Source organism: Citrobacter sp. Cpo100 (assembly GCF_030332595.1).
In the GTDB taxonomy this organism is placed as follows: Bacteria; Pseudomonadota; Gammaproteobacteria; order Enterobacterales; family Enterobacteriaceae; genus Citrobacter; species Citrobacter portucalensis.
Genome location: NZ_JAOWHM010000037.1, coordinates 169,152 through 226,822, shown reverse-complemented (window position 1 = coordinate 226,822; position 57,671 = coordinate 169,152). Strand labels below are relative to the sequence as shown.

The following is a 57,671-nucleotide window of genomic DNA, read 5'->3' as shown; positions in this document are numbered from 1 at the left end:
CTAACCATACACAAGGAATGATCAGGATACCGGTGCTAAACGCTGTCCAGCGACGTCCACCAAACAGGGGAACCATAAAGGAGTACGGAACACGCAGCAGCGCGCCGGACACCGAAGGTAATGCCGTCAGCATGAACAGCTGTTCAGTGGTGAAATCAAATCCGACTTTCGGTAAGTTCACCGCCACGGCGCTAAATAACATCCACACGCAAAACGCCAGCAGCAAGCAAGGGACTGAAATCCACAGGTTACGGCTGGCGATTCGTTGACCACGCTGCTGCCAGAAGGCGGGATCTTCCGGCCGCCATTCGGTAATTACAGCTCCAGATGCCCTTTCCGGGGCAGATGAGTGACTCATAGACACCTCTGATACTTGTTTCGATGCCTGCAACATTAGGGTTTACAGCTGGAGGTAAGTTGATATAAATCAAAGGAAAAGGTGTCATTATTCATGCCTAAAATTTATCATTACCCTAAATGAGTACATAACTTCGGTAAAAAAGATGTGGTTTTTCACGCTTCTGTCGCCCCCTACTCCCCCTCGCCCAGGATCTCTCCCTCCGCTGGCAATTAAGAGGTAGCCCGTTTGAGGTATGGGTATACTCCAGTGTATCGCCGAGAATAACGCCACTGCCTGCAGCAGAATCGTCATTCAATAAGGTTTTCTGTTCGACGAAAACCCGAAGGAACAAGTCACCATGTTTAAACGTTGTCTCTCCCCGCTTACGCTGGTCAACCAGGTGGCGCTGATTGTTTTATTGTCCACAGCCATCGGCGTGGCTGGTATGGCTGTCTCCGGCTGGCTGGTTCAGGGCGTTCAGGGTAGCGCCCATGCAATCAACAAAGCGGGATCGCTGCGCATGCAGAGTTATCGCCTGCTGGCAGCCGTACCGCTGGACGCTAGCGATCAACCGCTTCTGGATGAAATGGAGAAAACGGCGTTTAGCCCGGAGTTGACGCGTGCCGCAAAGCGAGACGGACAACAGGCGCAGTTAAAAGCACTACAGGATTACTGGCACACTGAACTGGCGCCGGGGCTTGCGCATGCGCAAACGCCTGATGCGGTAGCGCAGGATGTGACGCGCTTTGTAGGCGGTCTGGATAAGCTGGTTACCGCCTTTGACCATACCACCGAATTACGCATTGAACGCGTCGTCCTGCTGCATCGCCTGATGGCCATATTTATGGCATTGCTGCTGGTTTTCACCATTATCTGGCTGCGCGTGCGCCTGTTAGAGCCGTGGAAGCAGCTGCTGGCGATGGCGCGAGCCGTCAGCCAACGTGATTTTACCCAACGCGCGCGTATCAGCGGGCGTAATGAGATGGCCGCTCTGGGCTCGGCACTGAATAATATGTCGGAAGAACTGGCCGAAAGTTATGCCGTGCTGGAACAGCGGGTGCAGGAAAAAACAGCGGGACTGGAGCATAAAAACCAGATCCTCTCTTTTCTGTGGCAAGCCAACCGCCGCCTGCACTCTCAGGTGCCGTTGTGCGAACGCCTCTCTCCGGTACTGAACGGTCTGCAAAATTTAACCTTGCTACATGATATTGAACTCCGGGTTTACGACCTGGAAGATGAAGACAATCATCAGGAATTTACCTGTCAGTCCAATGCCAGCTGTGATGAAAAAGGTTGCCATCTGTGTCCTCGCGGAACGCTGCCCGCGATTGACGGCGGGATCACATTGAAATGGCGGCTGACCGATGCGCATACCCAATATGGTATTCTGCTCGCCACCTTGCCGAACGGACGCCATCTCAGCCACGATCAGCAGCAGCTGGTTGATACCCTGGTTGAGCAACTTACCGCAACGCTCGCGCTCGACAGACATCAGGAGCGTCAGCAGCAGTTGATCGTGATGGAAGAGCGTGCCACCATTGCACGCGAACTTCATGATTCTATTGCACAATCGCTCTCTTGTATGAAGATGCAGGTTAGCTGTTTGCAGATGCAGGGCGATGCGCTTTCAGATAACTGTCGCGAGTTGCTCAGCCAGATTCGTAACGAGCTGAATGCTTCGTGGGCACAACTGCGTGAGCTGTTAACCACCTTCCGTTTACAGCTCACAGAACCTGGATTACGGCCGGCGCTGGAAGCCAGCTGTCAGGAGTACAGCGCCCGTTTTGGATTTACGGTTAAGCTGGATTATCAGCTACCGCCACGCCTGGTCCCTTCGCATCAGGCGATTCACCTGCTACAAATTGCGCGCGAAGCCCTGAGTAATGCACTTAAACACTCTCAGGCCAATGAAGTGGTCGTGACGGTGGTGCAAAATGGCAAGCAGGTCAAACTAACAGTGCAAGATAACGGCTGCGGCGTACCGGAAAACGCCGAACGCAGTAACCACTACGGCATGATTATAATGCGCGATCGTGCGCAGAGCTTGCGCGGCGATTGCCGCGTACGCCGTCGCGAGACGGGCGGTACTGAAGTTGCTGTCACTTTTATTCCCGAAACAAACTTCACAGAAGTCCAAGGAGATACCCATGAGTAATCTGGAACCGGCAACCATCCTGTTGATCGACGATCATCCGATGCTGCGAACCGGTGTAAAACAGCTTGTCAGCATGGCGCCCGATATTACCGTTGTCGGCGAAGCCAGCAATGGTGAGCAGGGTATCGAGCTGGCTGAATCCCTTGATCCCGATCTGATCCTGCTTGATCTCAACATGCCCGGCATGAACGGCCTGGAAACTCTCGATAAGCTGCGTGAAAAGTCACTGTCGGGCCGTATCGTTGTGTTTAGCGTATCCAATCATGAAGAAGACGTAGTTACCGCACTGAAACGCGGCGCTGACGGTTATCTGCTGAAAGATATGGAGCCTGAAGATTTACTCAAAGCCTTACAGCAGTCAGCGGCCGGTGAAATGGTGCTGAGTGAGGCCTTAACGCCGGTTCTGGCCGCCAGCCTGCGTGCTAATCGTGCAACGTCGGACCGTGATGTCACCCAACTGACACCGCGTGAGCGCGACATTCTCAAGCTCATTGCCCAGGGGCTGCCGAACAAGATGATCGCCCGTCGTCTGGACATCACTGAAAGTACGGTAAAAGTCCATGTGAAGCATATGTTGAAGAAAATGAAGCTCAAATCACGCGTCGAAGCCGCGGTATGGGTACATCAGGAACGCATTTTCTGATAACGCGTTGATGCTTCATTGCTAACGAGGATCATTTTCCGAAACGGTAATAAACGGTTCGGTCAGTGATAGCGTGATCTCATTGGAAGAGACACGCTGACCCTGCTCATCTTCTACCACCACAGACAACCGCCAGCGGTTTGTCGCGCCTTCGCTGCTGTCCCACTTCGGCATAATAATCGTCCAGCCTTGCGCGCTTCGGTTATCGCTACCCGCCGTTAAACTCAACGCCTGGGTATCACCCTGCCAGGTCAAATGGCGGATCCCATGCAAACTACGCACCTGCAGCTTCAGCGCCACCGTCTCACCAGACTTGAGATCCCAGGGCGGCGTGGCCAAAAATACCGACAATGTTTTACGCTGGCGATATTCCAGCGTCGGCAGATTGTTACGCTGCGGATCGTCATAACGACTGCCGCGCAGCGATCGGCTGTTTGCCACCTCGCTGACCATCAGTTGTTTTTTTAGCGGCACGCCAAAGCGGTAATTCAGCGTTAAGCCAAGGTTATTCTGGCTGACTCCGCTTTCGCCCTGCTTATGTTGTGCCGTCACGGTAATCAATGGCACCGGCGTATAGCTCAATCCCAGATTCACCGCCACAGGATTGTGGTACCCGGTTCCGGAATGAAACAAATCCACCCGGTCGCCAAAATACTGTTCCACGCTGACGCTGGTATTGAGGTGTTGATAGAACGGCATGCGCATTTGCGCAGTCAGGTCGTAGCCGCGGGCCATCCGTTGTTCCTGGGTTGCGGAACGCTCCTGCCAGGAGGACAACGGTTGGTAATAGTTAGCGGATAAGCGCAAGTATTCGCCCCACGCCTCGGCGCCAAGGCCTCCCCGGGGCAGATTTTCATCCAACAGGTTGTCATAAAAGGTGTTGTAACCCAGAAACCAGCCGTCGCGTACCCAGCGCTGCCCAATCCCCGCATTGCTGACTAAACCTTCGTCCTGTTGCGTCAGCCCCAACTGGCTCCAGGTTAAATATCGTTGATTGTCCTGCCATGGGATAAACCAACTTCCCCGACTTCCGGTAAAGCTGCCTTCGTTATCCACCTGCAATCCAACGCTGGCGTTTCCCCAGGGAGAGAGCCAGGATTCCAGTTGCTGATTAACCTGTTCGCTGACCGTGTCACGCACCTGACCAAACGCGAACTGCTTCGCCTGTTCACCCGTATCAAGCCCGTTATCGGTCATGCTGGCTTCACCAAACGCTTTGACCATTTCAGCAAAGTGCTTTTCGCCTGCCCGCGACTCCGGCGCCATACCGAGATCGGGTAAGCCATCACTATTGTTATCGAAAGGGTTTTCAGCCTGGTGAATAAAAGATGTCCGTGCGTTGGCAATACCGCCTGCCAATGGCAAGAGTGAGAATACAGCGAGAGAAAAATAAATATTACGGCTCAAATCGTCAGTTGTTTCTTACATCAATTAATTAGACACACTTAACCTAAACCATAACGTCTTCGGCTGTTAATTGCAGCCTTTATCCCCGTTTTCGGGATTTTCTGACATGGATAATTAGAGGTACCCACTCCTGCAACCATGCTTTCTTTCCCACATCAGGAACAGGGAGTAACATACACGCCAGGAATTATCCCTTCCATCTGACAACAGGAGTAATAATGCAAAAGATAGTGATCGTCGCGAACGGTGCAGCCTATGGAAGCGAATCGTTATTTAACAGCCTGCGTCTGGCCATCGCCCTGCGCGAACAGGAAGCGGATCTGGACCTGCGTCTGTTTTTAATGTCGGACGCGGTAACCGCGGGATTACGAGGTCAGAAACCTGCAGAAGGATACAATATTCAGCAAATGCTGGAGATCCTGACGGCGCAAAATGTGCCGGTCAAACTGTGTAAAACCTGCACCGATGGCCGCGGGATCACGACGCTGCCGTTAATTGACGGAGTAGCCGTCGGCACGCTGGTAGAACTGGCTCAATGGACGCTGGCTGCAGATAAAGTATTAACCTTCTGATACACCGCTTCAGGCAAGCTCACTGAAAGTGTCGATAATTTCCGAATTTAATCGTAGATGGGCGCGGTTTCGTTGAACGTTAGCACGCCCTTTCAACCCTTTTGAGGTATTTTGTCACTTTTGTTTAATCGTTATGCCATTTTTTGATCAAAATCAGCATCCTGTTGCTCCCCCTTTGGTGTTATGCAGTGAGTGAAATGTGAACAACATCACGCAGCACTTTCGACAGAAAGTACGTTGTTTTCAAGAACGGGGTGAAAAATGGCATTAGTGAAGGCGAGTTTAAAGTTATTTGGTGGCGATACGGTAGTCGTGCGCTGTTCTGAGCGCTGCCACATCCACCTGATGAGCGAGAAAAATCACGTCAAAGACACGCAGTCCGACATCTTAAGCGTGCAGGATCGTGATAACGCATGGTTAACCGTACCGTATACCGGCGTCTGGAATGTGCTGATCGACAGCCATAGCCAGTCGCTCGAGCATTCGATAAGTTTTATTGCAGCCTAAGCGTTAAACGCCCGATAAGCACCTGGCTTATCGGGCATACAACATCGAGCCGATATTAGGCAAATCCTGGACGCATAACACCTTCCGGCAGATTCTCTCCCAACAATCGTTTGACCGTGATCACCAGATCGTTAAGACAATCATCCTGCATCCCCAATTTGACCAGCTCTTGTTCCAGTGAGAACAGATACTGGGCGTTGGTGCCTAAAGGTCCGCTCGCCGCGGCGATAAGCGGCGCAATAACCTGCGCGCGCGTGTCTGACTCAAACAGCGGATGACGCGGATCCATAATAAAGACCAGTGCGTTCACCGTCCTGCCGTCATCAAGCGCCAACTGACACCAGGTCGGCAGATAACAGCCGGTGATCATTTCTCGCTTCCACAGCAGTGAAAGCTCTTGTTCCAGGGACGCGTCCGGCAAACGGTAGGCCACACCGGTGGTGCGTCCGCCCTCTTTCAGGGCCAGCATACGTCCTGGTTGACACGCCGTTCCTCGCCCCGCCGTCAGGCGCAGACAAAATGCACGGTGCCAGCCGACTAACGTCCCGGAACAGGACTCTTCAAACTCTAAGGCCGGGTTCCACATCAACGATCCATAACCGAAGATCCACACCGGTCCATCATCTGGTCGGCATGCAAGCGTGGCGGCCAGTGAGGCTGCCCGTTGTTCCGCTGACCAGAGTAGTGATTCTTCAATAGCACCAAATGCCGTCTTACAGTCGGCATTCAATAAAAAATCACGCGTTAACACCTTACACCTCCGCCACTGCTGCTTCCCTGCGACAACTTTTTTGACGCCTTCCGGGCTTTTTTACTGCTCATTTTGAAACCAATAGCTGGACAATAGGCAATTCACCGCTCGCTTGCAAGCCAGCAACGGCGCGGCGTAGCACGATTCGCTAACGCCTGATGCAAGCTAGTTCATAAAGGCATTATAATTGATACTGTTACGCCTTTTTATGCCATTTATCATCATCACCTTTTTGATAATCATTTTTGACCGCGGCCCACGCCACCTTGTGTGCTGTCTCTTCACGGGTAGCATCATCACGACGGTCAGATTTATCTTTATATTGTTCCCAGGCGCTGTTGAAAGCTTCTTTGTAGATGTCCTGAGCATGGGCTGGCAGAACATGCTGCACGCTTTCAGGCAGATCGCTTTTGGATTTATATGGCATTGTGAACTCCTCTTTTTAGGCTAAACCTTAAGTGTGGTTAACAATGCGGAGATGCGCCAATAATGGACATTTATAGAAAATTTCCACATCTAACCCTCTGTTAATTAAACAGTCTATAAACTAGAACTTTGTTTTTGACCGCTTTGAGAGGAAAAATAAGCGATGTAGTAAAATTTCGTAAAATGTCACCTACAAAACCAGGTTTTCTGTTATTTTTTACATTCTTTAATACTTTTTATAATTATATACCCTAAATAATTCGAGTTGCTTAAAGGCGGCAAGGGAGTGAATCCCCAGGAGCATAGATAACTATGTGACGGGGGTGAGCGAGCGTAGCCAACACATAAGCAACTTGAAGTATGACGGGTATAAATACCTGCAGAGACGGAGAATTAATTCAATGACACACGTACATGAGGCGGTAAAAACCCGCCACAAGGAGACCTCTCTCGTCTTCCCGATTTTAGCACTGGTAGTACTGTTCTTATGGGGGAGCAGTCAGTCACTACCAGTGGTCATCGGCATTAATGCGCTGGCCCTTATTGGTATATTAAGCAGTGCATTCAGTGTTGTCCGTCATGCGGACGTATTAGCACATCGACTTGGTGAACCCTACGGGTCGCTGATCCTCAGCCTGTCCGTTGTTATTCTTGAAGTCAGCTTAATCTCCGCATTAATGGCGACCGGCGATGCTGCGCCTACGCTCATGCGCGATACGCTATATTCAATCATTATGATCGTAACCGGCGGCCTGGTCGGTTTTTCATTACTGTTAGGTGGCCGTAAATTTGCCACTCAGTATATGAATCTGTTTGGCATTAAGCAGTATTTAATTGCACTGTTCCCACTGGCCATTATTGTACTGGTGTTCCCAATGGCTTTACCGGGTGCGAATTTCACTACCGCACAAGCGCTGTTGGTGGCGTTAATTTCTGCGGCAATGTACGGTGTATTTTTGCTGATCCAAACTAAAACGCACCAGAGTCTGTTCATTTACGAGCATGAAGACGAGGGTGACGACGACGACCCGCATCACGGTAAACCGTCAGCACATAGCAATTTGTGGCACGCTGCCTGGCTTATCATTCATCTGATCGCCGTTATTGCCGTGACTAAAATGAACGCCAGCCCGCTGGAGACATTGCTGACTGAACTGAATGCCCCAGTGGCATTTACCGGTTTCCTGGTCGCATTGCTGATCCTCTCTCCTGAAGGCCTCGGCGCGCTGAAAGCGGTTCTGAGTAATCAGGTACAGCGGGCGATGAATTTATTCTTCGGTTCGGTGTTAGCCACCATTTCACTGACCGTTCCGGTAGTGACCCTGATCGCATGGGCAACCGGGAATGATTTGGTCTTTGCGCTGGGCGCGCCAGAGATGATTGTGATGGTTTCATCACTGGTACTGTGCCACATCTCTTTCTCCACCGGGCGCACCAACGTGCTTAACGGTGCGGCGCATCTGGCGCTGTTTATCGCCTATCTGATGACGATATTTGCCTGATTAGTCTTTCTGATAGAATCCACGGCCCTTCTCAGGGCCGTTTTCTTTTACCGCTCACTGCTCCGGATAAACCTGTTGACCATCGACAAACGTTAATAACGACTCCGTTTGGTGCAATTTGTCTGCCGGAATAGCCATAATATCCTGATTAAGCACCGCAAAATCGGCGAGCTTACCTGCCTGCAAACTTCCCCTCTGCTGTTCTGCAAAAGCTATCCAGGCGGCATTTCGGGTATACATTTTTAACGCATCTTCCCGACTTAACTGGCGGGTGTCATGGCGTACTGAGCCGTCGAGTGCTTTACCTGTGACATGATACTCAATGGCATGCCACACTCCCGTAACGCCAATCCGCGTCGCATCTGTACCGCCGGCAACGATTACCCCCTGCTCTAACGCGGGTTGAACTGGTGATGAGAGTGCCGCCACCGTTTTACCATTTGCGCGTCCAATGGCGGGAGATTCAAAATATGGCCCCATCTGGACAGAATAGGCCAAGCCGAGTTTCTTCATGCGGGTAATTGTTTCTGGCGTACCGGTATTGAGATGCGCAATAGACCAGCGTAACGGAGCAATGTCATACGATTTAGCCACCTCGCTAATGAGATCTAAAATCGCATCCGCACTGTCATCGGTATAGGCATGTATTTCTACGGCGACCCCTTCCTGGGCGGCAAGCTGGAGCACCTTAAATTGTTCTTGTTGGGATTGTGCAGAAGACTTAAATCCAGATGACATCCGTACGCCGTCATTCATTGCCATCACCAGGCTTTCACCGAAGCCCAGAAAGGCTATTCTGCCGTCATCGTGTATTGCCGGGCGAAATGCCAGACGTTGTTTAAACCATTCCGTTTCATTACCAGGCGGTGCGGATAAACGATATCCAACACGTATCCTGAGAGGTTGCTGCTGCTGAAGTTTAAAGAAATCACGATAAGCTTGCTCATGCCCGGCAGAAGGATCGATAAACCCGACCACGCCGCGTTTATTTAAATAACGAACAAAGGCGTTAAGGTTCTTTTCAACATCGGAAGTCTGGCTAATCTGGGCGAAAAGCTGGTTAAAACTGCCAATGGTCCCGCGCAATTTCCCCGTTGCCAGCCCTTTGTCATCGCGTTCTATCACGATCCCTGCCGGAACATCCGGCTGTGGACTATTAAGTTTTAGGGTCTCGATAGCCTTTTGATTTAACAGGGCATAGTCATAAAGGCTTTGTATATACGCAGGATGCTGAGGCACCGCCTGATTCAGTTCCTGAACCGTCGGATCCCGTTTTTCAGCAAATTGTTCAGGTATCCATGAGCCAGCCACCGCCACCCATTGCGCAGTATTTTTCTGTGCCGCAGATTGCGACAATTTATTTAACGCATCGGATAAATTTTTAGTATCAAACCAGTAGGTTTCAAATAAAAACGTCCTCCCACCCCGAATGCCATGCAGATGCGCATCAATTAATCCCGGAATAACGGTTTGCCCCGTAAGATTGATTTCCTTCGTGTTCGGTCCGGACCATTTTTTCACCGTTTCATTATTACCCACCGCAATAATATGCCGCCCTTTTACCGCCAGCGCCTGCGCGTTGGGTTGTTGTTCATCCATGGTAATCAGCTTGCCGTTATACAAAATAACATCGGCCTTGTCCTGAGAATGCGCCAGAAATGAAGTTCCGATCAGAATTGCGGCCAACGTTGCTTTGCGAATAGCCGGAGGGGGAGTATTAAAGCGAAGTCCCAGTTTACCCATCATATTTATCTACCTTTTCACGTGATGAAAATCAGGAAAGCTGATGCCGCACCGCTACGCTGGCGATTCGCGCGCTGGCTAGCAGACGTTCGAACGAATGCCCGCAACGCGCTTTTCCCGACAGGCCAAGCATTGTGGTACTGACGTAATCAGTCAGGCTGTCAGCCTCTTTAGGATGCCGCTGTGCGATAAAGTCGTGAATTTTATGTTCGGCAGCCGAGTAGAAATTCCGCGCGACCTTCCGCGCTTGCGGATCGTTACTGTGCGTGCCCTCCAGGACCAAACATCCCGGCGTATGCGGATCTGCGGCATAACGTCGCGCCGCCTCTTCAAGCAGATCGGTAAGACATGCAGAAACGGGTTTGTCGGGGCGCAAAATATCATCAAACGGAATCGCCTCAGTTTGTACGTAGCGGTCAAGAACACGTTCATAAAGACCGATTTTGTTCCCAAAAGCAGCATAGAAACTGGGGGGCTTGATCGACAACGCCGCGGTGACATCCGCCACGCTAACCGCGTCATAGCCATGTGCGTGAAACAAGGGTTGTACTTTGGCAACGGCCATTTCTGGATCAAAATTACGTGGGCGTCCAGGTGCTCGAGTGCATTTTGTAGTGTTCATTACAAATCCATTGACAGAAAACTGTGCACCTATTATATATCGATCACTACATAATTGTTCAAGGAGTACCTCATGTCTTCTTTTAATGGCAAGTCAGTTCTGGTTCTTGGCGGCAGTCGTGGGATTGGAGCGGCTATCGTGCGCCGTTTTGCCGCGGATGGCGCATCGGTTACCTTTACCTATTCAGGCTCCCCTGACGCTGCCAAAGCGCTTGCTGATGAGACGGGTACCCAGACAGCGCAAACCGATAGCGCCGATCGTAACGCCGTCATCAACCGGGTACGCGAAAGCGGCCCGCTGGACGTGCTGGTAGTTAATGCAGGCATTATTCTGTTTGGTGATGCGCTGGAGCAGGATCCGGATGACGTGGAGCGCCTGTTCCGGATTAACATTCACTCCCCATACTATGCGGCCGTGGAAGCGGCACGACAGATGCCTGACGGCGGACGCATTATCATTATTGGTTCTGTGAATGGCGACCGTATGCCTCTTGCTGGCCTGGCCTCTTATGCGGTGAGCAAATCAGCGCTGCAAGGGCTGGCCCGGGGGCTGGCACGTGATTTTGGACCGCGGGGCATTACGGTAAACGTGGTTCAACCAGGCCCTATTGATACCGATGCCAACCCGGAAGATGGCCCACTGAAAGAGCTGATGCACAGTTTTATGGCGCTAAAACGACATGGCCGTCCAGAGGAAGTTGCGGGAATGGTTGCCTGGCTTGCAGGCCCTGAGGCTGGATTTGTGACGGGGGCAATGCATACAATTGATGGTGCGTTTGGCGCCTGACGCCCACCCTTAACACTTTTCTCAAACAGCAGTCCGAAGAGATATCTCTCCGGACTGCAACACTTTCTTAGTTCTCAGTATCCAGCTCGTCGAAGCTTTTAACCAGGTCATCAATCGCTTTAATCTGGGTCAGGAACTGTTCCAGTTTCGCCAGCGGCAGCGCGGATGGACCGTCGCATTTCGCATTGGCTGGATCCGGATGCGCTTCAATAAACAGACCGGCCAGACCTACTGCCATACCTGCGCGCGCCAGTTCGGTAACCTGCGCACGACGACCGCCGCTTGCTGCGCCAAACGGGTCACGGCATTGCAGCGCATGGGTAACGTCAAAAATCACCGGCGAGTTGCCAGAAACTTTCTTCATCACGCTGAAGCCCAGCATATCCACAACCAGATTGTCATAACCAAAGTTCGCGCCACGGTCGCAAAGAATTACTTTGTCGTTGCCGCCTTCATGGAATTTGTCCACGATATTGCCCATCTGGCCCGGGCTTACGAACTGCGGTTTTTTCACGTTGATAACGGCACCGGTTTTCGCCATCGCTTCCACCAGATCGGTCTGACGAGCGAGGAAGGCCGGCAGCTGAATCACATCCACCACGTCAGCAACAGGCTGAGCCTGGCTGGCTTCGTGAACGTCGGTGATCACTTTTACGCCAAAAGTCTGCTTCAGTTCCTGGAAGATTTTCATCCCTTCTTCAAGGCCCGGTCCACGGTAAGAGTGGATGGAAGAACGGTTGGCTTTATCAAAGGAGGCTTTGAACACGTAAGGGATACCCAGCTTTTGAGTAACGGTTACGTAGTGCTCACAAATGCGCATCGCCAGATCGCGGGATTCCAGCACGTTCATTCCGCCAAACAGCACGAACGGCAGGTCATTTGCCACGTTGATGTCGCCAATGCTAACCACTTTTTGTTTCATAGGATCGCCTTAAACGGTAGGTAAAGTGTCATTAATCAATGCAATACAATTTGCTTGTGCGAAATAGTATTAATCTGCGCACGAATCATTTCGCTGATCGGGTCTTCCGGACACTGTTCAACGAAATAACTTAAATCGGTCAGCGCAACATGTTCACACTCCAGTTGCGCGTAAATTAATCCACGATCGCGTATTTCATACGGATCTTCAGGATTAAACTGTAATAGTGCTTCGCTGGCACGCAGCGCCAGCTCCATTTGCCGCTCTTCCATCAGCGATGATTTCAGCGTGTCGAGCAGCTTACGAATTACTTCTGCATTATCCGCCTCATCCAGGTCTTCGTTAAACAGCTCCGCGACCGGGCTGATATTCCCCTTCAGCCACACTTCCAGCGTGTGCTCATTTAACGTTTCTCCATTGAACGGATTGATTAGCCACATTTCGCCATCGAGCGATTCAATACGCAGGATGAGTTGTGTCGGGAAAATCACCGGCACCAGCGGCAGCTCCAGTCGGTTGGCAATCCACAATAAGATCGCACCCAGGGATACGGCGCTGCCCTGACGATTTTTCAGTACCTGATCAAGCCATAGTGCATCAGAAAGACGATAGACGCCGTGGGTATCCGTAAACCCCCATTCGCCGTAAAAAAGTGCCAGCAGTTTTTCCAGTTGCTCATCCTGAGACAGGAGCTGGCTAATTTCTTCTTGCGCCAGACTGACCAGACGTTCCAGTTCGTCATAGACAGTTTGTGTTGGAAAATCCAGACGGATAGACTCCGACGCCAGGATCATCCCATCACACAATGGCGCTTTATTAAATTCGAAATCAGCTAACGACCTCATGCTTACCCCAGTAACGGTATTTTTGTGGTGGCGAGTTTAATGATGATGTACAGCACCACCAGCGCCAGCGGAAAAGCGATTAATCGCGCCTGCTGACTGCGCGCCCGACGATAATCGAGCGCAATAAAACCCAAAACGATGTAAATGATAACCCCAAACAGCTTTTCAGTCAGCCATGTCCCGTGCTCAGTGAATGGCAGGATGTGCGCTTTAACCATTAACGCTACGCCGCTGAGTAATAAAACGGTATCGACAACCGGCGGCACGATGCGCGTCCAGCGCGCGCAGGCAAGGCGCGAGTCGGTGTAACGCCACCAAAATCGCAGGATCAGCAAACCAACCGAAAGCGCAATGCTGATGAGATGGACGTTGAGTAACACACCGAAGGTACTCATGATGGGATGCGTCCAAGCGTAATTCGCTCGTTGCCGCCATAGTCACGACAGGTTTCAACTGCCACGTAACCCGCACGAGTAAAGGCATCACGGACGGCCTCGCCCTGCTGCCAACCATGTTCCAGCAACAGATAGCCGCCGGGGGTTAACATGCGCTGAGACTGGTCGATGATATGCACGATATCCGCCAGCCCCTGAGCGCCCGCCACCAGCGCCGACAGCGGTTCAAAGCGAACGTCGCCTTGCGCCAGGTGCGGATCCTGTTCGTCGATATACGGCGGATTGCTGACAATCATGTCAAACTGCTGTCCCTGCAATGCGCTGAACCAGTTACTTTGCAGCACGCAAACATTGTCGATGCCCAGTTGCTGCTTGTTGCGAATGGCCAGTGCCACGGCATCGGGCATGCGGTCTACGGCAGTCACTGCACAATCCGGACGCTCGGTTGCCAGCGCCAACGCAATGGCACCCGTGCCGGTTCCCAAATCAAGAATACGACACGCTGAGGCCGGCAGGCGAGCCAGCGCCTGCTCCACCAGACACTCGGTATCCGGACGCGGAATAAGCGTAGCTGGAGACACAAATAGCGGCAGCGACCAGAACTCACGCACGCCGGTTAAGTGTGCCACCGGCTCTCCCCGCTGACGCCGCTCCAGTAGCGTATCAAGCTGTTGACGCTGCGCCTCGGTTAACTCCGTTTCGCCGAAAGCCAGAATAAAGGTGCGCCCTTTGCCAGTAACGAACTCGAGTAAAATCTCGGCGTCACGGCGCGGGCTTTCGCTTGCCTGTAATTGGCTTATCGCTTCACGCAGCCAGTGCTGATAATCCATTAATCCTGCTCGGACAATGCCGCCAGTTGATCGGCCTGGTATTCCTGGACAATCGGCTCAATGAGCATATCCAGTTTGCCTTCCATCGCTTCATCCAGACGGTAGAGCGTCAGGTTAATGCGGTGATCGGTCACACGCCCCTGCGGGAAGTTATAGGTACGGTTACGATCGCTGCGATCGCCACTGCCCAACAGGTTGCGGCGTTCAGAGGCTTCCGCCTGTTGACGTCTTGCCACTTCTGCGGCACGAATTCGCGCCCCCAGCACCGACATCGCTTTGGCTTTGTTTTTATGCTGTGAACGTTCGTCCTGGCATTCCACTACGATACCGGTCGGTAAGTGGGTAATACGGATTGCGGAGTCGGTGGTGTTAACGTGCTGACCGCCCGCGCCTGATGAACGGAAGGTGTCAATACGCAGATCGGCCGGGTTGATGTCCGGCAGTTCGGCATCCGGCAGTTCCGGCATAACCGCGACCGTACAGGCAGAGGTATGAATACGCCCCTGCGATTCCGTCGCAGGTACGCGCTGCACGCGATGGCCGCCAGACTCAAACTTCAGTCGCCCGTAAACGCCTTCGCCGCTAATCTTGGCAATGACTTCTTTAAACCCGCCATGCTCGCCTTCGCTGGCGCTCATGATCTCAACCCGCCAGCGACGCGATTCAGCGTAACGGCTGTACATGCGGAACAGATCGCCGGCAAACAGCGCCGCTTCATCACCACCAGTTCCCGCGCGCACTTCGAGGAAGGCGTTACGTTCGTCATCGGGATCTTTAGGTAATAGCAGGACCTGCAGATGCTGTTCCATCTGCTCACATTTCTCTTTTGCTTCGCGCAGTTCATCCTGCGCCATTTCACGCATTTCAGGATCGTCGAGCATCATCTGAGCCGTCTCGATATCTTCCTGAACCTGTTGCCAGTCCGTAAAACAGCGAGATACATCGCTTAATTGCGCATATTCGCGCGACAGCGCACGAAAGCGATCCTGGTCTGCGATAGTACCCGCATCACCGAGCAGCGCCTGAACTTCTTCATGGCGTTCATGCAGGGCTTCCAGTTTGGCAACGATAGAAGGCTTCATAGGCGTAAATGCACCCTGTAAAAAATAAGATTGGTGTGCTGCTACTCCAGCCCGAGGCTGTCGCGCAGAATATTCAGGCGTTCACTATCCCCGTCACGGGCGGCCTGTTGAAGTGATTTGGTTGGTGCATGAATCAGGCGATTGGTCAGTTTCCAGGCCAGATCCTGCATAATGGCTTGCGCATCACCGCCCTGTTGAAGAGCGGCCAACGCTTTGGCGGTCAGTTCATCACGGATCTGTTCTGACTGACTGCGATACTCGCGGATAGTGTCGCTTGCGCCCTGGGCGCGTAGCCAGGCCATAAACTCGCTGGCTTCCTGCTCCACTATCGTTTCGGCTTCCACCGCCGCCGCTTTGCGCTGGGCCAGGTTATGCGAAATGATGCTTTGCAGGTCATCAACGCTGTACAGATAGGCGTTAGACAATTTACCCACTTCCGGCTCGACATCGCGCGGTACGGCGATATCCACCAGCAACATAGGCTGATTGCGGCGGTTTTTAAGCGCACGTTCCACCATTCCTTTGCCGATAATCGGCAGCGGACTGGCGGTAGAACTGATAATGATATCGGCATCCTGTAAACGCGCGTCTATATCACTCAGTGAAATCACCTCGGCGCCGACTTCATCCGCCAGCACCTGCGCACGCTCGCGAGTGCGGTTGGCGATGATCATCTTCTTCACTTTGTGCTCGCGCAGATGTCGCGCAACCAGCTCAATGGTTTCGCCCGCACCGACTAACAGCACGGTTACCGTGGAGAGCGATTCAAATATCTGCCGCGCCAGGGTACAGGCGGCAAACGCCACCGACACGGCGCTGGCGCCGATGTCAGTTTCTGTACGTACACGTTTTGCGACAGAGAATGATTTCTGGAACATGCGTTCCAGCGCACTGGCGTTCAGGTGACCTTTTTGCGAATCCGCAAACGCTTTTTTCACCTGCCCCAGAATTTGCGGTTCACCGAGCACCAGTGAATCCAGACCGCTGGCAACACGCATCAAATGACTGACCGCGTCGTTGTCCTGGTGCCAGTACAAGCTGTTGCGCAGATCTTCTTCATTGAGGTTATGGTATTCACACAGCCAGCGAACCAGCGCTTCTTGCAGGTTATCCTGCTCTTCAACGCTGAGATACAGCTCCGTGCGGTTACACGTCGACAGCACTACCCCGCCCTGCACCATTGGCTGCGCGAGCAGGCTGTCCAGCGCCTGATCGAGCGTATCCGGCGAAAACGTTACGCGTTCTCGCAGCGATACAGGTGCCGTTTTATGGTTAATACCAAGCGCTAAAAGGGTCATGTGTGCGGGAATAGTACCAGCGTTGATAAGGTTAGACTGGGTGCATCATACAGGATGCGTGCGGTCAATAAAAGAGACTGACCCCTTTTGGAGTAATAGCTTAGTGCACAAATTTAAGCGATTTAAGATAACTTGAACGTAGACGATGTCTGATGGCGGCGCTAGCATTAAGAGTTATAACTGCAACGTATCTCAAGGATTTGTCATCATTATGACCCTGCCTGATTTTCGCCTGATTCGCCTGCTGCCGCTGGCGGCCCTGGTTCTTACTGCCTGTACGCTCAACGCGCCTAAAGGTCCCGGTAAAAGCCCCGATTCTCCGCAGTGGCGCCAGCACCAACAGGAAGTTCGCGCCCTGAACCAGTATCAGACGCGTGGTGCGTTTGCCTATATTTCCGATCAACAGAAAGTGTATGCCCGCTTTTTCTGGCAGCAAACCGGTCAGGACCGCTATCGTCTCCTGCTGACCAACCCACTGGGCAGCACTGAACTGGAACTTAATGCGCAGCCTGGCAACGTCGAACTGGTCGATAACAAAGGCAAACATTACACCGCCGACGACGCTGAAGAGATGATCGGCAAACTGACCGGCATGCCTATCCCATTAAACAGCCTGCGCCAGTGGATCCTTGGACTGCCAGGTGACGCCACCGATTATAAGCTCGACGACCAATATCGTCTGAGTGAAGTGAACTACAGCAAAGACGGTAAAAACTGGAAAGTGGTCTATAGCGCCTACGACAGCAAAACCCAGCCAGCGATGCCAGCAAACATGGAGCTGTCCGACGGCTCCCAGCGTATTAAGCTGAAAATGGATAACTGGATTGTGAAATGATGACCCATTGGCCCTCTCCGGCAAAACTGAATTTGTTTTTATACATCACCGGACAGCGTGCGGACGGTTACCACACGCTGCAGACCTTATTTCAGTTTCTTGATTATGGCGACACGATAGATATTGCACCGCGTAGCGACGGCGAAATTCACCTGTTAACCCCAGTGGAAGGCGTTGCGCATGAAGACAATCTGATCGTCCGTGCGGCACGTTTGCTGATGAAAGCGGCATCTGAAAGCAATCGCCTTCCCAAAGGGAGCGGTGCGGACATCAGTATCGACAAACGCCTGCCGATGGGCGGCGGTCTTGGCGGAGGTTCGTCTAATGCGGCAACCGTTCTGGTGGCGCTGAACCATCTCTGGCAGTGCGGACTTTCAGTTGATGAACTGGCGGCACTCGGCTTAACGCTGGGGGCGGATGTTCCCGTATTCGTGCGCGGCCATGCGGCTTTTGCCGAAGGCGTAGGCGAAATTCTGACGCCGGTCGAGCCTGAGGAAAAGTGGTATCTGGTTGCTCATCCGGGAGTCAGTATTCCGACACCGGTGATTTTTAACGATCCCGACCTCCCGCGCAACACGCCAAAAAGGTCAATAAAAACGTTACTAAAATGTGAATTCGGCAATGATTGCGAGGTTATCGCAAGAAAACGTTTTCGCGAGGTTGATGCGGCGCTTTCCTGGCTGTTAGAATACGCGCCGTCGCGCCTGACTGGTACAGGGGCTTGTGTCTTTGCTGAATTTGACACTGAGTCTCGTGCTCGCCAGGTGCTTGAGCAAGCCCCGGAATGGCTCAAAGGCTTTGTGGCGAAAGGCGTCAACCTCTCCCCATTGCACAGAGCGTTACTCTAAATCCTTCGGATTTCAGGAAGATGGCGAAATGACGAATCGCCAGGTGCATACAACTTCAGTATGTAACTGGTGTGAGGAATTGATGCCAGCGCAAATGAAACGCGAAAGATAAAGAGTAAGCCGGGCAAGCTGAGTTGCGGTGACAACGTCACCCTGTTCCAGACGTTGCATCGCGCTCTTTAATACACCGCATGGAGAGGATACTGCCTGGCCCGCACAGTTTTCGGCAGATTCTTTCCACCAATGGACGCATGCCTGAGGTTCTTCTCGTGCCTGATATGAAGCTTTTTGCTGGTAACGCCACCCCGGAACTAGCACAACGTATTGCCAACCGCCTGTACACTTCACTCGGCGACGCCGCTGTAGGTCGCTTTAGCGACGGCGAAGTCAGCGTACAAATTAATGAAAATGTACGCGGTGGTGATATTTTCATCATCCAGTCCACTTGTGCCCCTACTAACGACAACCTGATGGAATTGGTCGTTATGGTTGATGCGCTGCGCCGTGCTTCCGCAGGCCGTATCACCGCCGTTATTCCTTACTTCGGCTATGCACGTCAGGATCGTCGCGTACGTTCCGCTCGTGTACCGATTACCGCTAAAGTCGTCGCTGATTTCCTGTCCAGCGTTGGCGTTGACCGCGTCCTCACCGTTGACCTGCATGCTGAACAGATCCAGGGCTTCTTTGACGTACCGGTTGATAACGTATTCGGTAGCCCGATCCTGTTAGAAGACATGCTGCAGCTGAACCTGGACAACCCGATTGTGGTTTCTCCGGATATCGGTGGCGTCGTGCGTGCCCGCGCTATCGCTAAACTGCTGAACGATACCGACATGGCTATCATCGACAAACGTCGCCCGCGTGCGAACGTTTCTCAGGTGATGCACATTATTGGTGACGTTGCAGGTCGTGACTGTGTTCTGGTTGATGACATGATCGATACCGGCGGTACGCTGTGCAAAGCAGCAGAAGCACTGAAAGAACGTGGTGCTAAACGTGTATTTGCTTACGCCACTCACCCGATCTTCTCAGGTAATGCGGCAAACAACCTGCGCAACTCAGTGATTGATGAAGTCGTTGTCTGTGACACTATCCCACTGACTGACGAAATCAAAGCGCTGCCAAACGTGCGTACATTGACCCTGTCGGGTATGCTGGCCGAAGCGATTCGTCGTATCAGCAACGAAGAATCCATCTCTGCTATGTTCGAGCATTAATCGAGCCCGGCTCAAAAACCCGCTGCGGCGGGTTTTTTTATCTGCAATACTTATTTGTATGACTTATGCCTCCTTCACCTGCCATTTAGTTGACAGATGATGCGCTCATGGATGAAACATTATTGTGAACAGATTATTTTCCTCACATGTGATGCCTTTCCGCGCCCTCATCGACGCTTGTTGGAAAGAAAAATATACTGCCTCTCGCTTTACCCGTGACCTGATCGCCGGGATAACCGTTGGGATCATCGCCATTCCGCTGGCAATGGCCCTGGCAATAGGCAGTGGCGTTGCGCCGCAGTACGGCCTGTATACCTCAGCCGTCGCTGGGATTGTTATCGCCCTTACCGGGGGATCGCGCTTTAGCGTATCTGGCCCAACCGCCGCCTTCGTGGTGATTCTGTATCCGGTGTCGCAACAGTTTGGGCTGGCAGGCCTGCTGGTTGCCACGCTCATGTCCGGGATATTCCTGATCCTTTTCGGCCTCGCTCGTTTTGGCCGCCTGATCGAATATATCCCCGTGTCGGTAACGTTAGGTTTTACATCGGGTATTGGTATCACCATCGGTACCATGCAGATTAAAGATTTTCTTGGCCTGCAGATGGCCCATGTCCCGGAGCACTATCTGCAGAAGGTTGGCGCGCTGTTTATGGCCTTGCCGACCATCAATTTCGGCGATGCCGCCATTGGCGTAGTGACGCTGGGGATCCTGATTTTCTGGCCGCGCCTGGGGATCCGACTGCCGGGTCACCTTCCCGCACTGCTGGCAGGCTGTGCGGTAATGGGTATCGTGAACCTGACCGGCGGCCATGTCGCCACCATTGGTTCTCAGTTCCACTACATTCTGGCTGACGGCTCACAGGGTAATGGTATCCCGCAGTTGCTGCCGCAGCTGGTCCTGCCGTGGAATATGCCGGAATCAAACTTTACCCTAAGCTGGAGCTCGTTACAGGCGCTGTTACCGGCAGCCTTCTCGATGGCGATGCTGGGGGCAATTGAATCTCTGCTGTGCGCCGTCGTACTCGATGGGATGACCGGCACCAAGCATAAAGCTAACAGCGAGTTGATTGGCCAGGGGCTGGGTAACATCGTGGCACCATTCTTTGGCGGTATCACCGCCACAGCGGCAATTGCCCGCTCTGCGGCAAACGTCCGCGCCGGGGCGACCTCGCCAATCTCTGCGGTTATCCACGCGATTCTGGTGATCCTTGCCCTGCTGGTACTTGCACCGCTGCTTTCCTGGTTACCGCTTTCCGCCATGGCCGCCCTGCTGCTGATGGTGGCATGGAACATGAGTGAAGCGCATAAAGTGGTGGATTTGCTGCGTCATGCGCCGAAAGACGACATCATTGTCATGCTGATGTGTATGTCGCTGACGGTACTGTTCGACATGGTTATTGCCATCAGCGTCGGTATCGTTCTCGCCTCTCTGCTGTTTATGCGTCGTATTGCGCGCATGACTCGCCTGGCGCCGGTCAACGTAGACGTACCGGACGATGTGCTGGTGCTGCGCGTTATTGGTCCGCTGTTCTTTGCCGCGGCGGAAGGATTATTTACCGATCTTGAGTCGCGTATTGAAGGTAAACGCATCGTAGTCTTGAAGTGGGACGCGGTCCCGGTACTGGATGCCGGTGGTCTGGACGCTTTCCAGCGCTTTGTAAAACGTCTGCCGGAAGGTTGTGAATTACGCATCAGTAATCTGGAATTCCAGCCGCTACGCACCATGGCGCGCGCGGGTATTCAGCCGATTGCCGGGCGCCTGACGTTCTTCCCGAATAAAGATGCTGCGCTAGCAGATATCCGCTAACGTGTAGCCCGGCCAGGCTAAACGCCGCCGGATTGCAAATGACAGACAAAAAAATGGCTCCCTTACCTGGGAGCCATTTTTATAACAAGCTTATTGCTTACGCGTTCAACAGTTGCTCAGCCGTTGCCTTCACGCTTGCCAGCAGGACTTTAACATCCTCCAGACATACCGTCGGATTGAGCAGCGTTAGCTTCAGGCAGGTGACACCATCTGCTTCGGTCACGCCGACGTTGGCGCTACCTGAAGCCAGAAGAACGTCGCCAATACGCTGGTTCAGCAGCGCGACAAATGCCACGTCGTCACTTTGCGGGCGGAAGCGGAACAGCACGCTTGCCAGCTGCGGCTCCATCACCAGTTCAAGATGTGGCTGGGTTTTGACAAACTCAGCAACATCACGCGCCAGCGTCACACCGTTATCAATGATCTCGGCATACTGCTTTTTGCCCAGCGCTTCGAGGCCCATCCACAGCTTCAGCGCATCGAAACGACGCGTGGTCTGCAGCGACTTCGATACCAGGTTTGGTACGCCAGCCTCTTCATCGAAATCAGAGTTCAGGTACGCTGCCTGGTAACGCATCAGCTCGTAGTGGCGCGCATCTTTTAACAGGAACGCACCGCAACTGATGGTCTGGAAGAACTGCTTGTGGAAATCCAGCGTCACGGAATCCGCCAGTTCAAGACCGTTCAGGAAGTCACGGTACTTATCAGAAAGCAGTAACGCCCCGCCCCATGCCGCATCCACGTGCATCCAGATCTGATGTTCTGCCGCCAGCGCTGCAATATCCGCTAACGGATCGATTGCGCCCGCATCGGTAGTACCGGCAGTGGCGACGATTGCCATCACCTGCTCACCGTTGGCTTTCGCCTGGGCCAGCTTGTCTTTCAGATCAGCCAGATCCATGCGTGAAAACGCATCGGTCTTCACCTGGGTGACGGAACGGTAGCCCAGCCCCATCAGCGCCATGTTCTTCTGCACGGAGAAGTGCGCGCTTTCAGAGCAGAACACTTTGATTTTACTCAGATCACCGGTCAGACCATCCTGCTGAATGGAGTGCCCCTGGCGAGCGAAGAAAGCATCACGCGCCAGCATCAGGCCCATCAGGTTACTCTGCGTACCGCCGCTGGTGAATACGCCCGCATCGCCTGTCGGGTATCCAACCTGCTCACGCAACCACTCGATCAGCTTGATCTCAATGATGGTGGCCGACGGGCTCTGGTCCCAGGAGTCCATACTCTGGTTGGTGGCGTTGATCAGCACTTCCGCCGCCTGGCTAATTACCAGGCTCGGGCAGTGCAGATGCGCCACGCACTGCGCATGGTGAACCAACAAGCTGTCTTTGAGAAAGTATTCAACCGCACGCTCAATAGCGGCCTGGTTGCCCAGGCCCTGAGACGTAAAATTCAGGTTGATACGTTCACGCAGTTGCTCAACGGTTTTACCCTGATACATCTCAGGCTGCTTCAACCATTCAACGACCGCTTGCGTACTCTGCTCGATAGCGTCCTGATAAGCTGCAATGCTTTGCGCCGAGCCGGACAGAATCGGGTTTACGTCTGACATTCGATCCAACTCCGTTTAAACCGGCTTCACGCCAGCGCCCAGCAGGGCGTTTTCGAATTTATCGAGGAAGATTTCCAGTTCAGCGTTGGTGATCAGCAGTGACGGCAGCAGGCGCAGCACGCACCCGTTGCGGCCACCACGCTCCAGAATCAGCCCATTTTCGAAGCATTTTTTCTGCAGCAACGCGGACAGCTCGCCATCGGCCGGGTAGCAGCCCATGTGATCCTGCGCTTCGTTCGGCTTCACGATTTCCAGGCCGATCATCAGACCCAGACCGCGCACCTGGCCGATAACCGGGTAGCGTTTCTGCAGGTCAGCCAGTTTGCCTTTCAGCCACTCGCCCTGGGCAGCAACTTTATCGGCAATCTTGTCATCTTTGAGGATCTTCAGCGTTGTCAGACCGGTCGCCATCGCCAACTGGTTGCCGCGGAAAGTACCAGTGTGGTGGCCCGGAGCCCACGCATCGAACTGCTTTTTAATGCCCAGCACCGCCAGTGGCAGACCGCCGCCAACCGCTTTGGACATCACGATGATATCTGGCTCAATACCGGCATGTTCGAAGGCGAACAGTTTACCGGTACGTGCAAAGCCCGCCTGAACTTCATCGATGATCAGCAGAATGCCATGTTCCTGCGTCACTTTACGAATGCGTTGCAGCCACTCGACCGGAGCCGGATTCACGCCACCTTCACCCTGCACCGCTTCAAGGATCACGGCAGCCGGTTTACGCACGCCGCTTTCAACGTCGTTGATCAGGTTTTCGAAGTAGTAGGTTAATGCTTTAACGCCAGCGTCGCCGCCGATACCCAGCGGGCAACGGTATTGATGCGGATACGGCATAAACTGCACTTCCGCCATCATGTTGCTGACCGCTTCTTTCGGCGACAGGTTGCCGGTCACGGACAGCGCGCCGTGGGTCATCCCGTGGTAGCCACCGGAGAAACTGATGATGCTGGAACGGCCGGTGACTTTCTTCGCCAGCTTCAGCGCCGCTTCAACAGCATCTGCGCCGGACGGACCGGTGAACTGCAGGCAATATTCTTTGCCCTGACCCGGTAATAAAGAAAGTAAATAAGATGAGAATTCATCTTTTAACGGCGTGGTAAGGTCAAGCGTATGTAACGGTAAGCCGCTTGTGATGACACTTTGAATGCTCTGCAGCACTTCAGGATGGTTATGACCAAGCGCCAGGGTTCCGGCACCTGCCAGGCAATCAAGATATTGATTATTTTCTACATCAGTAATCCAGACGCCCTGCGCTTTAGCGATCGCTAATGGCAGTTTACGTGGATAGCTGCGGACATTAGATTCAAACTCAGCCTGTCTTGCTAAAAAGGTATCATTGCTCTGCGGTAATGAATTAGCACTTAAAGTATCAATACGGACTTTATCCGTCATCATATCACTCCTACAACCAGGTGTAGATTAACGCCTGATTGAATAAATGGTTATAAGGATTACCTGTAAAAAAGCGCGGCTAATATATGTTGTTTTAGCTTAGGACTCAATCATTTATTTTTCGGCATTAAAAATAACAACTTTCTCCTTTAAATTCAAAGCGTAACAACTATTTACCATTACTAAATCCTAAAGAAATATATCTATTTAATTAACAATGTTGTAGCTAATTGCAACGCAGACAATCTAATAAAAACCATGGGATTTTCGTGTTTTTATTATTTTTTTACACGTTTTTACCATTAATGATGCTCTCGATATCTTGTGATGACATGATTTTTCACTTATTTGTCGATAAATCGAATAAAAAAGTCGATCCCTAAATATAAATCACTTAGTATGGCGCGCTTATTTGCAGGCTATGTAGATAAAATTAATGCGCAGCACCCGATAACGTGTACAGGCGACACGCGTTATCGACAACAGGTATTCCCTGGGTTGTCAGCAGAAATGTTCGCGGGCGGACATTTCGTAAGGCGAACGTCGTTCCCTTATGCCGAGAATGAAAATTTTCTAGCCATACTTTTATGGCGCCCTGATATGAGATTGTTATGACTCGCATTTATCCACCATCCGTCGTTGCCAAATTTGGCGGCACCAGCGTCGCTGATTTTGATGCGATGAACCGCAGCGCCAGCATTGTCCTTGCTGATCAAGATGTCCGTTTAGTCGTTTTGTCTGCTTCTGCAGGCGTGACAAACTTACTGGTTGAGCTTTCTGAAGGTCTGGAAACACATCAACAATTAGATAAGATTGAGACTTTACGCGCCATCCAATACAACATTATTTCCCGCCTGAAGCAGCCGTCCGTTATCAGCACGGAAATCGATAATCTTCTAAACAATATACGTCGTCTTGCACAAACGGCGATGGTTTCGCCGTCTGATGCGTTAAGCGATGAATTAGTCAGCCATGGCGAGCTGATGTCCTCGCTACTTTTTACTGAAGTCTTACGTGAACGGCATGCCGAGGCCGGGTGGTTTGACGCCCGCAGCGTGATGCGTACTAACTCGAACTTCGGCTGTGCCGAACCTGAGCTTGGCACACTACACCACCAGGTGGAGACTCACCTGCGCCCTCGTCTTGAGCAAGCGATTATGGTGACTCAGGGATTTATCGGGCGTGATGCCGCAGGGCACACCACAACGCTTGGACGCGGCGGTAGTGATTACACGGCTACGCTTCTCGGTGAGGCGCTTCACGCCACACGCGTTGACATCTGGACCGACGTCGCAGGGATCTACACCACCGACCCACGCATTGCGCCGCGGGCCAAACGAATCGACCATATCTCATTTTCCGAGGCCAGCGATATGGCCGCCTACGGTGCGAAGGTCCTCCACCCGGCGACACTGCTCCCGGCAATGCGTAAAAGCATTCCGGTCTTTGTTGGCTCAAGTAAGGATACTGCCGCCGGAGGTACGCTGGTGCACAACACCACCGATAATCCACCTCGCTATCGTGCGCTCGCCGTGCGTCGTAAACAGACGCTGTTGCGGTTACACAGCCTGGAGGCGCAACCTTCCTGTTCTTTCCTGGCGCAGTCCTTCACCATTTTAGCTCGCCATGCAGTCACAGTGGATTTGGTTACAACCTCAGAGAATAGTATTGCGCTGGCGCTGGACGCCACTCATGCAACCTCAGGTGAAGACCATGTGCTGACCACCGCATTGTTTACCGCCTTGTCCTCCCACTGTCGTGTGGAAGTGGAAACCGGGCTGGCGCTGGTCACTTTGGTGGGGAATCAACTCACACAGGCTGCGGGAGTTTGCAAAGACGTTTTTGCCTGGCTTGAAGAGCATACGGTACGAATGATTTGCCATGGGGCGTCAAACGACAACCTGAGTATTCTGTTGCCAGCTGACAATGCAGACAGCGCGATCAAAGCGTTACATTATCGGTTATTCGAATAACGCTTCTTTGTAGTATGCCACCAAGGGTAGAAGTCGTTTAATCCAGTACTGACGAACAAGCAGAGCCCTGGTTTTTAAACCAGGACTTTGTGTTCAAACAACTGCACTCCAAGCTGGGAGAGCTATTAGTTATGCCGATGATTGGTATCACCGCGACGGCAGCGTTTGTCATAGTGGCGCACCCACCAGTAACGATCGCTGATTTGTTCGTGCCCCCCCACTCTGGCACCCGCCAACCAGAGGACACCACCAACAAAAATACTGAGCACGGCACCATGTGCGAAAAACTGTGGCAGATTAAATTGCGGCAGTTGGTTTAAAATAGAGTAACCAACACCACCCACCATCACCACCAACCCTAAAGCCATGAGCACGTTACCGAGTAACGAAGCGTTTTTGCGTTTCATGTGTCACCTCCGGAACTTTGGGTTGTTACAGGGAATACCCCTAATCCTTATGTGTAAAGTATAGACAACACTGCCCTTCGCAAGTGCGGGAGCGATCACAATTACAAACACTCATGCAACAAAACTTTACAAATAAGCCACTGAACACACTCATTTTCTAATAGTCCATTTGTGCAATTATTCAGCTTTTGGCGATAAGCACGCAGTTTTTTGTCAACAGCAGCGTCAGACAGTAAACTACACGTCGTTTATCGAAACACTCAGGACAAAACACGTGGCGATTAAATTGATTGTCGGCCTGGCGAACCCCGGCGCAGAGTATGCGGCAACGCGACACAATGCAGGCGCATGGTATGTCGATCTGCTGGCAGAAAGATTACGCGCTCCCCTGCGCGATGAGCCGAAATTCTTCGGCTACACCTCCAGAGTTACGCTTGAAGGTGAAGACGTCCGTCTGCTGGTGCCAACCACATTTATGAATCTGAGCGGCAAGGCTGTCGGTGCGATGGCCTGTTTTTATCGTATTAACCCCGATGAAATTTTGGTCGCACACGATGAGTTAGACCTGCCCCCTGGCGTGGCCAAATTTAAGCTTGGCGGCGGTCATGGCGGACATAATGGCCTGAAAGACATCATTAGTAAGTTAGGTAATAACCCCAACTTTCATCGTTTACGCGTTGGAATTGGCCATCCGGGCGATAAAAACAAAGTTGTCGGATTTGTTTTAGGCAAACCGCCTGTTTCAGAACAGAAGTTAATTGATGAAGCAATTGACGAAGCGGCACGTTGTACCGAGATATTGTTCAAAGACGGCCTGACCAAAGCGACGAGCCGGTTACACACCTTTAAAGCGCAATAAGCAGCGATGTGCGGCATTTTTCTCGCGTGCTGTGTATAATAGGCAAAGTTATTTACATTTCTACAATCTGTTTTCCATAACAGGTTGAATATCAAAAGATTAAGGTGATTTAAACATGGGATTCAAATGCGGTATCGTCGGTTTGCCAAACGTAGGCAAATCCACCCTGTTCAACGCGCTCACAAAAGCGGGTATTGAAGCGGCAAACTTCCCGTTCTGTACTATCGAGCCGAACACCGGTGTTGTCCCGATGCCCGATCCGCGTCTGGATCAGCTGGCCGAAATCGTCAAACCGCAGCGTATCCTGCCAACAACGATGGAATTCGTCGACATCGCCGGTCTGGTAAAAGGCGCGTCCAAAGGTGAAGGTCTGGGTAACCAGTTCCTGACCAACATCCGTGAAACCGAAGCTATCGGCCACGTGGTGCGTTGCTTTGAAAACGACAACATCATCCACGTTAATAACAAAGTGGATCCGGCTGATGACATTGAAGTTATCAATACCGAGCTGGCGTTGTCCGACCTCGACACCTGTGAGCGCGCTATCCATCGCGTGCAGAAGAAGGCCAAAGGCGGCGACAAAGACGCTAAAGCAGAACTGGCTGCGCTGGAAAAATGCCTGCCACAGCTGGAAAACGCTGGCATGCTGCGCGCGCTGAAAACGCTGACTGACGAAGACAAAGCGGCCATCAAATACCTGAGCTTCCTGACGCTGAAGCCAACAATGTACATCGCCAACGTCAACGAAGACGGTTTTGAAAATAACCCGTACCTCGATAAAGTGCGCGAAATCGCGGCTGCCGAAGGTTCTGTTGTGGTTGCCGTTTGCGCAGCCGTTGAAGCTGACATCGCAGAACTCGATGATGCTGACCGTGAAGAATTCATGGCTGAAATGGGTCTGGAAGAGCCGGGCCTGAACCGCGTTATCCGTGCTGGCTACGAATTGCTGAACCTGCAGACCTACTTCACTGCTGGCGTGAAAGAAGTCCGTGCATGGACCATTCCTGTCGGTGCCACGGCTCCGCAGGCAGCCGGTAAAATCCATACCGACTTCGAGAAAGGCTTTATCCGCGCACAAACCATCGCGTTTGAAGATTTCATCACCTATAAAGGTGAGCAAGGTGCGAAAGAAGCTGGGAAAATGCGTGCCGAAGGTAAGGACTATATCGTCAAAGATGGCGATATCATGAACTTCCTGTTCAACGTCTAAATAAAATTTGTTATCTCATGAGGTTTCAACGAATCTCATGAAAATCACAAAACCTATAAAATCCACGCAATTGCGTGGATTTTTGTTTTCACAGCATCTCAACTCATCTCGTCACAGCACCGTCAAAAATGAGTACATATTGACGCTGACCCCTTCGTGAAGCACACCGCCCTACAGTTTCTCCAGAATTAAACACGCTTCACGATTAAGCATAATGAACTCCTGCCAGCTATATTGCTGTTGGTAGTTAAGCTGATACTGCTTTTCTACCTGGCAAATAAGCGGACGTGTTTCATAAATCGCGCACAGCTTTGTCTCCATCTGATAGTGACGACAAATGCCGTCACCGCGATCAAGAAACTGCGTTTCACTGGCGCGATCGACGTGGCGACAACAAGCGCCACACTGGTTACAGGGAAACGCGGGCGTGAGCGTCATAGCTTACTTAACCAGCTACGTACAGAGCGGGTATTCCCTGCTTCAAACGGTAGCGCAATATTTCGGCGCTCAACCTCTGCACGCAGCAACAAACCACGCTCAATTTCACTGTTCACCGCGTTAAGATGCAGCGAGAAACGCGATAACGCTGACGTATCAATAGCAAACTCTAACGCCGAAAGCTCCAGTAGATAACGATCGAGTTCAGCATTCACCTGCTGATAATACTCTAGTGCTTTCTGATACTTATCTTTAAACGTATCCAGAAACGCCCAGACCTTTTTCATCAATGCGCTGTGTTCCAGGAAGTAGTTCATTACCAGCGTCAGAATACCTGTCGCCAGCGCACCGCAGAAAGCGGCCAGTTCCGGACCAAAAGGAAAGACGAGCATCTTGGCTAAAGCTTCGTTAACCACCACACCAGCAGCCACGGCCACACCCGCAGCCACCAGCTTGCTTACGGCTTTAGCGAGCTGCCCCGGCGCTAACCCTTCAGGGTTAAAGACCATAACTTTAAAGGCCTGTACCAAATTGTTCCACATCTCACGAATCAGGCGCACCATCATCTTCTTAGTTGTAAAGAAGATATTGAAGAGCGTCGTCGTAATGCTGGAGAGCACGCCACCGATGGCACCGTCTTTAAAGGACGTCAGGAAAGTGCTGAATTTACCCTGCACTCGCTGCCAGACTGCGCGTAATGCCTCCGCCGCATCTTGCAGGAAGTCTCCGGCATCGAATGAATGACGATGCTTCTCAAACATCACGGGAATACGCTCACGAAACTCAAACCAGGTCTCTGCCAGAATCAGTCCCAACATCTGCCGCGTTCCCATGCGAAACGCATTGTTCATTGTGGCGGTGGCGACATTCTTCGCAAACTTACTGCTGGTATAATATTCCTGATTGATCGTACTGTTGTATTTTGCCCGCGCCTTTTTGTCGGCCTCTTTCATCCGTTCAAAATCGGCGGCGGCTTTATTTTCCAGCTTATTCAGCTGTTTTTGCTCTTGCTCGGAAAGCGTTGCCTGGCTGCGTAAACGGGCAATTTCCTGCGTGGTCACAGCATGCTGTTCTTGTAGCGTTTGCACGAAGGCATCCATCGTTTTCGCCTTCTTCGCCTTATTCAGCGACTCATTCGTGAAGGTCAGATTTGATGAATCATTAGCCAGATCGGCACCATCGCATTCGGCAAGGATACGCCCTGGATCGTTGTGAATTTCATGGGCGGCAATAATATGGTCGAGGTTCTTTTTATCATTAGCCGCAAATTTCTCACCGGTGTAGGTATCGGTCAACGTACCGGCCTCGTGCGCCTTTTTTCCCGCCCGGTTGGTGGCAATGTAGTTTTCGTGGCTATGGTAATGATGAGAATCATACCCTTCACGTTGCTCGTACCGTTGACGCTCGGCATCGGTGGCATACACTCCCTCGCGAGCGTTATGAATGGTATTCACATCGCCGCCGTGTTTATCCTCCAGCAAGAGAAAATCCAACCCAAAAGAGGTGGTCAGACTCTTAACCACCGTCTGATGTAACTCTTCACCCCAGTCAAACCTGGCTGTGTTCATTGTGCTCGCCCATAGCAATGCCGGGCAGATTCGCCCGGCGCGTCGATTAAATACGAGAAGAAAATGCGTCAAACTCAGAAGCAGAAACCGCCAGTTTTTCGTCCAGAATCTCTTTGTTCAGCAGGTTCATACCGTTGCTGTCGGTCTGCAGTTGGATCACGCCATCTTCGATAACGGCTTCACCGTTTTCCTGCGTCACCGGCTTGAACAGCGGCGTGGTGATCACGTCGGTCATGATGGCGGCTAATTCATAACCATGGTCGATAATCGCCATGATCTCTTCCGACTCACTAATCTCGGTGGTTATATTCTTCTCATGACGTTCAACAATGATGGCATGCATCGCTTTCAGCGGTTCAAAGTAGTGTTGAACAAAGACGCTATGCATACGGGTTATTGATTCATAAATGCTATTTACATACTGCTGCACCTTCGTCAACTGCGCTTCAGCCGCATTCATTTTTTCCACCGCTGCTGTCACTTCACGAGAGCTTTGATAAGCATTGTTAAGCGCCTTTTCGGCATGGCTATCGTAAGCCCAGCCTGCGATAGCAATCAACGGAGCCACTACCGCGCCGCCAAGTACCATCGCACCGCCCGCCATTCCCCAGCCGCCTGCGGCCAGAGAACCGCCGCCGATAGCCGCCATTGTGGCGTTATACGCCGCCGCACCAGACAGGGCGGCAATCGGCGTACCGGTAGACGCTGCGGCAAACGCCATCACGCCGCTGTACACGGCAAAACCAGCGGCAGCACCGGACACCCCGGCACCGACGACCGTCGTCAGGTATTCCGTGGCGGAAATCGCCAGACTCTGAATTTTATTGATGTTGTGCTGCGGTACCTTCAGACGAAGATCTTTATGTCCATCCTTAGCCATACGCGCCAACAGATCGTCGGCAATCGTTTTAAATTCATTGAAATCTTTACCGATCTTCAGTTCTTTTTCACCCAGCTCGGCCAGTTTTTTCGACGTTGTTTCATTCGCCAGATCAAAGCTCTCTTTATGCTTATCAAAGCGACGCTGCGCGCGATCTAAAACATCGTCGGCTTCTGATTTTTTCTGGTAGCCATCATAAGCTTTTTTGCCACCAAACGCCGTTGCCGCTGCCGCGACGCCCAGAATAATGAAAGGTAATGCCATAAATAAAAATCTCCTGTGCAATAAGTCGTTGTTACCCGCTACGCATCACATTCCAGAACAGGAACAGAGTCGCGATCGCCAGTGATGTAGTTATGCAGTATGTTGATGACCGTTTTTTTCAACCATTCAGGTTCCAGAATTTCTATATTCGGTAACCAGAATAGAATTAATGGAATAATTTGATTCTGATGGGCTGCCTTGCAAAGCAAAGTCACTCCATCATTCTCTTCACGCACTAATTCTTGCTGAGGCAGTAAATCTCGTCTTGCGAAGTAGCCAGCAATGCTGTGTTTAATACGCACCCGCACCTCAAACGTCTCTTCACTTACCCAAGGATCGCGATGCTCATCAATTAATGACAGTGTGGGTGTATCGACCGTAAAATGCTCTTTCCGGATATCCAACCACCGAATTTTACTTAACGAAAAAGACTTTAGCTTTCCGTCCTCGGTCGCCTGCAGATACCAAATATTTTTCTGGTTAACTAATTTATAAGGGTGAACGGTGCGCGTTTTGTCTTTATATAAAATATGACAGACACTGTTTTTCTGAATCGCTTTTTCTAATAAGTTAAAATACTTTCGCAAATCATTTCTGACTGAATGTTCAGGGCGACCAAACTGAACTCTAACATGCTGTTCTACCGCTCGTTTTTCTAAGCTAAGCCAAAAATCCTCATCTCTATCAGGAAAAACCGCGTCGGCGTCCAGCAGCTTTGCCAGAGGGTCATGAAGGGCATAGGCGCTATTATTCTGCGCGCGAATCGGTATCAATCGATACTCTCCACCACCACACCCCTCAATAAAGGAGGAAAGCATATTAAGATCACGATAGACCGTTCGTTCAGTGATATTAAATTTCTTCATCAACTGATAGCGATTCACAACGCCACAAGTTTGCAGCTCTATTAGGATATCGACTAAACGTTCTGCTGAGCAACTCCTTGCTGAATCAGCCATAAGCACCTACTTTTCTGTTTTCCTGACATGAATTATATATAAAATGCTGACATATCCTGTCAGTGTATCGGCACGCTGATCATTTTTTTTAGAGAAATCGACAATTTATTTGACCATTAGTCGCATTGGACAATTTTTAGGGACAAAAAGCGCTCCTCATCAGGAGTAAATGCCACAGACATGGCGGCCAAAAGACCACCTACATACATCCTCATCAAACTGGCTAACGGCTATCTCTTCCACTAAGCCAAATTCAACGTTGAGTTTGCAAAGGTGGATTGTCAGGAGAGTTTCTTGATGATGGCCAGTATCGTGGTATGAACGCCGGTATTTGGTTTCTTCACGCTGAGTAAAAAAACATCATCTGCAGAAGGATGTGGACGCGCTGGCGGCTGTTAGTGCTGCTGACTGAGTCGTTGAAACACGAGCTAATTCGTTGTACAACCGGGCTTACCCATTGATTTCATAGTGACAAGGGGCTAATTTGTATCTCATTAAACATGATTATGACCCTCATTAAAGCCAGACTATGAACATCAGCGAAAAAACATATCATCAATTGAAGGCCAAAATCATCGCCAATGAGTTGGTGGGGGCTATCTCAGAAAATGAGCTATGTCAGGAACTTAATGTCAGCCGTACGCCGCTGCGCGAAGCTTTGTTTCGCCTGATGACTGAAGGCTGGATTGAGCCTTCCAAAAATAAAACGAAAACCATTAAACCCATTACGCTCAGTGAAATACGTGATATTTTCCAGATCAGAAAAGATATTGAAATAATGGTATTGAATTTGTCATGGGAGAACCAGGACCCGCAACGGTACCAGACGATTAAAGATAAAATTGAAGTCGGCTTTCATGATTCGAATGTGTCTTTATTACTCGAAGCTGATAACGAGCTACATGAACAAATGCTATCCGATTGCCACAACGCTATTGTGACTAAAACGCTGACCTTCATGTATGACCGGTTACGCATGCTGCGTTCAGACAAAATGAAAAATGATTCAATCATTGATTCATCCAAAGAACATTTGAAAATTTGCGCCGGTATTATTGCCCGCGATATAGAACAAACCCGTGAAGCCATTGCCCATCACGTCAACAACTCCTACAACCGCCTGTTCTCCAGCTTTAAATAGACTATGCATATAACATGGCCGGTATTTCTACCGGTCATGTGGGAAGTTAAAAATTAGTAGAGCTGTCGGTACAACGCTTTAATCTCTTCAATACAGGTATCTCGAGGGTTTCCACCGGTACAGACGTCCGCCATTGCCGCGGCTGCCAGAGCATCGATATCTTCATATTTCATGCCGATATCGCGCAGTCGGGCGGGAATATTTACGTCGCGGTTAAGTTGCACCACTGCTTCTACAGCCGCCTGACGCGCCTCTTCAATCGGCATCACCATGGCCTGAGTATTGCCCAAAGCCTGTGCAATTTGGCGATATTTGTCTCCAGTAAACTCGGCGTTGTATGCCATGATATGCGGCAATAGCACAGCATTGGCGACGCCGTGTGGCGTACCATAGAATGCTCCCAGAGGATGGGCCATTCCATGCACCAGGCCCAATCCGACATTAGAGAAGCCCATCCCGGCAATATACTGCCCCACCGCCATGCCTTCAGCGTCCTGGGCGATTCCCTGTATCGAACCGCGTAGCGAACGCCCTATCATCTCAATCGCCTTTAAATGAAGCGTATCGGTTAATTCCCATGCCCCTTTCGTAATATATCCTTCGATTGCATGAGTCAGCGCGTCAACACCGGTTGCCGCTTTTAAACTGGGCGGCATGCTGGCCATCATGTCAGCATCAATAATGGCAACGACCGGAATAGCATGAGGATCATAGCAAACGAACTTACGTCGGTTCTCTACATCGGTAATCACATAGTTAATAGTCACCTCAGCTGCCGTACCCGCGGTCGTTGGAATGGCAATCATCGGTACAGCGGCATTTTTAGTGTCAGCCCCACCTTCGAGGCTGCGGACATCGGCAAACTCAGGGTTGTTAATGATTATCCCTACCGCTTTGCACGTATCCTGCGGTGAACCGCCACCAATAGCGACCAGGTAATCCGCGCCCGCCTGACGAAATGCCTCAACACCTTGCTGCACGACGTCAATCGTCGGGTTAGGTATGACCTTATCAAAAATTTGATAAGGCAACCCTGCACTATCAAGAATATCAAGTACCTTGGTCGCTACATTAAACTGGATAAGATCGTGGTCAGTAACTACCAGCGCTTTTTTAAAACCTCGCTTTTTAACTTCATCAACGATAGCGTTAATTGAACCCACGCCAAAATATGAGGTTTCATTTAATATCATTCTATAAGACATATTCTATACCTTATAACAGAGAGGTATAACAGCAATACAGCATTGCCGTAGCATAATGTATGCTGTTATTGATTTTTGATTATTTGATACTGAACATTATGTCAATCTGTTGCGATTCCTGACGAGTTAGTTCCCCCGCAAAGCTTCTTGATTTCTCCCCAGAATACTGAAACTTATGAGCCACCGCGGTTTTAATTGTAGTAACAAAATCATTACCAATATTATAAATAGCAGAAAGTCGGCTTATCTCACGCTGTATGCCAGTAAGCTGGGTAAGATCATTTTCATCCCAGGCTTTAATTGCCTGCACAAAAAGTTCGGGACAAATATTATTTAATCCTGAAATAACTCCCGCGCCACCCGCCAGAAGATTTGGGATAAGATATTCATCATAACCGGACAGAACAACAAAATCGTCTCTAACGGACGCGACTGACTGAATAATTGCGCGAGTATGAGAGAGACAATCAACAGTATCTTTAACACCCACAAAATTGGGAAATTCTGCCGCTAATTGCGCTACCAGTACCGCGTCCAGATCGCATCCAGTTCGGGCAGGAAAGTTGTATGCGAACCATTTTCCATTCAGGCGCTGCCCCAGATCGCGGTAGTATGCCAATAGTTGGGCCGGCGTTTGTTGAAAATAGTAGTGAGGTAGAATCATCACTGCTTGATACCCGCAATGCCAGGCCTCTTCTGCCAGACGTATCATATCCGCCATACAGGTAGCTGATATATTTGCCACCAGCGGCAGCGATGACATTTTCCGTGCCTCACGGATAAGCATCAGTCGTTCATCCAGCGTTAATGCGGTGAACTCCCCAATACTTCCCATTAGCAATACGACATGAGTCCCAGCCTCTTCCAACCGTCGCAAATGCTGCTGCAGTGCCGATAAATCAATATTTCCTTGTTGATCAAAAGGCGTAATTGATGGGCACCATGCACCGTGAAATTGAGCATGATTATCAGACATAATATATTCCTGAGAAAATAAAAATTGTTTTATTCAATGACATGGTAAACAACAGTATCAGCCTGTATTTTCTGCCAGTCCCACTGAATACCCAAACCAGGTTCTTCTGGTGGGAAAGCATATCCCTCGCGAATATTCACCTTATTCAGAGTAACACTATCGAGCTGTGGAATATATTCCAGCCAACGGCTATTAGTAATGGCGCAACATAATGATATATGCAATTCCATCAAGAAATGCGGACAGACAATTTTATTAAAGCATTCCGCCATGTGTGCAACTTTAAGCCATGGTGTAATACCACCAATACGAGCCACATCAACCTGAATAATGTCTGCGGCATTATTCTGTAAATACTCTTTGAAGTGCTGGATAGAATAAATGGACTCACCCACCGCGACAGGAATGGTGGTTGACTCACACAATTTTTGATGAGAATCAACATCATGTGCCAGAAACGGCTCTTCAATCCATGAAAGATTAATATGCTCCAACAACGCTGCTCGCTGTTTGGCTTCCGAGAATTTAAACGCCTGGTTGCAATCAGTCATGATCACGTACTCATCACCCACCGCTTCACGTACAGCAGTCAAACGCTCGATATCACGCACCGGACTTTCAGAACCAATTTTGATTTTAGAACCGCAGAATCCCTGCGCCTTAACAGCCAGCGCATCATCAACTAATTCCTGAGTGCTTAAATGCAGCCAGCCCCCTTCGGTGGTGTATAACTTCATGCGCAACTTCGCACCACCTGCGACTTTATACAGCGGCAAATTCATGCGCTTACACTTCAAATCCCATAATGCGGTATCAATGGCTGCCAATGCCAGAGACGTAATGGCGCCAACCGAGGTCGCATGAGTTGAGAACAGCAATGATTCCCAGATGCCCTCAATCATCGTCGCATCCTGACCAATCAATTTCGGTAACAGGTGATCTCGTAACAGCGCAACCACAGATGAGCCGCCGGTGCCAATTGTGTAGGTATAGCCTTCACCAATTTCTCCACTCGATGTTGTTAAACGAATAATCGGCGTCTCTTGTGAGACAAAAGACTGAATCGCATCGACACGTTTTACTTTAGGTTTCAAATCAACCATAAAGATTTCGGCTTTAACTATTTTCATTACATCCTCAATATCTGTTAATTTTTTCGCAAAGTTACAAATGATGCTTACTGAATGCCAATGCTGGCCAGTTCATCCCACAATTCCTGCGGAATATCCCAGTTAGCCCAGGCAAAATTAGTCAACGCTTGTTCTACGGATTGAACGCCGCAGGTTACGGTGACCACATTTTGGTTTCTTAATGGGAATTGCAGCGCCGCAGCACCAATCGGTACGGCATATTTTGCACATAGCGCTTCTATCGCATTTACTTTTTCAATAACCTGCGCTGGCGCGGAACCGTATTCATACAACGCCTTAGATTTATCTTTCGCGACTAAAACTCCGGTAGCGAAAGGTGCAGCAACAGCCACCGAAACATTGTTGCTTTCACATTTGGCAAAGAAAGCCTGACGGTCTGTTTCCAGCAGGTTGTAGCGGTTGGCGAGCATTAAGATATCCGGGGCAGCGTTATCCATCACCTCCATCAGGATTGCCTCTTCATTCGCGCCTGCGCCCCAGGCTTTGATATCACCATTGCGCTTAAGCTCTTCTAGTGCTTTCTGCCCTGACTCACAGAAGGTTTTAAAATGTTGGCGTTCCAGTTCCGTATTGCCGTAGGTATAAGTACCGAGATCGTGTACATAGAGAATGTCGATATAACGGGTTCCCAGCCGCTGGATAGAGTTTTCGTATGAGCGCATGATGCCCTCATAGGAGTAATCAGCCTGTCGGTTAAAAGGGTTCTCATCATAAAAAAATTCCCCTGCTTCAAGGCCTGGCTCTTGTTTCCGGGATTGCAGCAGACGACCAACCTTGGTGGACAAAACATATTCGCTACGCTCCAGTCCACGTAATCCCAGACCTAAACGCAGTTCAGAAAGTCCGCTACCATAATGTGGTGCAGTATCAAAGTAGCGCCAGCCAACCTGAATTGCCTTATCAACAATGTCCATTGCTTCGTTATTGCTCAGCGTTCTGAATAAATTAGCCAGGCTGGCTGCGCCGAAGGTTAAAGAAGGTACACTAAGCCCTACACTTTTAATTGTATTCTGAGTAATCATAATATTCCCCTGATGTTTATCAGTATTCTTAGTCAACTTTGTTAGCAGTTAATGAGGCCGCAGTCGTTGATTTATTATTAATATTGAAAATCAACTTCAGCACATAAATAACAATCCCAGTCACTACGATAGAAAAAAGACACAAGAGTGCAGGATTCATTCCTTTTAACAGTTCGAACATTTTGTAGAAGATATAAGATATAGCGTGTGAGCCACCATCAATTGATGAGGCCATCATCTCTTTTGGCACATTCAGTTGCGCCTTTTCGGCCAAAGCCTGCGACACAACAGCGAGATCCGAACCAAACCACAGGATCCCGCACACGATGACAATGCCATTAATTAATCCACGGAACATGTTTCCGTTGCATGCAACCGTGCCAAAGACAACAAATATCGGCAGATAAGGAATATCGGCGAATGGCATCATGGTATTAAAAGGCAAAATAGTACTAATCAGGATCGTGAGTGGCACCATCAAAATACCTACAGACAATACCGCAGGGTTTTTAAAAGCAATTTCACCGCTGATACCAAAATAAAGTGACTTTGTTGGAAAACGTTTCTTTACCCATTCAGAAGCAATTTCAGTAATCGGTACCAGACCACTGACCAGCACTCCCGCCATCGTCGGTAATAACACCATGACCGCAGCAAAATTCATTCCACTCTTAATAATATCGCTGAACGGTAGCGCGCCAAGCATACCGATGATCACCCCCAGAATGGCCCCCATCGCTAACGGACTACCAAAAAACCCTAGTTTGGCTTCAATTTTGCTGAGATTAAGGTCAATTTTGTTAATCAACGGAATGCGATCAATTACACGGTCCATTAAAAATGCCAGCGGGGCCCATGCGACGATCTCCGCCTGAGTAATGGTCACGTTTGGCGTGTCACAGAATTTCTGCACATGTGGGGCAATGTAATCGGCGATTTTTAGCGTAATAATAAATGTGATCCAACTTGCAAAAATCCCCATCCAAAATGAACCCGTCACCTGTTCAACGATGATTCCGGCAAATACAAAGTGCCAGTAATTCCAAAAATCAACGTTAAGGGTTTTGGTGGTATTGGTTGAAATCATCAACAAATTAGTGGCAAAACATAACGCATAAACAATCGGCAGAGAAAGCGCAGCCAGACTGAAGGCACTAATTAACGGCCAGCCCAGATCCAATACTTCATAATGAAGATTGAGGTTTTTTACCATCGCTTCTGTCGAGCTGCTAAGTGATGTCACCATAAAACCGATCAGCAACGAAAGACCGAGAAACCCAATACCTACCGTCATTGCATTTTTTGCCGCATCGGCAAGTTTCGCGCCAAATAGCACGGCAAATAAAAACATAATCATTGGAATGACCACTGCCGGGCCAAATCCGAGGATATATTGAACGACTTCCATAAGTGCCCCCCTGTTACTTTAATGAGTAAACCTTCTCTGCCACGCGATAAAAAAAGTTATCGCTGGAAAGAGCCTGGTGAGATTGCAGGTAGTTCTGGTAAAGCCCTAAAGTGTCGGCGTACGGTAATGCCAGTAGAGAAACAGGCCAGTCGGAGCCATACATCACTCGCTCATCACCAAATGCGGCAAAAACCGAGCTAAAATAAGGTTCCAGCTCCTGGCTCGCCTGCTCAGGTCCCGTCCAGCGGGCATAATCTGCTTCCGTGACCAGGCCTGATAGTTTGCAAAAAACATTGCTGTAAGCCTCACCAATCAACATTAACTGTTCACGCCAGCGGGTAATTTCCCCGTCGCGAACTGCGGGTTTTGCCGCATGTTCGATAACAAAGGTCACTTCCGGACAAGCAGAGATAAGCTGGCTTGCCGCCTCCAGCTGTTGGTGCGTAACCAGCAGTTCATACACCAGCCCCTGCTCTCCAACGCATCGTACCCCCTGGATAAATTGCGGGGTCACTAAATGGCTCTCAGGCAAGCCCTGAGACATATAGCGGATCCCTTTCAGATAGCGGGATTTTCTCTGCAGTCTCTGCAAATCCTCTGCGATCCCAGCCCCGCGGTTTATATCCACCCATCCCACAACACCTTTTACTTCATCGTGATGCTCAGCTATTTCCAGCAGCCATTCGGTCTCCTCAATTGAAGGGATGGCTTGTACTAAAATGGCGCCTTCGATGTGGTTTTCAGCCAATACGGCCTGCAAATCGTCAATAAGAAAATCACGGCGAATTGCCGCCAGATCGTCTGTGATCCAGGCAAAATGCTCTCCCTGGCAATGCCAAACATGGTTATGGGTATCAATCACTTTCATATTCACCATCCTGTATTTTAATTGTATACAATGAGAATACAATAAAAGTCTGTGGTTAAAAGGCAACCTCGGAATGCACTATCTGAGTACGGGATCACAATTTTCACGGTTTATCTGTAGGCTAAAAAAGGGACGTAAAAGCCTATAACCGCCGTAGAATCCGATGTCACTGAGCTGAACTATTGCATGTGGTTAATGTGGTGGACGCTTGTGCGTCCCGCTGAAGTTACAGAAGCAGAATGAGCAGAGAAGAGCGATAGATGGGTAAGTACGAACTAAAATCTAAACGTTTCGTAAGTTACGATGTATTGATACGTTAACATTAATAAATAACGGTTATTTTATTGAAACCCTAAATTACGACGAGAGTTTAATACACGCCCCAACTTTGAGCCTTGCGCGCTAAACCGTGACTTAGCAGTACCCCCACGTTTCAGTTTTGTAACATCCACCAGCAAATTAGCGCCCCCCCCACATAATTCACACATCCCTCCGGTTGATGAAACGAAGCAGTTAGGTTAATCATATTGAGGCGCGCGGAAGCCAGGGGCTGTCTACCCGCACGGTATCCCGGTGATCGAGCCCCTGGATAAGATGCAGCGCGCTAAGACGACCGATTTCATAGTGCGGCAGCTGTACCGTTGAGAGCGGCGGCAAAAATAGCTCGCCGGTGCCCACCATATTGTCATAACCCAGCACAGCGACGTCCTGCGGAATGCGCAGCCCTCGCCCCAGCAAGAGCTGGTAGATAACAAAAGCCACGCGGTCGTTACCACACACCACCGCATCGAAGATCGGGCGCGCGCCGCTCAGGTAATGCCCGGCAATCTCCGCCGCATCAATATGGTGGCGCTCGCCCGGCGGAAGATAGTGGTGGAACATTGCATCAGGGTCGACACCCGCTTCACGACAAGCCCTCTCCATTCCCGCCCGACGGCGATCGGTCGCCACAATTCCTTTCGGTAGGTGGATGCACAGCAGTCGACGATAGCCTGCGGCCAACAGTGCTTTCACACCAAGATATTGCCCTTGTTCATCATCGGGAATATAGGTGGGGAAAGGGCCGCTTGTGCTTTCACAGTTCGCCAGCACGCAGCGATACTTATGCAGCTTTTCCGGTACCGGTACCTGGCGCAGTCCCATCGCGGTGTAGATAATACCGTCCGGGCGATGCGCCAACAGCAGATCAACCATTTTCTCTGGCTTGTCATTGCTGAACATATTCACCACAAAGCTATTCCAACCGTGCGCCCGCGCGGTCTCTTCGATAGAGAGCGTTATCTCCACGGAAAATGGCGTAGTCATGGTGTCCAGCGCCAGCACCCCAATCGTGTTAGCCGTGGTTTTTGCACCACGAATTTTTTTAGCGGAGAGATCGGAGACATACCCCAGCGCATCTACCGCTTCCATCACCTTTTTATAGGTTTCAGGCCGTAGTCGTTCGGGCTCGTTAATCGCCCGCGATACGGTCATTAACGAGACGTTAGCCCGCTGCGCCACATCCTTTAAAGATGCCATACCCTCTCCTTCGCCGATGTTCACTTTGCCGGGGTCTGAAAATGCGATCTCGATAACGCCCGCAAAATGTTAACGTTAACTTTTGTGATTAACATCGATATTACCATCAAATCTGCGAGAAAACCGAGAATGTTAACGTTATCTTTTGATCAATTCACTTATAGGGACAAGCAAATGACGTCACTACTTTCCAAAGCCAACGAAGCCTTAAGCCAGCAGAAAGACCTTATAAACCCGCGCTGGTATCCACGCTATCACCTGGCGCCACCGGCGGGTTGGATGAATGATCCCAACGGTCTGTCCTGGTTCGATGGTTACTACCATGCGTTCTATCAGCACTATCCGTGGCAGCCGGTCTGGGGACCAATGCACTGGGGCCATGCGCGCAGCCGCGATATGGTGAACTGGGAGCACTTACCCATCGCACTGGCACCAGAAGGGCCGGAAGATAAAGACGGCTGTTTTTCCGGTTCAGCGGTGGTTGAAGGTAATAAGCTGGCCCTGATCTACACCGGACACAAGTTTGACGGCGAGGCGAAAGAGGAAAACCTGTATCAGGTACAGTGCCTGGCCACCAGCACCGACGGGATTCACTTTGAACGCCAGGGCATGATTCTGGATACCCCGCGAGGCGTACACCATTTTCGCGATCCGAAAGTCTGGCAAGAGGGAGACAACTGGTACATGGTGGTGGGCGCCCGGGTCGATGACGTGGGCGAAGTGCAGCTCTATCGCTCGCAAGATCTACAGCACTGGCAGTTTGCCAGCACGCTCGGCAGGGCCGATGACGGCATGGGCTACATGTGGGAGTGCCCAGACCTCTTCCCACTCAACGATAAGCTCGTCTTCATGTTCTCGCCTCAGGGCATCGCCGCAGACGGATACGATTGCCGTAACCTGTTCCAGAGCGGCTATATGGTCGGCGAATGGCCGGATAATCTCCATTTTCACGACACCCACGCCTTCCAGGAGATGGATCACGGGCATGATTTTTACGCCCCCCAGTCATTTACTACCCCGGATGGGCGCCGCATCGTGATTGGCTGGCTGTCGATGTGGGAATCGCCAATGCCAGAACAAGCCGACGGCTGGGCGGGCATGCTTACCCTCCCCCGCGAGGTGACGCTCGATACCGATCAGCGGCTGCGTATGAACCCGGTGAAAGAGCTGGAATTATTACGCGGTGAGCTTCATGTCTGGCCGGTCAGCGAACTGCACAATCGCACCCTGATGGTAGAGGAGCAGGCGCACGCTATTGAAGTCGAACTGAGCATCGATATCGCCCGCAGCAGTGCTGAAGAATATGGTATCGCGCTGGGTGGCGGACTACGGGTCTACGTCGATGCTCAGGCACAGCGTCTGGTGCTGGATCGTCGCTACCCGCAGCATGGTCTCTCTGGTTATCGCAGCGTGCCGCTGCCAGTTGGTGACCGGCTGGATCTGCGCTTATTTATCGACAGCTCCTCGGTAGAGGTATTTGTCAATCACGGTGAATATACCCTTAGCAGTCGTATTTATCCTGAACCGGACGATCGCCAACTGACCTTATTCAGCCTGAACGGACACGCCATTTTTAATCAAGGGCATGCCTGGCCGCTCAGCGCCAAATAAACATCCGTCTTACTGCTTTGGGGAAAAATAATGACTATCTGGACGCTCGGAGACGCTGTGGTGGATTTATTGCCGCGCGACAATATGCAGTTTGAAGCCTGCGCGGGAGGCGCTCCCTTCAATGTGGCAATCGGCGTGGCTCGCCTTGGCCGCGCCAGCGGTTTTATTGGCCGTGTGGGCAATGACACTTTTGGTCGATTTCTGCATCAGACGCTGGAAACAGCGCAGGTGGATACAGGAAGTCTGGAGTTTGATGCACATCAGCACACCAGTACCGTACTGGTTTCACTGGCTCCCAACGGCGAGCGGCAGTTTGAGTTTTTGGTCAATCCGTCTGCCGATCAATTTCTCAGCCCGGCGAGCCTGCCCGACTTTGGTGCCGATATTCTGCACTTCTGCTCGCTGGCGCTGGTTGCCCCTGACTGCCGCGCCACCCTCGCCCAGGCTATGGCCGCATTGCGACAGACCGGCGGCACTCTGAGCTTTGACATCAATCTGCGTCCGCAGATGTGGAGCAACGAGATGCAGATGTTTGACCTTGTCAACGAGTTTGCCCGGCAGAGCGACATTCTGAAGATGTCGGAAGAAGAACTGCTGTGGCTAACGCAGACCAACTGTCTCAGTAACGCCTGCGAACGTCTGGTTGATTTTCCTGCACGCCTGAAAATCGTCACCCGCGGTGCCGACGGCGCTATCGCTTTCTGGCAAAACAGCAGGCTAACTTTAAGCGGCTATAACGTCGAAAGTATCGATACCACCGGCGCCGGTGACGCCTTTATGGCCGGGCTGCTGGCGGCACTCGCCGAGGAAGGCTGGCCCAAATCGACGTCAACGCTACTTCCACTTATCGAGCAGGCCAGCGCTTGTGGTGCTCTGGCGACCACCCGGCGTGGCGCGCTAAGCGCGTTTCCCGACAGCCAACACCTGAGCAGCTTTATTCAGTCACAACCGTCGCTACGGAGAACGATTACCCCGAAATAAAGCGCACTCGTTACGTCGTATCAGAAAGACCTTACAATGACCTGATCTGGATTGGAAAAATCATGAAGATAAATATGCCGTTCAGTAATGACAAATATCGGTACTCGTCCGGGTATCTGCTTTTTTTCTTTGCCGCCTGGTCGTTGTGGTGGTCTTTTTATGCGATATGGCTAAAAAATAAACTTGGCCTGTCCGGAACGGAGCTGGGAATGCTGTATGCCGTAAACCAGTTCTTTAGCATGCTGTTTATGCTGGTCTACGGTTTTCTGCAGGATAAGCTCGGCACCCGTAAACACCTTATCTGGCTGATGGGGATAGTCATCACGCTCAGCGGCCCGTTCCTGATTTATGTTTACGAACCGCTGCTGACCTCCAACTTCAAACTTGGTATGGCGCTGGGAGCCATTTTCTTTGGCCTTGGCTACCTCGCGGGTTGTGGTCTGGTAGAAAGCTTCGTCGAAAAAGTGAGCCGCAAATTCAACTTTGAATTCGGCACCGCCCGCTTGTGGGGATCGCTTGGCTACGCCGCAGGGACATTTGTTGGCGGTATCTTCTTCAGCATCAACCCACACATTAACTTCTGGTGCGTATCGGTAATGGGGGTGTTATTCCTGTTGATTAACGTGTTGTTCAAAACCAACTCACCCGCCCCATCTTCTGTAAAAACGCGTTCTCCTGAACCCGATGCGCTGACCCGAAAGGATTTTCTCACTATCTTTAAAGATACGCAGTTCTGGTTTTTCGTTATCTTTGTCGTCGGTACCTGGTCGTTCTATAGCATCTACGATCAGCAGATGTTCCCGGTGTTTTACGCCAGCTTATTTGACGATCCCGAACTGGCACCACGCGTATACGGCTACCTCAACTCGGTACAGGTCTTTATGGAAGCCGTCGGTATGGCGCTGGTTCCATTCCTGATTAACCGCATCGGGCCTAAATCCGCATTGCTGCTGGGTGGCACAATCATGACCTGTCGAATCCTGGGTTCAGCACTGTTCACCGATATCTATATTATCTCCTTGATTAAAATGCTTCATGCGCTGGAAGTCCCACTGTTTGTTATTTCAGTGTTTAAATTCAGCGTAGCAAATTTTGATAAACGCCTGTCATCAACGATATATCTTATTGGCTTCAATATCGCCAGTTCCATTGGCATTATCGTGCTGTCACTGCCTGTCGGTAAGTTGTTTGATAAAGTGGGCTATCAGGAAATCTTCCTGATTATGGCCAGCATTGTGGTAATAACGCTAATATTTGGCTACTTCTCGTTGAGCAAAAAACATCATCAGCAGAAGATGGGAAATGAACTGGTGACAGAGTAGCGAAGTTTAAAATATATCGGACAGGGCCATTAGCCCTGTCGTATCCCCCAAAAGTAAGTACGAACTGTCGATTTACTCAGGCATGTTCCAGCCATTTGCGGAATATTTTCGCTCGCAGTATTCCCTGAAAATCAATCAGCCCAGAACAACCAAGCTTCTTGATCAGATTCTGCCTGGCCTGGTAAATCGTTTTCAAATGTAGATTTAACAAGGCGGATATCTCAAAAATAGTTCGACCTTCTCCTAACTGCGTTAGAATATATTTATCTCGCGCAGTCAGCGAAATATTTAGTTCTGACTGATTGTCGTGTATACCGCCAGAACGAGTAATATCAATAATAAATTGTTTGAATGTGGCAACGCTAACATCTATTGGCAGTCTGTAAAGTGATAAATCATTGAGATATCTGTACAGATGACCATCAATCAGCAGTACCAGACGATGCGTTTTCAGATCGTAATTTTGCCTTTTTACCGCCTCAAAGTGATTGGCGGTGAAAAAAACCAGATGCGTCTTATCATCTTCGAAAACAATATCTGCAAGAATATTCTTTAGCCCTTGCCTGATAAAAATATCATCAATCCATAACTCTGCGTTTCCAGTGTGTTCCTGAACGATGTTCATCATTATGGCCTCAATGAAAAATCACAATTGTTCTAGAGAGGGTGCTATGTATAGTCTTAATCAAAAAAATGCTCAGCATGAGTGCTTTCAGCATATAACAAAGGTACTGTACATATTATATTAACATGAAGACTTTTTAGACGTCGTCAGCTGTGTAGCGCAGCACTATTTCCAGGGTTTTTCTGATAACATCTGCCTGGACAACGTCAACTGTTGATTCCAGAGAACTAATCAGGCTTAAAATGATGTTTTTATTATTAACATTATCACCTGCCAGAATTACATTTGTTACCGCCTGTCCCAATACCACAGACTCATCTGCTAATAGCTCACCTGCATTATGGAAGTAACTTGATAAAGCTTTATCCGTCATTACACTGTGGACATTAATTTCATGAAGCATGGTAACCTCGCTTGTATAGTCTGGAAGATTATCTTTAATGTAATTTAGGGTTTTTGCTGGCACTGAAAGCACTCTCATCTCTGGTTTTATCCGGTTTTCTACTTATCTTCCCCGGATTAATGTTTGTAACATCATTGATAACGCTGTCAATTAATTGCTTGCGTGTGCCATCTATTTCACTGGCCTGCATAAGTCGCAATTGCTTAATCACTGCGGCTAACGAAACGTCTGTATGCATTCGCAAAATTTCTAGCACAGCCAAACCTGTAATTTCATGTTTCAGGCGTTCACTATCAGTTTTCTTCATAACTCCTTCACTACTTACCCCTATAAGTAAGGGGTTTATTTTATTCAAAAAGCAGACCAATTAACGCATTGTAATGTTTCTGTTCTTTCTCCCCAGATGCTTTTTCAAGACGACACAGAAGCTTGGTGCAAAGTGATTTGCGGTTCAGATTTCGTCCATCCTTGAGTATCTCAGTGACGATTTCTCCCAATGTTTCCTGTTGAGTTGGCAGATGCGCCTTCGCAAAGTAACGAGAAATCGCGCTTGCAGTATCAGTGCGAACGGTATGCTGCTGCATGTCATGCTCCTGTAACAAAATGCTGGTGAATATTAAGTTTTATAACAGTAGCAAAGTTGTACCAAAAATGTGTACAAATCGAATCATCAATTTTTATCAAAAAGTGCTAAATCAATATAATCAGTAATTTAGATAAATATCAAAGTACATAAAATCAAATTCAGTTGTACAATCCACTTCGTTTAACGAATGAATTCGATCTTTTTAAGGGCCTTTGTTCGTAAAAATAAAGTTAGAATAATGTATTAAAATCAGGACATAAGATGGTTTGTTTGATACTGTCCATATCTCTTCCCTTCCCTTGATCCCGGACTGTCCATGCTCACGACCATTATTTACCGTAGCCATCTACGTGATGACGCCCCCCTCAGAGCGCTTGAGGATATGGTGACAGCCGCAAATCTAAAAAACCGGCGATCCGATGTTACGGGAATTTTACTCTTTAATGGCCGCCACTTTTTCCAACTGCTTGAAGGACCTGAGGAGCAGGTAAAAGAGATTTATCGTTGTATATGTAACGACCCACGGCACCACAATATCGTTGAGCTGATGTGTGATTACGCGCCTGCGAGAAGATTCGGAAAGGTGGGAATGGAGTTATTTGATTTACAAAAACATGAACGCAATGACGTCCTGCAAGCGGTACTTAACAAGGGAACATCAAAATTTCAGCTCACCTATGATGACCGGGCATTACAGTTTTTCCGCACATTTGTCCTTGCGACGGAAAAATCGAGTTATTTTGAAATACCTGCGCCTGATTACTGGAGTTTTATTACCGACAACTCTTGTACTCTCCTGGATGAAAGCACACTCCAGTCCAGTATCGATTTCAGCTTTGCTTTTCAACCCATTATCGATCCTATGTCGCAGCGCGTCATTGCTCTGGAAGCACTTATTCGTGGTAGAGACGGTGAAACGCCCGCAACTTATTTTGGCAACTTAAATCCTGAAGAACTGTATACCGCGGATCTGCAGAGCAAAAAGACTGCTTTTGCAATGGCAAGCGCGCTGGGACTTAACGACAAAATGCTGTCAGTCAATCTGCTCCCCATGACCCTGGTAAACAAACCCGATGCAGTCAGCTTTCTGATAAACGAAATCGCGGCGCACGGACTGGTGCCTGAACAAATCATTGTAGAGTTTACCGAAAGCGAAGTTATATCGCGCTTTGATACGTTCGCGCAGGCCGTAAAGTCACTCAAGGCTGCGGGGATCTGTGTGGCGATAGATCATTTTGGGGCAGGTTTTGCCGGGCTTCAGCTTCTGTCTCGTTTTCAACCCGACCGAATTAAGATAAGCCGCGAGCTGATCACGGATGTGCATAAAAGTGGACCAAGACAGGCCATCATTCAGGCAATTATCAAATGTTGCACTTCACTGGAAATCATGATTTCCGCAGTCGGCGTTGAAAAACCTGAAGAGTGGATGTGGCTTGAGTCCGCAGGTATTGAAATCTTCCAGGGTAACCTTTTTGCACAAGCCTGCCTGAATGGTATTCCGTCTGTTGCATGGCCAGAGAAAAATGATTTCTCAGCGTCAAAATAACTAACGCATTGTTATAAATAAACAATCACCACAACCGCCCTCATGCTGAACATAAAAATTCAGCATTTACTCCCTGCGTGATAGTAAAGTAAATCTTAATTTTGCTAGAATCCTCTGTATGTTTTGTACAATTTGATGCATGTTGTACAAAGTAACAGGAACCGCATATCGGTGACGGAGAATCAGGAGTGTCCGGGGGAACTATGGCTTATTACAGCATTGGGGATGTCGCAGAACGTTGCGGGATAAATCCTGTTACCCTTCGGGCATGGCAACGACGTTACGGTTTACTCAAACCTCAACGCAGTGAAGGTGGCCACCGACTCTTTGATGAAGAAGATATTCAGCGTATTGAAGAAATAAAACGTTGGATTAGCAATGGCATACCTGTTGGGAAAGTTAAGGCATTGCTGGAAACCAGTACCCGTCAAGCTGACGACGACTGGAATCAATTACAAGAAGAGATGATGAGCATTCTTCGCATGGCGCATCCACCGAAGCTGCGAGCCAAAATTACTGCACTCGGTCGCGTTCACCCCGTAGATGCGCTGATCGATCACGTTTATCTTCCCGTACGTCAACGGCTGATACTTGACCATAATACATCCCGCATAATGAACAGCATGCTTGATGGCGCATTGATTGAATATGTTGCCACACTGCTGTCTGAAACGCGGCGCAAGTCAGGAAAGGATGCCCTCCTGATGGCCTGGGATGTTGAAGACAGAACCCGTCTGTGGCTCGAAGCCTGGCGCTTATCGCAATCTGGTTGGCATATTGCCGTTCTGGCTGAACCCATTGAATCGCCAAGACCTGAACTTTTCCCTGGGCAAACCCTTTTTGTCTGGACCGGTATTACGCCAACCCGCAGACAAAATGAACTGCTCCAACACTGGAATGAACAAGGTTATAAGGTCATTTTCCACAGCCCGTAACCTACACGTAATACGTGTAAGATAAATCATACAACTCTCATTTTTTGGCTGGTTATTTTGAGTACCACCCAAGGAATATGTTGCCCTCTATCCTCCTGACTTAACCCCGGCCATAGCATAAAAATAAAACAATATACTAACCCATTGGTATTATTTTTTTGCAGACGACATCACCTTTTTCCTAAGTAAAATTCATTAGATCAACTGGCGTACGTCTAATACTTATTCTAGGGTTAAATTATGTCTTCTTGTGCCACATTATTGTTTTTCTAAAGTAATAAATGTGGTTATTTGAAAAAGGTAAAGGATATGGCTCTAGTCTTAGACAAACGCTTAATTCTTTGTTGCTGCGCCTTTTCCATTATTTCTGTGGCAAATGCAGCAACCGTTAACGGAACATTTCAGGTGCTGATGACGATTCAAAAGGCCTGTACCGTAACTGCCGGTTCGGCTTCAAATATTACACTTGGTCCGGTGAATACCACGGCGACAAATACCAGTGCAAGCAACACTATTTCAATTAATTGCTCAAAAACCACGCCCTATTTTATCGGTCTGGCACCGTCGGCTGCCAATGGAGGGACGACAACAGGATCTGGCGCCATGTCCTCCGTAGCTAACGCTGCCACCAATACCGACAAAGTGCCCTATCAGCTAAATCGTACATCAGCAACAGGTCCGGTGTGGGGGAATACCGCCACCGACACCGCACCTGGAAATGGGGTAGCGGCGACGGGTACAGGTCTGGCGCAAACGTATACTGTTTATGCCACCGCACCGAGCGCCAACTTCACTCCTGACGACTATGCCGACACGGTAACGGTTAACGTTAACTACTAACTTCAGGAAGCCATATGAGAGTAAAACTGCCTGTAAAGCAGTGTGCCTGCGCATGCCTGCTAGGGATGGTTGCGAGCGTCAATCTTGCCACCGCCAGCGGACTGCAAATAGCCCCGGTCACGTTAACGTTGCAAGCGACGCAAAATGCCGATGGTATCTGGCTGAGTAACGCGGGTGAAAATGTGCTCAATGCCCAGGTTCGGGTTTTTCGCTGGAGTCAAAGCGCTTATGACGACAAACTCTCCCCCTCTCAGGGGCTGGTGATTAGCCCGCCGATGTTAGCATTGGCCCCTGGAGAACGACAGCTGATACGCGTTATTCGTACAAGCCCTCCCTCGGCACATGCCGAAGACGCTTATCGTTTGTCGATAGATGAGTTACCGCCTGCAAAAGTAGAAAAAAACAAGCTTCAGTTTGTGCTGCATTATTCTGTTCCCGTTTTCATTCAACCAACATCAGCGGCACAAACGCAGGCAAAACTGCAATGGAAATTACAGCAGCTGGATGGCAAAAAATTTATTGAAGTCAGTAATCAGGGAAATGGGCATGCACAGTTATCTGCTGCAACATTTATAAGCCCTGACGGTACTAAAAAAGTCATTACACCCGGACTATTAGGCTACGTTTTACCCGGATCAACAATGCGCTGGATAGTTTCCCCGTCAGCCAGGAATAATCATTACGGCGGGAAAGTTGAAGTCACAATCAATGGCCAAAAAACAGTACAAGATCTGTAACAGATCCTGGCTTCTGGTGAAATATTGCTTTCTCAATGGAGTATTAATATCGGGAATGGTTTGCGCACAAACGCTGAATAATAACCAGAACGAAAATGGTGTTATTAATAGCGCCTCGCAGATTACGGGAGTCGATTTGTATCTCGACGTCACGTTAAATGGGAATCCCGTTGGGCTGGTTCATTTTGGCTACGATAATGGAAAGCTTTATGCAGGAGCAGATACTCTGCGTAAAATGGGCTTTCGCTTTGCTCCAGACGCCACTAACGCCGTCTGCCTGAACGATATCCCCCAGCTAACCATTGACTACAACGTTCAGTTGCAAACGCTCTCGCTTACTGCGCCGCTCAGTTCACTCGATCTTGCGACCACGCAGCTTAACTCGCCCACCGAAACCGCGCCAACGGCAACAACATCACGCGGGGCGCTGCTCAATTATGATATCTATACGCAACAGGGGGATGAAAGCGCAATCAATACCTTCAGCGAAATTCGCGCCTTCAATGCGACCGGCGTGCTCAGCACCACTCAGCTGACGCAGTACTCTACCGAGGAATATGCCGATAACAGCGTTGAGCGCCTCGACACCAGCTGGCGTACGTCATTTCCTGATTCGATGTTGGCGTTAACCGTTGGCGATACCCTGACAAGTTCACTCATCTGGTCCCGACCGACGCGAATCGGCGGCATTCAGATAGGCACCGATTTTGGGTTACAGCCCTATATGCCAACCACCCCGCTTCCAGCATATCTGGGATCTGCGACGTTACCGTCAAACGTTGAGCTGTACGTCGACGGCGTCAGGTACTACAACGGAGAAGTCCCCGCAGGTAGCTTTCAGATCAACACAATGCCTAACATCAGCGGCGCGGGAACGGGTCAGGTGATGATGACAGATGCATTGGGCAGAACGAGCGTACAAAATTTCTCGTTCTACAACGATCAGCAACTCCTGCGGGAAGGATTAACCGCCTGGTCGGCAGAATTAGGCACGGTACGCGAAAATTATGGTTACTCCTCTTTTGATTATGCCAGCGCACCAGTATTGAGCGCTACGTGGCGTCGCGGGTTTAGCAATACGTTCACCGCCGGGACTCACGCGGAAACCAGCGATGGACTGATTAACGCGGGCTTCAGTAACGACTGGATCCCAGGAACCCGCAGCGGCACGTTTTCGACCTCACTTGCCGCAAGTACCGACTCAGGAAAGAACGGGTTTTTGTACAGTTTTGGTTACCGTTGGTCCGGCGAACGGTTTAATTTCAGTACCAGTACCACGGCAACTTCCGGCGATTATCGCGATGTCGCCACCCATTACGGTGAGCCGCCCCCCACGCTTAACAACAACACGGTTATTGGTTATTCGCTGGAAGCAGCCGGTAATGTCAGCCTGAGCTATTTGCAGTTTCGATATCCACACGAAAATGCGGTGCGCTACGCCAATGCCAGCTGGTTTAAATCTCTCACCGACAACATCTCACTGAATGCCGGATTCAACCAGAACATTGACGACAACCGCGATCGTAGCCTCTATCTGATGGTAACCATCACGACCGACAACAATCTGAGCGCCAGCAGCACCCTACAACGTACCAACGACGAAACCGGTTACCAGCTCAACGCCAGCCTGACGCCCCCTGCCGACGGCGGCTGGGGCTGGAATCTGGCTGCCAGTCAGCAGGCTTCCCGGCAAAGTGGCCAGGGCGAAGTGGGATATCTGGGACGTTATGGTAAAGCGTACGCGGGATTCAGCCGTTTACCGGATAACCATTACGGTTATGCAGGCGCAACCGGATCGCTGGTGACCATGGGAGGCGGCCTGTTTGCAGCAAGAGAAATCAATAATGGTTTTGCCGTCGTCTCAACTGACGGCGTGCCTGATGTTCCGGTCAAATTGCAAAATAACCTGATTGGCCGCAGCGATGACCAGGGACTACTGTTGGTCACCCCGTTGAACAGTTATCAAAAAAACCTGATCAGTATTGACCCGATGGATCTCCCTGCCAATATGCGGATCGCACGCGTTGAGACGAATGCCACGCCAGCCGATCGTTCCGGTACTTTGGTTAGCTTTGGCATCACCCCCGTCCGCGCTGCGCAGATTATCCTCGTCGACAATCAGGGTAAGCCAATTCCTGAAGGCAGCATGGCTTACGCCATCAACGGAAAAGGACAATCGTCTGTCGTTGGCTTTGATGGAATGACATGGTTCGACACCCTGGAGCAGCACAACACGCTGCGCGTTGATACGGACATCGGTAGTTGTCGCGTGCAATTTGACTATCCCGCGTCAGCAAAGGGGATTGTGCAAATAGGTCCACTGGTTTGTCGCCCACACTAACAGGAGTGCGCTCATGAGGTTAAGACATCTGCTACTCATCGCTGCCGTACTTTTTTGTCCGGCAATTAGCCATGCGGTAACCTGTTCGGTGAGCAATGTGCAAGCCATAAATTTAGGTTCGGTCAATCCACTGTCTGCGACAGGCGCAACGTCATCAATGACGTTCAGTTACACTTGCACCAAAGAGCTTGGTGACGTGCTGGCAGGGATCAATCTCTGTTTTAATATTGGCGCCTCGGCCGTCAGTGGCCAGGTGACACCGCGAAATATGTCGTTAAGCGGAAACCCCGCCAGAACGCTGGCATACCAGCTTTACCAGGATCCCGGACACAGCAAAATTTGGGGGAGCCAATACCTGACCGGAACCACTTTTCCGATGGTACAGCTTAACCTGCTGAATCTGACGCCAGTGACGGGTTCACTCACGGTATCGGCGCAGATCGTCACGCCACAAATCGCCGCCGTCCCCGGAAACTATCAGGATAGCTATACGGCGGCGACAGCCCTTGTCACCCTTAATCCTGGATTGCTTTTCCCACCGACCACCTGTGGTGATACCGTTGCCGCCAGGTTTCCTTTCACCGTCACAGCTGCTGTCAGCAAACAGTGTAATATCACCTCCGCGACTAACATCAGCTTTGCTCCCACCAGCGGAACGGGTCGTAATCTCACGGCGTCAAATAACGTAGGCGTAGCCTGCTCTAATAACACCCCTTACACCATCGGACTTCAACCCTCCAACGGCAATACGGCAGGCAGCGGCGTGATGGCAGGCACGGGGTCAAATACGGATAAAGTCCCCTACCAGCTTAGTTCGACGCCAGGTCCTTCCGGTACGATCTGGGGCAATACTGCGCTTAATACCGTTGCGGGCAACGGCACCGGGACAACGACTACCTACCCGGTTTACGCCACCGTCCCCAGCGCGAACTACACGCCAGACAACTATGCCGATACTGTCACCATCGCCGTGACCTACTGACGCCCAGCTTAACAGCAATAAAGCAAACACATTTTATTATCATATTATTTACTTTTAGAGGTGCGTCATAAATCTGACAAATTGCGATTTTTACAAGTTATGCATATTAAACTACATAAATCGCAAAAAAAACCGCGATGAAAGCCAAAATAAAGAATAACCATTCACCACCAAGCCAAAATCCACACTGCTCATACCGATAATCCGTGTTAGCCAGGCAGGCTGTTCTATGAAAAAAATGTTAAATTTAGGTTTATATGGTGAGATTCACTGTATACCACGGCCAAATTAAGAACATATTACTTTTATAACTAAGGTTTATCATGGATAAGTTATCTTACGCTTCAGATAGCAGCACATCTGCCTGGAATACCTACCTGCAACAAATCGAGCGTGTGGCCCCTTACCTGGGCGAACTTTCCCATTGGGTGGACACCCTGCGCCACCCAAAACGCGCGCTGATTGTCGATATCCCGGTGCAGATGGATGACGGCACTATCCGTCATTTTGAAGGGTATCGCGTGCAACATAACCTCTCCCGCGGTCCGGGCAAAGGCGGTGTGCGTTATCATCCTGATGTTGATCTTAATGAAGTGATGGCCCTGTCCGCATGGATGACCATCAAATGCGCAGCGTTGAACCTGCCGTACGGCGGAGCCAAAGGCGGTGTGCGCGTCGATCCGTTCTCACTTTCTGAAGGTGAACTGGAGCGTTTAACCCGCCGTTATACCAGCGAAATCGGCATTATCATTGGGCCGCAGAAAGACATTCCTGCGCCGGATGTAGGTACTAACGGAAAAGTCATGGCCTGGATGATGGATACCTACTCCATGAACCACGGCACCACCGTGACCAGTGTGGTCACCGGTAAACCTATTCACCTCGGCGGCTCGTTAGGCCGTGATAAAGCCACCGGTCGCGGCGTTTTCGTCAGCGGTCTGGAAGTCGCGCGTCGTGCGAACATTGAAGTTGAAGGCGCTCGCGTGGCGGTACAAGGTTTCGGTAACGTCGGCAGCGAAGCCGCCCGCCTGTTCGCCGCAGCGGGTGCGCGTGTCGTCGCTATTCAGGATCACACCGCAACGCTGTTTAACTCCACGGGTATCGACATGACCGCGCTGTCTGCCTGGCAGTTGGAGCACAAACAGATTGCCGGTTTCCCAGGCGCTGAAACCATCGCCAGCGAAGCCTTCTGGAGCGTGGAGATGGATATCCTGATCCCTGCCGCGCTGGAAGGACAGATTACCCGTCAGCGTGCAGAAATACTGACCTGCAAACTGGTACTTGAGGGCGCGAACGGCCCGACTTACCCGGATGCCGATGATATGCTGGCAAGCCGCGGTATCATCGTGGTACCTGACGTCGTATGTAACGCAGGCGGCGTAACCGTCAGCTACTTCGAATGGGTCCAGGACATGGCAAGCTTCTTCTGGAGTGAAGAAGAGATCAACAATCGCATGGACAAAATCATGACTGATGCGATGGTGCACGTATGGGAAAAAGCAGCTGAGAAATCCTGCTCCCTGCGTACCGCAGCCTACATTGTTGCCTGCGAACGCATTCTGCTGGCACGTAAAGATCGCGGAATTTATCCGGGCTAATACGACGGCAGATATGCCAACGTTTTTGACCGACGATAAACGCCAGTCGTGAGTTACGCCAATAATGCTGCATTATTTGTGGCATTATTGGCGTGTAGTAGCCTGATTCATCTGCCCCGCTTTCTGCGTTTTACTTACCCAATATCTGCGCATTTTGTTAGCCAATAAACATTAAATTCCATCGCTGCAACCATAATTTGCGTTAAGAACCCATAGCAACGCATTATTGGTTGCAATGTCTACTACCAATATTACGCCCCCCATATATATTGACGAACCGATTAAAAATCCCGAATAATTGTCGAATTATGGCATTCTGGCTGCAGGGAAAGTTGCCTGACACAGTGCGATTAGATCGGGCCGGGAAAACTCAGCGAATAACCACGTGAGAATATAATGGTCGATCATTCATCTGCTTCTGAGCACAACGATTTTACTCGTTGCCTGTCTCTTTTCGACAGCGCGTTTCCACAAATTTTATCCCTGCTGGGTATGCCAGCCCCCACGCAACTTTCGCCTGATACGTTTTATTATTCACTTGATAAAGCCCGAGAGAGATTGGGCAACTGGAGCAGTGTAGCGGCCCGGTTTAACTATAATGAGCAGGAAATGGCGAGCTTTCTTGCTGCATTACGCACCTTGAACAAATGGCTCGGCAGAAATACAGATGGCCAGCCTGCCGACAGAAATCTGACCATTGCCGCGTTGCGTTTTTTGTGGCAGCTCGAATATTTGCGAGAAAAACAGCCTCAATTAACTTATTCAACGACGCTGCATAACGAAGGCGAAGAAAAGCAGTTACGTAGTTTGCAGCAGGTACGAGCA

Annotated in this window: 55 protein-coding genes (2 of these 55 cut by a window edge); 25 read left to right on the top strand and 30 right to left on the bottom strand. The window is 50.2% G+C overall.

What is annotated here, in order from left to right:
* Positions 1-358: the beginning of a NarK family nitrate/nitrite MFS transporter gene (locus tag OGX96_RS16645; RefSeq protein WP_003833390.1), read on the bottom strand. The gene continues 1,034 nt to the left of window position 1, outside the view; the window shows 358 of its 1,392 coding nt (coding positions 1-358); its start codon is at positions 356-358; the stop codon falls past the left edge of the window.
* A gap of 340 nt (positions 359-698) precedes the next feature.
* Here OGX96_RS16645 and narX point away from each other — a divergent pair, with 340 nt between their 5' ends.
* Both narX and narL read left to right on the top strand, forming a co-directional pair.
* Complete coding sequence (narX, locus tag OGX96_RS16640) at positions 699-2,495, top strand: nitrate/nitrite two-component system sensor histidine kinase NarX (protein WP_003833391.1); 1,797 nt, start codon at positions 699-701, stop codon at positions 2,493-2,495.
* A complete protein-coding gene (gene narL, locus OGX96_RS16635; RefSeq protein ID WP_003833392.1) occupies positions 2,488-3,138 on the top strand; it encodes a two-component system response regulator NarL in 651 nt (216 codons plus the stop codon). The genes narX and narL overlap by 8 nt, the downstream gene beginning before the upstream one ends.
* 21 nt (positions 3,139-3,159) lie before the next feature.
* Here the strand turns inward: narL and OGX96_RS16630 are convergent, their stop codons facing one another.
* A complete protein-coding gene (locus tag OGX96_RS16630; protein ID WP_137377198.1) occupies positions 3,160-4,545 on the bottom strand; it encodes a YchO/YchP family invasin in 1,386 nt (461 codons plus the stop codon).
* A gap of 218 nt (positions 4,546-4,763) precedes the next feature.
* Between OGX96_RS16630 and OGX96_RS16625 the strand changes: the two genes are divergently transcribed.
* Both OGX96_RS16625 and OGX96_RS16620 read left to right on the top strand, forming a co-directional pair.
* Positions 4,764-5,117, top strand: a complete 354-nt coding sequence (locus tag OGX96_RS16625) for a DsrE/DsrF/TusD sulfur relay family protein (protein ID WP_003833402.1) — start codon at positions 4,764-4,766, stop codon at positions 5,115-5,117.
* A gap of 261 nt (positions 5,118-5,378) precedes the next feature.
* Entirely contained in the window at positions 5,379-5,624 is a 246-nt protein-coding gene (locus OGX96_RS16620) for a DUF1883 domain-containing protein (protein WP_038641131.1), read from the top strand.
* 55 nt (positions 5,625-5,679) lie between these two features.
* Here OGX96_RS16620 and OGX96_RS16615 read toward each other — a convergent pair whose 3' ends face one another.
* Positions 5,680-6,375, bottom strand: coding sequence for a gamma-glutamylcyclotransferase (locus tag OGX96_RS16615; protein WP_198802350.1), 696 nt, complete (start codon positions 6,373-6,375; stop codon positions 5,680-5,682).
* A 196-nt stretch (positions 6,376-6,571) separates the two neighbouring features.
* Positions 6,572-6,802 carry a putative cation transport regulator ChaB gene (gene chaB / locus OGX96_RS16610; protein ID WP_008784971.1) on the bottom strand — a complete coding sequence of 77 codons (231 nt, stop codon included), beginning with the start codon at positions 6,800-6,802 and terminating at the stop codon, positions 6,572-6,574.
* A 400-nt stretch (positions 6,803-7,202) separates the two neighbouring features.
* Here chaB and chaA point away from each other — a divergent pair, with 400 nt between their 5' ends.
* Positions 7,203-8,303: a sodium-potassium/proton antiporter ChaA gene (gene chaA / locus OGX96_RS16605; protein WP_048216245.1), complete on the top strand. Its 1,101-nt coding sequence runs from the start codon at positions 7,203-7,205 to the stop codon at positions 8,301-8,303.
* Positions 8,304-8,357: 54 nt separating this feature from the next.
* Here chaA and OGX96_RS16600 read toward each other — a convergent pair whose 3' ends face one another.
* Both OGX96_RS16600 and OGX96_RS16595 read right to left on the bottom strand, forming a co-directional pair.
* A complete protein-coding gene (locus OGX96_RS16600; protein WP_286583659.1) occupies positions 8,358-10,049 on the bottom strand; it encodes an amidohydrolase in 1,692 nt (563 codons plus the stop codon).
* A gap of 28 nt (positions 10,050-10,077) precedes the next feature.
* Positions 10,078-10,668, bottom strand: a complete 591-nt coding sequence (locus tag OGX96_RS16595; protein WP_071446254.1) for a TetR/AcrR family transcriptional regulator — start codon at positions 10,666-10,668, stop codon at positions 10,078-10,080.
* A gap of 72 nt (positions 10,669-10,740) precedes the next feature.
* Between OGX96_RS16595 and bdcA the strand changes: the two genes are divergently transcribed.
* Complete coding sequence (gene bdcA, locus OGX96_RS16590) at positions 10,741-11,454, top strand: SDR family oxidoreductase (RefSeq protein ID WP_286583657.1); 714 nt, start codon at positions 10,741-10,743, stop codon at positions 11,452-11,454.
* A gap of 67 nt (positions 11,455-11,521) precedes the next feature.
* Here the strand turns inward: bdcA and kdsA are convergent, their stop codons facing one another.
* From kdsA to hemA, 6 genes are read right to left on the bottom strand one after another with little or no spacing between them, the layout of a single operon-like run.
* Positions 11,522-12,376 carry a 3-deoxy-8-phosphooctulonate synthase gene (gene kdsA, locus OGX96_RS16585; RefSeq protein WP_003020772.1) on the bottom strand — a complete coding sequence of 285 codons (855 nt, stop codon included), beginning with the start codon at positions 12,374-12,376 and terminating at the stop codon, positions 11,522-11,524.
* 35 nt (positions 12,377-12,411) lie between these two features.
* Positions 12,412-13,221, bottom strand: a complete 810-nt coding sequence (gene sirB1 / locus OGX96_RS16580; RefSeq protein WP_003020775.1) for an invasion regulator SirB1 — start codon at positions 13,219-13,221, stop codon at positions 12,412-12,414.
* A 2-nt stretch (positions 13,222-13,223) separates the two neighbouring features.
* Complete coding sequence (gene sirB2, locus OGX96_RS16575) at positions 13,224-13,616, bottom strand: invasion regulator SirB2 (RefSeq protein WP_071446252.1); 393 nt, start codon at positions 13,614-13,616, stop codon at positions 13,224-13,226.
* On the bottom strand, positions 13,613-14,446 hold the full coding sequence (gene prmC / locus OGX96_RS16570) for a peptide chain release factor N(5)-glutamine methyltransferase (protein WP_071446250.1): 834 nt from the start codon (positions 14,444-14,446) through the stop codon (positions 13,613-13,615). Before prmC ends, sirB2 begins: the two co-directional genes overlap by 4 nt.
* Positions 14,446-15,528, bottom strand: a complete 1,083-nt coding sequence (gene prfA, locus OGX96_RS16565) for a peptide chain release factor 1 (RefSeq protein WP_286583655.1) — start codon at positions 15,526-15,528, stop codon at positions 14,446-14,448. The genes prmC and prfA overlap by 1 nt, the downstream gene beginning before the upstream one ends.
* A gap of 41 nt (positions 15,529-15,569) precedes the next feature.
* Complete coding sequence (hemA, locus tag OGX96_RS16560) at positions 15,570-16,826, bottom strand: glutamyl-tRNA reductase (protein ID WP_003833420.1); 1,257 nt, start codon at positions 16,824-16,826, stop codon at positions 15,570-15,572.
* A 211-nt stretch (positions 16,827-17,037) separates the two neighbouring features.
* Between hemA and lolB the strand changes: the two genes are divergently transcribed.
* The 4 genes from lolB to dauA all read left to right on the top strand — a co-directional run bounded on the left by lolB (position 17,038) and on the right by dauA (position 21,533).
* A complete protein-coding gene (lolB, locus tag OGX96_RS16555) occupies positions 17,038-17,661 on the top strand; it encodes a lipoprotein insertase outer membrane protein LolB (RefSeq protein WP_003833422.1) in 624 nt (207 codons plus the stop codon).
* Entirely contained in the window at positions 17,658-18,509 is an 852-nt protein-coding gene (ispE, locus tag OGX96_RS16550) for a 4-(cytidine 5'-diphospho)-2-C-methyl-D-erythritol kinase (protein ID WP_032943712.1), read from the top strand. Before lolB ends, ispE begins: the two co-directional genes overlap by 4 nt.
* 269 nt (positions 18,510-18,778) lie before the next feature.
* Positions 18,779-19,726 carry a ribose-phosphate diphosphokinase gene (gene prs, locus OGX96_RS16545; protein WP_001518537.1) on the top strand — a complete coding sequence of 316 codons (948 nt, stop codon included), beginning with the start codon at positions 18,779-18,781 and terminating at the stop codon, positions 19,724-19,726.
* 124 nt (positions 19,727-19,850) lie between these two features.
* Positions 19,851-21,533: a C4-dicarboxylic acid transporter DauA gene (gene dauA / locus OGX96_RS16540; RefSeq protein WP_071692414.1), complete on the top strand. Its 1,683-nt coding sequence runs from the start codon at positions 19,851-19,853 to the stop codon at positions 21,531-21,533.
* A gap of 97 nt (positions 21,534-21,630) precedes the next feature.
* Here dauA and OGX96_RS16535 read toward each other — a convergent pair whose 3' ends face one another.
* Positions 21,631-23,094: a pyridoxal phosphate-dependent decarboxylase family protein gene (locus OGX96_RS16535; protein WP_032943714.1), complete on the bottom strand. Its 1,464-nt coding sequence runs from the start codon at positions 23,092-23,094 to the stop codon at positions 21,631-21,633.
* 15 nt (positions 23,095-23,109) lie between these two features.
* Complete coding sequence (locus OGX96_RS16530; RefSeq protein ID WP_008784983.1) at positions 23,110-24,495, bottom strand: diaminobutyrate--2-oxoglutarate transaminase; 1,386 nt, start codon at positions 24,493-24,495, stop codon at positions 23,110-23,112.
* A gap of 608 nt (positions 24,496-25,103) precedes the next feature.
* Here OGX96_RS16530 and lysC point away from each other — a divergent pair.
* Complete coding sequence (gene lysC, locus OGX96_RS16525) at positions 25,104-26,465, top strand: lysine-sensitive aspartokinase 3 (protein WP_008784984.1); 1,362 nt, start codon at positions 25,104-25,106, stop codon at positions 26,463-26,465.
* A gap of 125 nt (positions 26,466-26,590) precedes the next feature.
* Here the strand turns inward: lysC and ychH are convergent, their stop codons facing one another.
* Complete coding sequence (gene ychH, locus OGX96_RS16520) at positions 26,591-26,872, bottom strand: stress-induced protein YchH (RefSeq protein ID WP_003833480.1); 282 nt, start codon at positions 26,870-26,872, stop codon at positions 26,591-26,593.
* A gap of 274 nt (positions 26,873-27,146) precedes the next feature.
* Between ychH and pth the strand changes: the two genes are divergently transcribed.
* Positions 27,147-27,731, top strand: a complete 585-nt coding sequence (gene pth, locus OGX96_RS16515; RefSeq protein ID WP_103285323.1) for an aminoacyl-tRNA hydrolase — start codon at positions 27,147-27,149, stop codon at positions 27,729-27,731.
* A 115-nt stretch (positions 27,732-27,846) separates the two neighbouring features.
* Positions 27,847-28,941, top strand: a complete 1,095-nt coding sequence (gene ychF, locus OGX96_RS16510) for a redox-regulated ATPase YchF (protein ID WP_003020818.1) — start codon at positions 27,847-27,849, stop codon at positions 28,939-28,941.
* 171 nt (positions 28,942-29,112) lie between these two features.
* On the opposite strand, the gene OGX96_RS16505 is transcribed toward ychF, so the two are convergent.
* Genes OGX96_RS16505 through OGX96_RS16490 form a run of 4 tightly spaced genes read right to left on the bottom strand, consistent with a single transcriptional unit; the run spans position 29,113 to position 33,050 of the window.
* Positions 29,113-29,379: a YkgJ family cysteine cluster protein gene (locus OGX96_RS16505; RefSeq protein WP_128612290.1), complete on the bottom strand. Its 267-nt coding sequence runs from the start codon at positions 29,377-29,379 to the stop codon at positions 29,113-29,115.
* Positions 29,376-30,947, bottom strand: coding sequence for a cobalamin adenosyltransferase (locus tag OGX96_RS16500; protein ID WP_153687311.1), 1,572 nt, complete (start codon positions 30,945-30,947; stop codon positions 29,376-29,378). The genes OGX96_RS16505 and OGX96_RS16500 overlap by 4 nt, the downstream gene beginning before the upstream one ends.
* 46 nt (positions 30,948-30,993) lie before the next feature.
* Positions 30,994-32,091 carry a hypothetical protein gene (locus OGX96_RS16495; protein ID WP_048216231.1) on the bottom strand — a complete coding sequence of 366 codons (1,098 nt, stop codon included), beginning with the start codon at positions 32,089-32,091 and terminating at the stop codon, positions 30,994-30,996.
* Positions 32,092-32,129: 38 nt separating this feature from the next.
* The gene (locus tag OGX96_RS16490; protein WP_057066756.1) at positions 32,130-33,050 is read right to left on the bottom strand and encodes a helix-turn-helix transcriptional regulator; all 921 of its coding nucleotides are present in this window, start codon (positions 33,048-33,050) and stop codon (positions 32,130-32,132) included.
* 529 nt (positions 33,051-33,579) lie between these two features.
* Between OGX96_RS16490 and OGX96_RS16485 the strand changes: the two genes are divergently transcribed.
* Positions 33,580-34,191, top strand: a complete 612-nt coding sequence (locus OGX96_RS16485; protein ID WP_048216229.1) for a GntR family transcriptional regulator — start codon at positions 33,580-33,582, stop codon at positions 34,189-34,191.
* A 53-nt stretch (positions 34,192-34,244) separates the two neighbouring features.
* On the opposite strand, the gene fucO is transcribed toward OGX96_RS16485, so the two are convergent.
* The 7 genes from fucO to OGX96_RS16450 all read right to left on the bottom strand — a co-directional run bounded on the left by fucO (position 34,245) and on the right by OGX96_RS16450 (position 42,339).
* Positions 34,245-35,396: a lactaldehyde reductase gene (gene fucO, locus OGX96_RS16480; RefSeq protein ID WP_057066758.1), complete on the bottom strand. Its 1,152-nt coding sequence runs from the start codon at positions 35,394-35,396 to the stop codon at positions 34,245-34,247.
* Positions 35,397-35,475: 79 nt separating this feature from the next.
* The gene (locus OGX96_RS16475) at positions 35,476-36,372 is read right to left on the bottom strand and encodes a dihydrodipicolinate synthase family protein (RefSeq protein WP_057066760.1); all 897 of its coding nucleotides are present in this window, start codon (positions 36,370-36,372) and stop codon (positions 35,476-35,478) included.
* Positions 36,373-36,401: 29 nt separating this feature from the next.
* Positions 36,402-37,502, bottom strand: coding sequence for a mandelate racemase/muconate lactonizing enzyme family protein (locus OGX96_RS16470; protein ID WP_286583652.1), 1,101 nt, complete (start codon positions 37,500-37,502; stop codon positions 36,402-36,404).
* A 47-nt stretch (positions 37,503-37,549) separates the two neighbouring features.
* Positions 37,550-38,545, bottom strand: coding sequence for an aldo/keto reductase (locus OGX96_RS16465; protein WP_286583650.1), 996 nt, complete (start codon positions 38,543-38,545; stop codon positions 37,550-37,552).
* Positions 38,546-38,573: 28 nt separating this feature from the next.
* Positions 38,574-39,953, bottom strand: coding sequence for a PTS transporter subunit IIC (locus OGX96_RS16460; RefSeq protein ID WP_060682103.1), 1,380 nt, complete (start codon positions 39,951-39,953; stop codon positions 38,574-38,576).
* Between the two features lie 13 nt (positions 39,954-39,966).
* A complete protein-coding gene (locus OGX96_RS16455) occupies positions 39,967-40,821 on the bottom strand; it encodes an amidohydrolase family protein (protein WP_053069328.1) in 855 nt (284 codons plus the stop codon).
* Positions 40,822-41,343: 522 nt separating this feature from the next.
* A complete protein-coding gene (locus tag OGX96_RS16450; RefSeq protein ID WP_234096198.1) occupies positions 41,344-42,339 on the bottom strand; it encodes a LacI family DNA-binding transcriptional regulator in 996 nt (331 codons plus the stop codon).
* 174 nt (positions 42,340-42,513) lie between these two features.
* On the opposite strand from OGX96_RS16450, the gene OGX96_RS16445 reads away from it, so the two are divergent.
* From OGX96_RS16445 to OGX96_RS16435, 3 genes are all read left to right on the top strand, one after another.
* A complete protein-coding gene (locus OGX96_RS16445; protein ID WP_286583644.1) occupies positions 42,514-43,950 on the top strand; it encodes a glycoside hydrolase family 32 protein in 1,437 nt (478 codons plus the stop codon).
* A gap of 30 nt (positions 43,951-43,980) precedes the next feature.
* Positions 43,981-44,931: a PfkB family carbohydrate kinase gene (locus OGX96_RS16440; RefSeq protein ID WP_286583642.1), complete on the top strand. Its 951-nt coding sequence runs from the start codon at positions 43,981-43,983 to the stop codon at positions 44,929-44,931.
* A gap of 62 nt (positions 44,932-44,993) precedes the next feature.
* Positions 44,994-46,253, top strand: coding sequence for an MFS transporter (locus tag OGX96_RS16435; RefSeq protein WP_071446227.1), 1,260 nt, complete (start codon positions 44,994-44,996; stop codon positions 46,251-46,253).
* 76 nt (positions 46,254-46,329) lie between these two features.
* On the opposite strand, the gene OGX96_RS16430 is transcribed toward OGX96_RS16435, so the two are convergent.
* From OGX96_RS16430 to ycgZ, 4 genes are all read right to left on the bottom strand, one after another.
* The gene (locus OGX96_RS16430) at positions 46,330-46,881 is read right to left on the bottom strand and encodes a LuxR C-terminal-related transcriptional regulator (RefSeq protein ID WP_234096201.1); all 552 of its coding nucleotides are present in this window, start codon (positions 46,879-46,881) and stop codon (positions 46,330-46,332) included.
* A gap of 133 nt (positions 46,882-47,014) precedes the next feature.
* A complete protein-coding gene (locus tag OGX96_RS16425; RefSeq protein WP_008784990.1) occupies positions 47,015-47,281 on the bottom strand; it encodes a biofilm development regulator YmgB/AriR family protein in 267 nt (88 codons plus the stop codon).
* Positions 47,282-47,315: 34 nt separating this feature from the next.
* The gene (locus tag OGX96_RS16420; RefSeq protein ID WP_286583639.1) at positions 47,316-47,588 is read right to left on the bottom strand and encodes a hypothetical protein; all 273 of its coding nucleotides are present in this window, start codon (positions 47,586-47,588) and stop codon (positions 47,316-47,318) included.
* Positions 47,589-47,628: 40 nt separating this feature from the next.
* Positions 47,629-47,865, bottom strand: a complete 237-nt coding sequence (gene ycgZ, locus OGX96_RS16415; protein WP_003833500.1) for a regulatory protein YcgZ — start codon at positions 47,863-47,865, stop codon at positions 47,629-47,631.
* Positions 47,866-48,183: 318 nt separating this feature from the next.
* On the opposite strand from ycgZ, the gene OGX96_RS16410 reads away from it, so the two are divergent.
* The 8 genes from OGX96_RS16410 to OGX96_RS16375 all read left to right on the top strand — a co-directional run.
* Positions 48,184-49,413 (top strand): diguanylate phosphodiesterase, encoded by a 1,230-nt coding sequence (locus OGX96_RS16410; RefSeq protein ID WP_286573507.1) that lies wholly within the window; start codon positions 48,184-48,186, stop codon positions 49,411-49,413.
* A gap of 203 nt (positions 49,414-49,616) precedes the next feature.
* Positions 49,617-50,348 carry a MerR family transcriptional regulator gene (locus tag OGX96_RS16405; protein ID WP_008784993.1) on the top strand — a complete coding sequence of 244 codons (732 nt, stop codon included), beginning with the start codon at positions 49,617-49,619 and terminating at the stop codon, positions 50,346-50,348.
* A 309-nt stretch (positions 50,349-50,657) separates the two neighbouring features.
* A complete protein-coding gene (locus OGX96_RS16400) occupies positions 50,658-51,188 on the top strand; it encodes a Csu type fimbrial protein (RefSeq protein WP_003833507.1) in 531 nt (176 codons plus the stop codon).
* A 14-nt stretch (positions 51,189-51,202) separates the two neighbouring features.
* On the top strand, positions 51,203-51,925 hold the full coding sequence (locus tag OGX96_RS16395; RefSeq protein ID WP_003833508.1) for a fimbrial biogenesis chaperone: 723 nt from the start codon (positions 51,203-51,205) through the stop codon (positions 51,923-51,925).
* Positions 51,926-51,980: 55 nt separating this feature from the next.
* Entirely contained in the window at positions 51,981-54,266 is a 2,286-nt protein-coding gene (locus OGX96_RS16390; protein ID WP_286583636.1) for a fimbria/pilus outer membrane usher protein, read from the top strand.
* A gap of 13 nt (positions 54,267-54,279) precedes the next feature.
* Positions 54,280-55,248 (top strand): Csu type fimbrial protein, encoded by a 969-nt coding sequence (locus tag OGX96_RS16385; RefSeq protein WP_204192034.1) that lies wholly within the window; start codon positions 54,280-54,282, stop codon positions 55,246-55,248.
* Positions 55,249-55,571: 323 nt separating this feature from the next.
* Positions 55,572-56,846 carry a Glu/Leu/Phe/Val family dehydrogenase gene (locus tag OGX96_RS16380; RefSeq protein WP_032943729.1) on the top strand — a complete coding sequence of 425 codons (1,275 nt, stop codon included), beginning with the start codon at positions 55,572-55,574 and terminating at the stop codon, positions 56,844-56,846.
* Between the two features lie 396 nt (positions 56,847-57,242).
* A protein-coding gene (locus OGX96_RS16375; RefSeq protein WP_133158641.1) for an STY4199 family HEPN domain-containing protein crosses the window boundary here: on the top strand, positions 57,243-57,671 show its start. 1,431 nt of this gene lie beyond the right edge of the window; only the first 429 of its 1,860 coding nucleotides appear in the window; the start codon lies at positions 57,243-57,245; its stop codon lies beyond the right edge, outside the window.

Coding starts and splice junctions, on each gene's coding strand:
- narX (WP_003833391.1), top strand. CDS start 699: ATGTTTAAACGTTGTCTCTCCCCGCTTACGCTGGTCAACCAGGTGGCG.
- narL (WP_003833392.1), top strand. CDS start 2,488: ATGAGTAATCTGGAACCGGCAACCATCCTGTTGATCGACGATCATCCG.
- OGX96_RS16625 (WP_003833402.1), top strand. CDS start 4,764: ATGCAAAAGATAGTGATCGTCGCGAACGGTGCAGCCTATGGAAGCGAA.
- OGX96_RS16620 (WP_038641131.1), top strand. CDS start 5,379: ATGGCATTAGTGAAGGCGAGTTTAAAGTTATTTGGTGGCGATACGGTA.
- chaB (WP_008784971.1), bottom strand. CDS start 6,802: ATGCCATATAAATCCAAAAGCGATCTGCCTGAAAGCGTGCAGCATGTT.
- chaA (WP_048216245.1), top strand. CDS start 7,203: ATGACACACGTACATGAGGCGGTAAAAACCCGCCACAAGGAGACCTCT.
- OGX96_RS16600 (WP_286583659.1), bottom strand. CDS start 10,049: ATGATGGGTAAACTGGGACTTCGCTTTAATACTCCCCCTCCGGCTATT.
- OGX96_RS16595 (WP_071446254.1), bottom strand. CDS start 10,668: ATGAACACTACAAAATGCACTCGAGCACCTGGACGCCCACGTAATTTT.
- bdcA (WP_286583657.1), top strand. CDS start 10,741: ATGTCTTCTTTTAATGGCAAGTCAGTTCTGGTTCTTGGCGGCAGTCGT.
- kdsA (WP_003020772.1), bottom strand. CDS start 12,376: ATGAAACAAAAAGTGGTTAGCATTGGCGACATCAACGTGGCAAATGAC.
- sirB1 (WP_003020775.1), bottom strand. CDS start 13,221: ATGAGGTCGTTAGCTGATTTCGAATTTAATAAAGCGCCATTGTGTGAT.
- sirB2 (WP_071446252.1), bottom strand. CDS start 13,616: ATGAGTACCTTCGGTGTGTTACTCAACGTCCATCTCATCAGCATTGCG.
- prmC (WP_071446250.1), bottom strand. CDS start 14,446: ATGGATTATCAGCACTGGCTGCGTGAAGCGATAAGCCAATTACAGGCA.
- prfA (WP_286583655.1), bottom strand. CDS start 15,528: ATGAAGCCTTCTATCGTTGCCAAACTGGAAGCCCTGCATGAACGCCAT.
- hemA (WP_003833420.1), bottom strand. CDS start 16,826: ATGACCCTTTTAGCGCTTGGTATTAACCATAAAACGGCACCTGTATCG.
- lolB (WP_003833422.1), top strand. CDS start 17,038: ATGACCCTGCCTGATTTTCGCCTGATTCGCCTGCTGCCGCTGGCGGCC.
- ispE (WP_032943712.1), top strand. CDS start 17,658: ATGATGACCCATTGGCCCTCTCCGGCAAAACTGAATTTGTTTTTATAC.
- OGX96_RS16535 (WP_032943714.1), bottom strand. CDS start 23,094: ATGTCAGACGTAAACCCGATTCTGTCCGGCTCGGCGCAAAGCATTGCA.
- OGX96_RS16530 (WP_008784983.1), bottom strand. CDS start 24,495: ATGATGACGGATAAAGTCCGTATTGATACTTTAAGTGCTAATTCATTA.
- lysC (WP_008784984.1), top strand. CDS start 25,104: ATGACTCGCATTTATCCACCATCCGTCGTTGCCAAATTTGGCGGCACC.
- ychH (WP_003833480.1), bottom strand. CDS start 26,872: ATGAAACGCAAAAACGCTTCGTTACTCGGTAACGTGCTCATGGCTTTA.
- ychF (WP_003020818.1), top strand. CDS start 27,847: ATGGGATTCAAATGCGGTATCGTCGGTTTGCCAAACGTAGGCAAATCC.
- OGX96_RS16505 (WP_128612290.1), bottom strand. CDS start 29,379: ATGACGCTCACGCCCGCGTTTCCCTGTAACCAGTGTGGCGCTTGTTGT.
- OGX96_RS16500 (WP_153687311.1), bottom strand. CDS start 30,947: ATGAACACAGCCAGGTTTGACTGGGGTGAAGAGTTACATCAGACGGTG.
- OGX96_RS16495 (WP_048216231.1), bottom strand. CDS start 32,091: ATGGCATTACCTTTCATTATTCTGGGCGTCGCGGCAGCGGCAACGGCG.
- OGX96_RS16490 (WP_057066756.1), bottom strand. CDS start 33,050: ATGGCTGATTCAGCAAGGAGTTGCTCAGCAGAACGTTTAGTCGATATC.
- OGX96_RS16485 (WP_048216229.1), top strand. CDS start 33,580: ATGAACATCAGCGAAAAAACATATCATCAATTGAAGGCCAAAATCATC.
- fucO (WP_057066758.1), bottom strand. CDS start 35,396: ATGTCTTATAGAATGATATTAAATGAAACCTCATATTTTGGCGTGGGT.
- OGX96_RS16475 (WP_057066760.1), bottom strand. CDS start 36,372: ATGTCTGATAATCATGCTCAATTTCACGGTGCATGGTGCCCATCAATT.
- OGX96_RS16470 (WP_286583652.1), bottom strand. CDS start 37,502: ATGAAAATAGTTAAAGCCGAAATCTTTATGGTTGATTTGAAACCTAAA.
- OGX96_RS16465 (WP_286583650.1), bottom strand. CDS start 38,545: ATGATTACTCAGAATACAATTAAAAGTGTAGGGCTTAGTGTACCTTCT.
- OGX96_RS16460 (WP_060682103.1), bottom strand. CDS start 39,953: ATGGAAGTCGTTCAATATATCCTCGGATTTGGCCCGGCAGTGGTCATT.
- OGX96_RS16455 (WP_053069328.1), bottom strand. CDS start 40,821: ATGAAAGTGATTGATACCCATAACCATGTTTGGCATTGCCAGGGAGAG.
- OGX96_RS16450 (WP_234096198.1), bottom strand. CDS start 42,339: ATGGCATCTTTAAAGGATGTGGCGCAGCGGGCTAACGTCTCGTTAATG.
- OGX96_RS16445 (WP_286583644.1), top strand. CDS start 42,514: ATGACGTCACTACTTTCCAAAGCCAACGAAGCCTTAAGCCAGCAGAAA.
- OGX96_RS16440 (WP_286583642.1), top strand. CDS start 43,981: ATGACTATCTGGACGCTCGGAGACGCTGTGGTGGATTTATTGCCGCGC.
- OGX96_RS16435 (WP_071446227.1), top strand. CDS start 44,994: ATGAAGATAAATATGCCGTTCAGTAATGACAAATATCGGTACTCGTCC.
- OGX96_RS16430 (WP_234096201.1), bottom strand. CDS start 46,881: ATGATGAACATCGTTCAGGAACACACTGGAAACGCAGAGTTATGGATT.
- OGX96_RS16425 (WP_008784990.1), bottom strand. CDS start 47,281: ATGCTTCATGAAATTAATGTCCACAGTGTAATGACGGATAAAGCTTTA.
- OGX96_RS16420 (WP_286583639.1), bottom strand. CDS start 47,588: ATGAAGAAAACTGATAGTGAACGCCTGAAACATGAAATTACAGGTTTG.
- ycgZ (WP_003833500.1), bottom strand. CDS start 47,865: ATGCAGCAGCATACCGTTCGCACTGATACTGCAAGCGCGATTTCTCGT.
- OGX96_RS16410 (WP_286573507.1), top strand. CDS start 48,184: ATGCTCACGACCATTATTTACCGTAGCCATCTACGTGATGACGCCCCC.
- OGX96_RS16405 (WP_008784993.1), top strand. CDS start 49,617: ATGGCTTATTACAGCATTGGGGATGTCGCAGAACGTTGCGGGATAAAT.
- OGX96_RS16400 (WP_003833507.1), top strand. CDS start 50,658: ATGGCTCTAGTCTTAGACAAACGCTTAATTCTTTGTTGCTGCGCCTTT.
- OGX96_RS16395 (WP_003833508.1), top strand. CDS start 51,203: ATGAGAGTAAAACTGCCTGTAAAGCAGTGTGCCTGCGCATGCCTGCTA.
- OGX96_RS16390 (WP_286583636.1), top strand. CDS start 51,981: ATGGTTTGCGCACAAACGCTGAATAATAACCAGAACGAAAATGGTGTT.
- OGX96_RS16385 (WP_204192034.1), top strand. CDS start 54,280: ATGAGGTTAAGACATCTGCTACTCATCGCTGCCGTACTTTTTTGTCCG.
- OGX96_RS16380 (WP_032943729.1), top strand. CDS start 55,572: ATGGATAAGTTATCTTACGCTTCAGATAGCAGCACATCTGCCTGGAAT.